49 protein-coding genes and 2 pseudogenes are annotated in these 56,894 nt (G+C 70.1%); 30 read left to right on the top strand and 21 right to left on the bottom strand.

Annotation, left to right across the window (positions count from 1 at the left end; genetic code table 11):
• Positions 1–122 precede the first annotated feature (122 nt).
• Positions 123–281, bottom strand: a pseudogene (locus tag ACIPJI_RS23600) (MOSC domain-containing protein); the annotation flags it as partial.
• Between the two features lie 245 nt (positions 282–526).
• On the opposite strand from ACIPJI_RS23600, the gene ACIPJI_RS23595 reads away from it, so the two are divergent.
• The 4 genes from ACIPJI_RS23595 to ACIPJI_RS23580 all read left to right on the top strand — a co-directional run bounded on the left by ACIPJI_RS23595 (position 527) and on the right by ACIPJI_RS23580 (position 2,088).
• Positions 527–649, top strand: coding sequence for a hypothetical protein (locus ACIPJI_RS23595; RefSeq protein WP_402248568.1), 123 nt, complete (start codon positions 527–529; stop codon positions 647–649).
• 50 nt (positions 650–699) lie between these two features.
• Positions 700–930: a hypothetical protein gene (locus tag ACIPJI_RS23590; RefSeq protein WP_402248567.1), complete on the top strand. Its 231-nt coding sequence runs from the start codon at positions 700–702 to the stop codon at positions 928–930.
• A gap of 84 nt (positions 931–1,014) precedes the next feature.
• Positions 1,015–1,776: a GNAT family N-acetyltransferase gene (locus ACIPJI_RS23585; RefSeq protein ID WP_402248565.1), complete on the top strand. Its 762-nt coding sequence runs from the start codon at positions 1,015–1,017 to the stop codon at positions 1,774–1,776.
• A gap of 84 nt (positions 1,777–1,860) precedes the next feature.
• Positions 1,861–2,088 (top strand): hypothetical protein, encoded by a 228-nt coding sequence (locus ACIPJI_RS23580; protein ID WP_402248563.1) that lies wholly within the window; start codon positions 1,861–1,863, stop codon positions 2,086–2,088.
• Between the two features lie 179 nt (positions 2,089–2,267).
• On the opposite strand, the gene ACIPJI_RS23575 is transcribed toward ACIPJI_RS23580, so the two are convergent.
• Complete coding sequence (locus tag ACIPJI_RS23575) at positions 2,268–5,534, bottom strand: LamG-like jellyroll fold domain-containing protein (protein WP_402248561.1); 3,267 nt, start codon at positions 5,532–5,534, stop codon at positions 2,268–2,270.
• Between the two features lie 556 nt (positions 5,535–6,090).
• On the opposite strand from ACIPJI_RS23575, the gene ACIPJI_RS23570 reads away from it, so the two are divergent.
• The 6 genes and pseudogenes from ACIPJI_RS23570 to ACIPJI_RS23545 all read left to right on the top strand — a co-directional run bounded on the left by ACIPJI_RS23570 (position 6,091) and on the right by ACIPJI_RS23545 (position 13,560).
• On the top strand, positions 6,091–7,176 hold the full coding sequence (locus ACIPJI_RS23570) for an ABC transporter substrate-binding protein (RefSeq protein ID WP_307709963.1): 1,086 nt from the start codon (positions 6,091–6,093) through the stop codon (positions 7,174–7,176).
• Positions 7,177–7,259: 83 nt separating this feature from the next.
• Positions 7,260–8,843 (top strand): annotated as a pseudogene (locus ACIPJI_RS23565) (sugar ABC transporter ATP-binding protein); the annotation flags it as partial.
• A 305-nt stretch (positions 8,844–9,148) separates the two neighbouring features.
• Complete coding sequence (locus tag ACIPJI_RS23560) at positions 9,149–10,120, top strand: ABC transporter permease (protein ID WP_402248559.1); 972 nt, start codon at positions 9,149–9,151, stop codon at positions 10,118–10,120.
• Entirely contained in the window at positions 10,117–11,163 is a 1,047-nt protein-coding gene (locus ACIPJI_RS23555) for an ABC transporter permease (protein WP_402248557.1), read from the top strand. Before ACIPJI_RS23560 ends, ACIPJI_RS23555 begins: the two co-directional genes overlap by 4 nt.
• A gap of 122 nt (positions 11,164–11,285) precedes the next feature.
• Positions 11,286–12,377 carry a LacI family DNA-binding transcriptional regulator gene (locus tag ACIPJI_RS23550; protein WP_356619271.1) on the top strand — a complete coding sequence of 364 codons (1,092 nt, stop codon included), beginning with the start codon at positions 11,286–11,288 and terminating at the stop codon, positions 12,375–12,377.
• Between the two features lie 112 nt (positions 12,378–12,489).
• Entirely contained in the window at positions 12,490–13,560 is a 1,071-nt protein-coding gene (locus ACIPJI_RS23545) for an aldose epimerase family protein (RefSeq protein WP_356619273.1), read from the top strand.
• Between the two features lie 182 nt (positions 13,561–13,742).
• On the opposite strand, the gene ACIPJI_RS23540 is transcribed toward ACIPJI_RS23545, so the two are convergent.
• Positions 13,743–14,513: a UbiA family prenyltransferase gene (locus ACIPJI_RS23540; RefSeq protein ID WP_402248554.1), complete on the bottom strand. Its 771-nt coding sequence runs from the start codon at positions 14,511–14,513 to the stop codon at positions 13,743–13,745.
• 135 nt (positions 14,514–14,648) lie between these two features.
• Between ACIPJI_RS23540 and ACIPJI_RS23535 the strand changes: the two genes are divergently transcribed.
• From ACIPJI_RS23535 to ACIPJI_RS23525, 3 genes are read left to right on the top strand one after another with little or no spacing between them, the layout of a single operon-like run.
• Positions 14,649–15,767 (top strand): 3-oxoacyl-[acyl-carrier-protein] synthase III C-terminal domain-containing protein, encoded by a 1,119-nt coding sequence (locus tag ACIPJI_RS23535; protein ID WP_356619277.1) that lies wholly within the window; start codon positions 14,649–14,651, stop codon positions 15,765–15,767.
• 10 nt (positions 15,768–15,777) lie between these two features.
• On the top strand, positions 15,778–16,293 hold the full coding sequence (locus ACIPJI_RS23530) for an isoprenylcysteine carboxyl methyltransferase family protein (protein ID WP_402248552.1): 516 nt from the start codon (positions 15,778–15,780) through the stop codon (positions 16,291–16,293).
• The gene (locus ACIPJI_RS23525; RefSeq protein ID WP_356619281.1) at positions 16,290–17,321 is read left to right on the top strand and encodes an NAD(P)/FAD-dependent oxidoreductase; all 1,032 of its coding nucleotides are present in this window, start codon (positions 16,290–16,292) and stop codon (positions 17,319–17,321) included. The genes ACIPJI_RS23530 and ACIPJI_RS23525 overlap by 4 nt, the downstream gene beginning before the upstream one ends.
• Here the strand turns inward: ACIPJI_RS23525 and ACIPJI_RS23520 are convergent.
• The 8 genes from ACIPJI_RS23520 to ACIPJI_RS23485 all read right to left on the bottom strand — a co-directional run bounded on the left by ACIPJI_RS23520 (position 17,293) and on the right by ACIPJI_RS23485 (position 30,577).
• Positions 17,293–19,341, bottom strand: a complete 2,049-nt coding sequence (locus ACIPJI_RS23520; RefSeq protein ID WP_402248550.1) for a SpoIIE family protein phosphatase — start codon at positions 19,339–19,341, stop codon at positions 17,293–17,295. The two genes, ACIPJI_RS23525 and ACIPJI_RS23520, sit on opposite strands and share 29 nt — an antisense overlap.
• A 190-nt stretch (positions 19,342–19,531) precedes the next feature.
• Complete coding sequence (gene hpnR, locus ACIPJI_RS23515) at positions 19,532–21,046, bottom strand: hopanoid C-3 methylase HpnR (RefSeq protein ID WP_402248548.1); 1,515 nt, start codon at positions 21,044–21,046, stop codon at positions 19,532–19,534.
• A gap of 491 nt (positions 21,047–21,537) precedes the next feature.
• The gene (locus tag ACIPJI_RS23510) at positions 21,538–22,551 is read right to left on the bottom strand and encodes a hypothetical protein (RefSeq protein ID WP_402248546.1); all 1,014 of its coding nucleotides are present in this window, start codon (positions 22,549–22,551) and stop codon (positions 21,538–21,540) included.
• 63 nt (positions 22,552–22,614) lie between these two features.
• A complete protein-coding gene (locus tag ACIPJI_RS23505) occupies positions 22,615–23,478 on the bottom strand; it encodes a nuclease (protein ID WP_356619289.1) in 864 nt (287 codons plus the stop codon).
• Positions 23,479–24,428: 950 nt separating this feature from the next.
• Positions 24,429–25,763 carry a hypothetical protein gene (locus ACIPJI_RS23500; protein ID WP_402248544.1) on the bottom strand — a complete coding sequence of 445 codons (1,335 nt, stop codon included), beginning with the start codon at positions 25,761–25,763 and terminating at the stop codon, positions 24,429–24,431.
• A gap of 49 nt (positions 25,764–25,812) precedes the next feature.
• The gene (locus ACIPJI_RS23495; RefSeq protein ID WP_402248542.1) at positions 25,813–27,159 is read right to left on the bottom strand and encodes a hypothetical protein; all 1,347 of its coding nucleotides are present in this window, start codon (positions 27,157–27,159) and stop codon (positions 25,813–25,815) included.
• Between the two features lie 1,424 nt (positions 27,160–28,583).
• Complete coding sequence (gene hemC / locus ACIPJI_RS23490) at positions 28,584–29,519, bottom strand: hydroxymethylbilane synthase (RefSeq protein ID WP_402248540.1); 936 nt, start codon at positions 29,517–29,519, stop codon at positions 28,584–28,586.
• Between the two features lie 212 nt (positions 29,520–29,731).
• Positions 29,732–30,577, bottom strand: a complete 846-nt coding sequence (locus tag ACIPJI_RS23485; protein ID WP_402248538.1) for an NAD(P)H-binding protein — start codon at positions 30,575–30,577, stop codon at positions 29,732–29,734.
• Positions 30,578–30,718: 141 nt separating this feature from the next.
• On the opposite strand from ACIPJI_RS23485, the gene ACIPJI_RS23480 reads away from it, so the two are divergent.
• The 4 genes from ACIPJI_RS23480 to ACIPJI_RS23465 all read left to right on the top strand — a co-directional run bounded on the left by ACIPJI_RS23480 (position 30,719) and on the right by ACIPJI_RS23465 (position 34,559).
• A complete protein-coding gene (locus ACIPJI_RS23480) occupies positions 30,719–31,117 on the top strand; it encodes a winged helix-turn-helix transcriptional regulator (RefSeq protein ID WP_402248536.1) in 399 nt (132 codons plus the stop codon).
• A gap of 124 nt (positions 31,118–31,241) precedes the next feature.
• The gene (locus tag ACIPJI_RS23475) at positions 31,242–31,652 is read left to right on the top strand and encodes a VOC family protein (protein WP_402248534.1); all 411 of its coding nucleotides are present in this window, start codon (positions 31,242–31,244) and stop codon (positions 31,650–31,652) included.
• A 185-nt stretch (positions 31,653–31,837) separates the two neighbouring features.
• On the top strand, positions 31,838–32,803 hold the full coding sequence (locus ACIPJI_RS23470) for an ROK family protein (protein WP_356619306.1): 966 nt from the start codon (positions 31,838–31,840) through the stop codon (positions 32,801–32,803).
• A gap of 427 nt (positions 32,804–33,230) precedes the next feature.
• The gene (locus ACIPJI_RS23465) at positions 33,231–34,559 is read left to right on the top strand and encodes a cellulase family glycosylhydrolase (RefSeq protein ID WP_402248532.1); all 1,329 of its coding nucleotides are present in this window, start codon (positions 33,231–33,233) and stop codon (positions 34,557–34,559) included.
• An 82-nt stretch (positions 34,560–34,641) separates the two neighbouring features.
• On the opposite strand, the gene ACIPJI_RS23460 is transcribed toward ACIPJI_RS23465, so the two are convergent.
• Entirely contained in the window at positions 34,642–35,673 is a 1,032-nt protein-coding gene (locus ACIPJI_RS23460; RefSeq protein WP_307709981.1) for a LacI family DNA-binding transcriptional regulator, read from the bottom strand.
• Positions 35,670–38,069, bottom strand: a complete 2,400-nt coding sequence (locus ACIPJI_RS23455) for a glycoside hydrolase family 2 protein (RefSeq protein ID WP_402248530.1) — start codon at positions 38,067–38,069, stop codon at positions 35,670–35,672. The genes ACIPJI_RS23460 and ACIPJI_RS23455 overlap by 4 nt, the downstream gene beginning before the upstream one ends.
• A gap of 266 nt (positions 38,070–38,335) precedes the next feature.
• Between ACIPJI_RS23455 and ACIPJI_RS23450 the strand changes: the two genes are divergently transcribed.
• From ACIPJI_RS23450 to ACIPJI_RS23435, 4 genes are all read left to right on the top strand, one after another.
• Complete coding sequence (locus tag ACIPJI_RS23450; protein ID WP_402248528.1) at positions 38,336–39,655, top strand: ABC transporter substrate-binding protein; 1,320 nt, start codon at positions 38,336–38,338, stop codon at positions 39,653–39,655.
• 86 nt (positions 39,656–39,741) lie between these two features.
• Positions 39,742–40,719 (top strand): carbohydrate ABC transporter permease, encoded by a 978-nt coding sequence (locus ACIPJI_RS23445; protein ID WP_402248526.1) that lies wholly within the window; start codon positions 39,742–39,744, stop codon positions 40,717–40,719.
• Positions 40,716–41,618 (top strand): carbohydrate ABC transporter permease, encoded by a 903-nt coding sequence (locus ACIPJI_RS23440; RefSeq protein ID WP_402248524.1) that lies wholly within the window; start codon positions 40,716–40,718, stop codon positions 41,616–41,618. Before ACIPJI_RS23445 ends, ACIPJI_RS23440 begins: the two co-directional genes overlap by 4 nt.
• Positions 41,619–41,731: 113 nt before the next feature.
• Entirely contained in the window at positions 41,732–43,498 is a 1,767-nt protein-coding gene (locus tag ACIPJI_RS23435; RefSeq protein WP_402248522.1) for an ABC transporter ATP-binding protein, read from the top strand.
• A gap of 92 nt (positions 43,499–43,590) precedes the next feature.
• Here the strand turns inward: ACIPJI_RS23435 and ACIPJI_RS23430 are convergent, their stop codons facing one another.
• Entirely contained in the window at positions 43,591–44,517 is a 927-nt protein-coding gene (locus ACIPJI_RS23430; RefSeq protein ID WP_356619322.1) for an AraC family transcriptional regulator, read from the bottom strand.
• A gap of 67 nt (positions 44,518–44,584) precedes the next feature.
• Positions 44,585–45,508 carry an NADP-dependent oxidoreductase gene (locus ACIPJI_RS23425; RefSeq protein WP_356619324.1) on the bottom strand — a complete coding sequence of 308 codons (924 nt, stop codon included), beginning with the start codon at positions 45,506–45,508 and terminating at the stop codon, positions 44,585–44,587.
• 583 nt (positions 45,509–46,091) lie between these two features.
• On the opposite strand from ACIPJI_RS23425, the gene ACIPJI_RS23420 reads away from it, so the two are divergent.
• A complete protein-coding gene (locus ACIPJI_RS23420) occupies positions 46,092–46,571 on the top strand; it encodes a lamin tail domain-containing protein (protein ID WP_402248520.1) in 480 nt (159 codons plus the stop codon).
• Between the two features lie 167 nt (positions 46,572–46,738).
• On the opposite strand, the gene ACIPJI_RS23415 is transcribed toward ACIPJI_RS23420, so the two are convergent.
• Positions 46,739–46,891 carry a hypothetical protein gene (locus ACIPJI_RS23415; protein ID WP_356619328.1) on the bottom strand — a complete coding sequence of 51 codons (153 nt, stop codon included), beginning with the start codon at positions 46,889–46,891 and terminating at the stop codon, positions 46,739–46,741.
• A 261-nt stretch (positions 46,892–47,152) separates the two neighbouring features.
• On the opposite strand from ACIPJI_RS23415, the gene ACIPJI_RS23410 reads away from it, so the two are divergent.
• From ACIPJI_RS23410 to ACIPJI_RS23385, 6 genes are all read left to right on the top strand, one after another.
• Positions 47,153–47,431, top strand: a complete 279-nt coding sequence (locus ACIPJI_RS23410) for a polyprenyl synthetase (protein WP_356619330.1) — start codon at positions 47,153–47,155, stop codon at positions 47,429–47,431.
• The gene (locus ACIPJI_RS23405) at positions 47,424–48,476 is read left to right on the top strand and encodes a polyprenyl synthetase family protein (protein ID WP_402248518.1); all 1,053 of its coding nucleotides are present in this window, start codon (positions 47,424–47,426) and stop codon (positions 48,474–48,476) included. The genes ACIPJI_RS23410 and ACIPJI_RS23405 overlap by 8 nt, the downstream gene beginning before the upstream one ends.
• Positions 48,477–48,528: 52 nt before the next feature.
• Positions 48,529–49,686, top strand: coding sequence for an oxygenase MpaB family protein (locus ACIPJI_RS23400; RefSeq protein WP_356619334.1), 1,158 nt, complete (start codon positions 48,529–48,531; stop codon positions 49,684–49,686).
• Positions 49,687–49,759: 73 nt separating this feature from the next.
• Positions 49,760–50,347 (top strand): hypothetical protein, encoded by a 588-nt coding sequence (locus ACIPJI_RS23395; protein ID WP_402248516.1) that lies wholly within the window; start codon positions 49,760–49,762, stop codon positions 50,345–50,347.
• 124 nt (positions 50,348–50,471) lie between these two features.
• Positions 50,472–50,885: a hypothetical protein gene (locus ACIPJI_RS23390; protein WP_356619336.1), complete on the top strand. Its 414-nt coding sequence runs from the start codon at positions 50,472–50,474 to the stop codon at positions 50,883–50,885.
• Between the two features lie 88 nt (positions 50,886–50,973).
• On the top strand, positions 50,974–51,699 hold the full coding sequence (locus ACIPJI_RS23385; RefSeq protein WP_356619338.1) for a DUF6766 family protein: 726 nt from the start codon (positions 50,974–50,976) through the stop codon (positions 51,697–51,699).
• Positions 51,700–51,817: 118 nt separating this feature from the next.
• On the opposite strand, the gene ACIPJI_RS23380 is transcribed toward ACIPJI_RS23385, so the two are convergent.
• From ACIPJI_RS23380 to ACIPJI_RS23365, 4 genes are all read right to left on the bottom strand, one after another.
• Positions 51,818–52,687 carry an MBL fold metallo-hydrolase gene (locus ACIPJI_RS23380; RefSeq protein ID WP_356619340.1) on the bottom strand — a complete coding sequence of 290 codons (870 nt, stop codon included), beginning with the start codon at positions 52,685–52,687 and terminating at the stop codon, positions 51,818–51,820.
• A gap of 149 nt (positions 52,688–52,836) precedes the next feature.
• Positions 52,837–53,187: a hypothetical protein gene (locus ACIPJI_RS23375; RefSeq protein ID WP_356619342.1), complete on the bottom strand. Its 351-nt coding sequence runs from the start codon at positions 53,185–53,187 to the stop codon at positions 52,837–52,839.
• An 82-nt stretch (positions 53,188–53,269) separates the two neighbouring features.
• Entirely contained in the window at positions 53,270–53,725 is a 456-nt protein-coding gene (locus ACIPJI_RS23370) for a DUF6098 family protein (protein WP_402248513.1), read from the bottom strand.
• Between the two features lie 242 nt (positions 53,726–53,967).
• Positions 53,968–54,495 carry a hypothetical protein gene (locus ACIPJI_RS23365; protein WP_402248511.1) on the bottom strand — a complete coding sequence of 176 codons (528 nt, stop codon included), beginning with the start codon at positions 54,493–54,495 and terminating at the stop codon, positions 53,968–53,970.
• A gap of 215 nt (positions 54,496–54,710) precedes the next feature.
• Here ACIPJI_RS23365 and ACIPJI_RS23360 point away from each other — a divergent pair, with 215 nt between their 5' ends.
• On the top strand, positions 54,711–55,811 hold the full coding sequence (locus ACIPJI_RS23360; protein ID WP_307709998.1) for a glutamate--cysteine ligase: 1,101 nt from the start codon (positions 54,711–54,713) through the stop codon (positions 55,809–55,811).
• 76 nt (positions 55,812–55,887) lie between these two features.
• A complete protein-coding gene (locus ACIPJI_RS23355) occupies positions 55,888–56,088 on the top strand; it encodes a hypothetical protein (protein ID WP_356619350.1) in 201 nt (66 codons plus the stop codon).
• 121 nt (positions 56,089–56,209) lie between these two features.
• On the opposite strand, the gene ACIPJI_RS23350 is transcribed toward ACIPJI_RS23355, so the two are convergent.
• Positions 56,210–56,695, bottom strand: coding sequence for an AAA family ATPase (locus ACIPJI_RS23350; protein ID WP_402248509.1), 486 nt, complete (start codon positions 56,693–56,695; stop codon positions 56,210–56,212).
• Positions 56,696–56,894: the final 199 nt, after the last annotated feature.

The following is a 56,894-nucleotide window of genomic DNA, read 5'->3' as shown; positions in this document are numbered from 1 at the left end:
GCGGCCTGCCGGCAGGTCATCGGATGCGGGGGCCAGGTGGACGGGGCCCCGGCGACAGAGGGGTACAGTGCGTCGGATCAGGCAGCGGACGGTGATGATGACGCAGGCCGGAGCGATGAAGTTCAGACGCGTTCCAGCGGCCGGTGCGGGCCCGCAGGCAGCTCGACGGCGATCGTGTCGCCGGGGCGGACGGTTCCGCCCTGCCGGACCACGCCCATGATCCCGGACTTGAAGACGAAGTCCCCCGTCGCCGGGTCGAGTTCGAAGACCTCCTTGAGAACGCGTTTCTGAACCCCTGATCGGCCACCGGAACGGTACTCATCGTTTTCGGCCTGGACATGGTTCTGTCCGAACGATCAGGGACCGAGACCCGAGGCGCATCAACCTCAAGGCGGCGATGTCCCATGGTGTGGTTATCCCCACCGCCAGGGGGTGGCTTACCGGGTGGGCAATGACATCGGTGCGCGGTGATCGTGTGTCCCAGAGACGACTTGATGGCCACGCATGACGAAGGGACACCTCATCGATGCGCATCCTCCTGATCGGGCCGCCCGGAGCCGGCAAGGGCACGCAGGCAGTGCGCCTTGCCGCGCATCTGTTCGAGGACGGCAAGCACGAGCCCGCCGCCGCCGACTTCTACTACGGCTAGATGGAGATGCGCCGGCACGCCGACGACATCCCCGAAGCGAGCGGAGCCTCTTGTCCGCATACTGGGCGCTGTCCGGCTACGGCTTGCGTGCCTCGCGCGCCCTGTACTGGCTCGCGGGCACCATGCTCATCACCGTCGTGCTGCTGATGGGTTTCGGGCTTCCGCAGGACACCCCGAAGCAGCGAGCGACCGGCACCGTGCCGTCAGCTGGAGGCAAGGCCACCTTCGAGACGTCGACTTCACCCAGCTCGACGCCGGCGCAGGCCCCAAAGCGGAAATGACGGCCTGAAGGTCCCCGCGAAGCCTTCGCCCCACCGGGGGTAATTCGTAGGCGGCCATGGTCCACGGCTGCCTACGCTCCCCCCATGCCGAACTCAGAACTACAGCGGATCAACTCCTTCCTGTCGGCCTTCGCCCGCCGTCAGGCCGCGCGCATCGTCGACCTCCCAGGCGGGTTCGCCGTATATGACGACGCCTTCGCACATTCCCGCGCGAACAATCAGGTCATCATCGACACGGCCGTTGATTCCGAGGCCCTGCCCGCCATCGCGGAGGAGGCACTGGGGCATCTGCCACACCGACTGATCTCCGTCCTTGACGACGAAGTCGGAATGGCGTGTGCAGAGCTGTTGACCCGGGCGGGATACGCCCACTCCACCTATCTGGTCATGCTGCACGCAGGCCCGGTGCCGGCCGGCGGGCCCGCGGAGGAGATGGACCTCGACGCGATACGCATCCCACTCACCCGGCGATGGCGGGGCCTCCTTCCGGACGTCGACGACGAGGTCATACGCCACCTCGTCGACCGACGCGACGCCCGCCGCCGCGGGGCCGACGTCGTCCACTTCCTCGGTGCCCGCACGGAGGAGGGCGAGGTCGCCTCCTGGGCCGACCTCTATCTGGACCCGGCAACTGGCACCGCCCAGATCGAGGACCTGATCACCTCGGAGGCCCACCTCAGGCGCGGTTACGCAGATGCCGTCCTCACCACCGCCCTGCACCTGGCCGCCGACATGGACTGCGATACCCGGTTCTTGACCGCTGATGCGAGGGACTGGCCACGACACTGGTACGAACGCCGCGGCTTCTCCGTCATCGGCCACTCTCACTGCTTCGAACGGGGCTGATTGTGAGACACCGGGTGCCGGTGACACATCCCCGACCTGCGTGAACTGCGTGCCTCCCGCGTTCCGCGCCAGCTCGAAGGCACTGTGAGCACGGATTGCGCAGCCCCGTCACCTCCACGATCGCCTCTTCCCCGAGGTGCAGAGGGCGACACCGGCGGGGACCTTGCCGTCCTTGCCGAACTGGCCGCTGAGGGGGCCGTCACCGTCGAGATCGGCGGCCAAGGGTCCTGGGACCGCTTCGACGAGGCGGCCGAGGCGCTTCGCGGGCGCCGGATCTCCGGGAAGGCCGTCCTGGAGGTGGTGACCCAGTGAGCAGCACGCTGCGATGTCACCGCGACGGCGTTCCAGCCGGGTCCGTTCACAGCCACCCGGAACCACCATCTCGCCGCGCGAAGTGCGGCGATGCTGTCCGGAGCACTGACATGCCCCGACGGTGGGTACACCCGGCGAGCAGTCGAGACCGCTCGCCGGGGACCGTTCAGCCGTTGGGGCTACGGCTTCTCACCGGCGTGGAGAGCGCTCACCTCCTCGGCCGTCAGTGCCTTGTCGAAGGCGTGGACCTGGTCGATCGCGCCGTTCCAGAAGTCGACGTTCCCGCCGTTCCACCGGGCGCGGCCGACGGACAGAGGGCCGGTGCTGACGTCGGCGGGGCCGGGCTCGGCGGTCGCCACCAGTGTGCCGTCGAGGTACAGCTTGATGTCGTTGCTCGCGGTGTCGCGCACACCGACGAGGTGGTACCAGCGCCCCAGTTCGGGCACCGTCTCCACGCGGGCGCGGTGGCCGCCGGGTGTGCTGAAGGCGAAGGCGCCCTGTCCGTACTGGAGGTAGAACGGGTTCTCCTGACGGCGGCCGTCCTGGCTGACGGCGGTCGCGTAGTTGCCGGGGACCGCGTCGAGCGTGACCCAGGCGGAGACGGAGTAGCTCTTGGTGGTGTCGAGCACCGGGCCCTCGGTCTGGGCGAACTGGCCCTGGCCGTCGAACTTCAGCGCGCTGCCGCTGACGCCCGGGGTCCAGGTGGTGCCTTCGGTGAGCTTCAGGGGCTCGTTGTTGGGACCGTCGTCGCGTGCGGTGGTCCCCTGGCCCTCGTCGAGGGCCCAGTACCCGCCGCCCTTCAACTCGTCACGCTCGCCCGCCGCGGCGCCGGCCGCGATGATCCTGCGGTTGATGTCGCGCACCTTGACCGGGTCGACCTTGATCTCCCGGCGGTCGTAGGTGTACAGCCCGTTGAGCTCGTTCTCCAGGTCGGAGATCTGGGTGTAGACGGAGCCGGACAGCTCGGCGCCGGCCTGCTCGAGGTAGAACTTCTCGGTGTTCTCGACGTACTTGCGGGTGAGCGCGTCCTTGTCGGCCACACCGCTGTAGATCACCGTGGGAGCGCCCGGCCACATGTGGCCCGGGGTGCGCAGCGTGAAGCCTCCGTGCTCGCCGTCCATCGCGGCCCGGTTCGCGTCGGGGAAGGCCGGGTCGGTGTTGTTGTAGTCGTGATGGTCGATGATGTCGCCCTTGCCCGAGTCGCCCTTGGAATTGCAGCAGTTGACGCCGCTGTGGGCATTGACGACACGGGACGGGTCGGCGGCCTTGACCGACTCGGCGATGCGGCCGCTCTCCTCACGGTTCCACTCGCCCCAGCCTTCGTTGAAGACGATCCAGCCGATGACGGAGGGCGAGTTGTGATGCTGGCGCATCATCTCCCGGCCCTGGTCGACGAAGGCCTTCTGACCTGTCTCGTTGGTGATGTTCCCGGAGACGAAGTCCTGCCAGACCAGCAGGCCGAGCCGGTCCGCGTGGTAGAACCAGCGCGGCGACTCCACCTTGATGTGCTTGCGGACGGCGTTGAAGCCGAGCTTCTTGTGGGCCTGGAGGTCGAAGGCCAGGGCCTTGTCGCTGGGCGGGGTGTAGAGGCCGTCGGGCCAGAAGCCCTGGTCGAGCGTGGCGAGGGAGAAGATCGGCTTGCCGTTGAGCACGAGCTTCTGGAAGCCGCCGACCTTCTCGATCCCGATCTCGCGCATACCGAAGTAGCTGTCGATCCTGTCGGTCGACCTGCCGTCGGTCAGCTTGACGTCGAGGTCGTAGAGGTACGGGTCGTCCGGGGTCCACAGGTGCTGCTTCGCCACGGGCAGCCGCAGCTTGCTGTTGGCGGGTCCGCTGACCTTTCCGACGACCTCGCCGTTCGCGTTGCGGGCGACGGCCTCGACGCGGGCGTTCGTGGAGGCGTCGTCGGACTCGACGGTCACCGCCAGGGTGCTGGTGTCGATGTCGGGCGTGGTGACGACGTTGTCGATCGAGGTGTCGGCGACGGGTTCCATCCATACCGTCTGCCAGATGCCCGACGTCTGGGTGTAGAAGATGCCGCTCGGGTCGGTGGACTGCTTGCCCATCGGCTGGTTCGCGCCGCCGGTGTCGGTGACGGCGACGACGATCTCCTGCGGTCCGGTGCCCTTGAGCGCGTCGGTGACGTCGGCGCTGAAGGCGTTGTAGCCGCCGGTGTGTTCGGCGACCTGCTTGCCGTTGACCCAGACACGGGCCCGGTAGTCGACGGCTGTGAAGTTGAGCTTCAGCCGGTTGCCCTTGCCGACCTTCCAGTCCCGGGGCACGTTCACCAGCTTGCGGTAGAACATGTGGTCCTCGTGCCGCTCGAGCCCGGACAGCTGCGACTCGACCGGGAAGGGTACGACGATCTTCTCGTCGAGATCCTTGCCGAAGACCGGCTGCTCACCCGCCTCGGCGCCGCTGAACTGCCAGGGCCCGTTCAGGTTCTTCCACTTGCCGCGCACCTGCTGCGGGCGGGGGTACTCGGGCAGCGGGTTGTTCTCGTCGACCTTGTCGCCCCACGCCGTGGTGAGCCGGTGGGTGGAGGCGTTCTGCGCCGAGCGGATGATCTGCGGCACGGTCCCGGTGCCGGCCTTGAGGCCGCCTTCACCGTCATACGTCACCTTGACCTGCTGGTTCTTCTGGATCGGCGCCGCGAGGGTGACGAGCAGGGAGTTGGGGTCGCCGGAGTCGACGGCGACCGACTTGATCGGCATGGCCGTCGTGTCGGCCTCGATCTTCAGGTGGTCCTTGACCGCCTCGATGTCGCCGACCTTGTTCTCGAACCGCGCCCGCAGCTGCCGGCCGTCCTCGGCGACGGACAGCTCCACCGGGTAGACCTGGAAGCCGGCGGGCGGGGTGAAGGCCGACTCGGGCACGAGCTGCTTGCCCATCGACGGACTCGACCAGCGCAGGAACATGTTCGCCCCGCCGAAGTCCTGGAACATCTCCAGACGGAACTCGAGCTTCTGGCCGGCGGTCAGCCTGACCGGTGCACTGGTCTGCTCCCTGTCCCAGTCCGGCTCCCAGTGGTCGATGACGGGCTTGCCGTCGATGAACAGCCGGAAGCCGTTGTCGCCGATGCCGTAGAACGTGTAGTCCCCGGTCGCGGGCGCCTCGATCATCCCTGTCCAGCGGGCGGTGGTGTGCTCCGCGCGCCCGGTCAGTGACTCGAAAGTGGCCGCGAGGCCGGGGAAGTTGATCTGCGGATCGAGTGATACGCCGCCGAGGTCGGCGAAGTCCCGGGCGCCGGGCGCCGACATGCTGAAGTACTCGCCCTTGAGGCCGTGCACCTCGATGGCGGCGTTCTCGGCGGCGGACGCGGACACGGTGCTGATCGGCTCGGCGGCCGACGCGGTGGGCACCAGGCTGCTGACCGGCAGCGTCAGTACGGCTGCGGTGAGCAGCGCCCACAACCTGGTTCGGGGGCGGGTGAGTTGTCTTGTCATCGAATCTTTCCTCGCACAGAGGGATCGGAGCCGGGCCTGTGAGGAGTGGATGCGCTGATGGGATCCGGTGATGGGGGGTGTCCGCCCTCGAGGAAGGCGGCCTTTAGGTCCGAGCACGCTCGTCGGAGCGGGCCGAGGGCCGTCGGCCGCCCACGTGGGCAGGGCACCGGCGCAGACAGCGGCCGATGTCCCTCGCCGGCCACTGTTCCATCGTTGGAAAACTGTGTGCAGCGGAATGAGAGCACGCCACCCGACGGCTGTCCAGGCCCCGCGCAGGCCGGCTCCGGGGGCCGCTCCTTCCGTCAACGGGCCCTTGTCCCGGCGCATTCGGGAAACGTCGCGCAACACCCTTGCCGCATGCCGACCGACGGTTATATAACGTTGTAAACCCGGGGTCGCCAACGGCCGTTCGGACGCGTTCCAGCTTCTTTTCCCCAGGTCAGAGTTGTTTCTGATCGAGCCTGCCGGACTGGGCGCAGGCTGACTCTCCGTACCCACGCTGCCCGATCGCACGCCACTCGGCGGTGCGCTCACCCCCGCCTAGGAGTGTCCTGAGATGACCATCCCGAAGAAATCTCGCTCGCTCACCGTCGCCTGTCTGCTGGCCGCCACCGCGACGCTGGCCGTGTCCGGCTGCGCCAAGTCGGAGACCACGAGCAACGCCGGCGGTGACAGCAGCCAGGCCGCCCAGGCGGCCGAGACGCCCGCCGGCAGCTCCGGCTCCGGATGCACGCTCGAGACCTACGGTGCCCCGAAGCTCGACCTGAAGGACGCGGTCGTCGGCTTCTCCCAGTCGGAGAAGGAGGCCAACCCTTTCCGTATCGCGGAGACGCAGTCCATCAAGGACGAGGCCGCCAAGGTGGGCGTCAAGAAGCTGCTCACCACCAACGCGCAGTCCCAGCTGTCCAAGCAGATCAGCGACATCCAGGACATGCTCGCCCAGGGTGCCCAGTTCCTCATCGTCGCCCCGCTGAACTCCGACGGCCTGGAGCCCGCCTTCAAGGCCGCCGCGGCCAAGAAGGTCCCCGTCCTGACCATCGACCGCAAGGTCAACGCGGGCGCCTGCAAGGACTATCTGGCCTTCCTGGGCTCGGACTTCGTCGAACAGGGCAAGCGGGCCGCCGACGCGATGATCAAGGCGACCGGCGGCAAGGGCAAGGTCGCCATCCTCCTCGGGGCATCGGGCAACAACGTCACCACCGACCGCACCAAGGGCTTCGTCGACCAGGTCGCCGCCAAGGCGCCCGGTCTGGAGATCGTCGCCCAGCAGACCGGCGAGTTCGCCCGTGACAAGGGCCAGCAGGTCATGGAGCAGCTCATCCAGTCCAAGCCGGACATCACCGCCGTCTACGCGGAGAACGACGAGATGGCACTCGGCGCCGTCACCGCCCTGAAGTCCGCCGGCAAGAAGCCCGGCAAGGACGTCAAGGTGGTCTCCATCGACGGCACGCGCAACGCCGTCCAGGCCCTGGTCAACGGCGAGTTGAACGCGGTCATCGAATCCAACCCGCGCTTCGGTCCGCTCGCGTTCGCCACCGCGCAGAAGTTCTACGCCGGTGAGGAGATCCCGGAGAACGTGATCATCAGCGACCGCTCCTACGACGAGTCCAACGCCAAGGCGTCCATCGGCGGAGCGTACTGACCGAGCTTGCTCCGGGCCGCCGCGGTGCTCCTGGCCGCGGCGGCCCGGAAACCATCCCACACGATCTCCGGAAGGCCGAGTTCATGGCATCCCCCGAAGCGGCAGCGTCCGCGGCGACCGGCGAACCGCCGTCGCTCACGCCGACGGTGCTGGAGGCCCGCGGCGTCAGCAAACGCTTCCCGGGCGTGGTTGCCCTCGATGACGTCTCGTTCACCCTGCGTGCGGGAGAGACCCACGCGCTCGTCGGCGAGAACGGGGCGGGCAAGTCCACGCTGATCAAGGTGCTGACCGGCGTCCACCGCCCCGACGGTGGCGAGTTGCTGCTGTCAGGTCAGCAAGTGCACTTCGCCCGGCCCTTCGAGGCGCAGCAGGCCGGCATCTCCACGATCTACCAGGAGGTGAACCTCGTCCCCCTGATGAGCGTGGCCCGCAACATCTTCCTCGGCCGCGAACCGAGAACCCGACTGGGACTCATCGACTTCGGGCGGATGCACAGCGAGGCCGCCACCCTGCTGGAAGGCTTCCGCGTCACCGTGGACCCCCGCCGGCCCCTGCACACGCTCGGCGTCGGCACCCAGCAGATGGTCGCGCTGGCCCGCGCCGTGTCGGTCCGCGCCCAAGTGGTGATCATGGACGAGCCCACTTCGTCCCTGGAGCCGCGCGAGGTCGAGACCCTGTTCCGGGTCATCGGCGACCTGCGCCGGCAGAACATCGCCGTCCTCTACGTCAGCCACCGCATGGACGAGCTGTACCGCATCTGCGACCGCGTCACCGTGCTCCGCGACGGCCGGCACATCCACACCGGCGACCTGGCGGACCTCGAGCGTGTGCAGCTGGTGTCCATGATGCTCGGCCGGGAGATCACCGAGGTCCGCCGGCACGGTGTGACCAGCTTCGGCGACGAGGGCCACGACATCGCGCGCAAGCCGGTCCTCACCGCCGACGGACTGACCAGCAGGCACCGGCTCGACGACATATCGCTGGAACTGCACCCCGGCGAAGTGCTCGGTCTCGGCGGCCTGTTGGGGTCCGGACGCAGCGAGACGGCCAAGGCGCTCGCCGGCGCGCTGCCCCTGGACAAGGGAACCATCAGCGTGGCGGGCCGGGTGCTCCGCCGGATCTCCTCCGCGAGCGCCGTCCGCGCCGGGATCAGCCTGCTGCCCGAGGACAGGAAGGCCGAGGGCATCGTGCCGGGCCTCTCTGTACGAGAGAACATCGTGCTCGCCGCCCTGCCCCGGCTCTCCCGCGGCGGCATCGTCTCCCGCAAGCGGCAGGACCGCATCGTCGACATCTTCATGAAGCGTCTGCGCATCAAGGCGTCGAGCCCCGAGCAGAAGGTCGGCGAACTGTCAGGCGGCAACCAGCAGAAGGTGCTGCTCGCCCGCTGGTTGTGCCTGGAACCCAAGGTGCTGCTGCTCGACGAGCCCACTCGGGGCATCGATGTCGGCGCCAAGGCCGAGGTGCAGGCGCTCATCGACGAGCTCGCGCAGGAAGGGCTCGCCGTGCTGCTGATCTCCTCCGACATCGAGGAACTCATCGAAGGGTCCGACCGGATCGTGGTCCTGCGGGGCGGGGCGACGGCAGGCGAGCTGACGGGTGACCAGGTCAGTGAGGCCGCGCTGCTCGCGGTGCTCGCCGACCACGCGCCCGCGCCGGTCCCGCCGGAGGCGGAGACCGGCGGAAGCACCGACGCCGACGCTGATGCCGGAGCCGGAGCCGGAGCCGACGTCGAGTCCGACGCCACCGACCCGCTCGCCCCGGCCCCGGCCGGGGGCCCGGTTCCTGAGCAGGCCCCGGCCGCGGGCCGAGCCACGCTCCCGGACCCGTCCCCGGACCCGTCCCCGAACCCGTCCCCGAACCAGGCCCCGGACCCAGCCTCGGACCCGGCCCCGGCCCCTGTTCCTGACCGGGCCGCAGCCGATGCCCCCGCCGATCTCGCGGCCGACGCCCCGGCCGTCAAGGAGGACCTCCGATGACCACCCACGCCCCCGCACCGCCGGGGCGGAGCCTGCCACGGCTGCCCGGACCCGCGTGGTTCCAGGAGTACGGCGTGTACGCGGCGGTGGCAGCGCTCCTCCTCTTCAACGCCTTCTTCACCGAGCACTTCCTCACCGCCGACAACCTCCGCACCCAGCTGATCCAGGTCGCCCCGGTCGTCATCGTGGCCCTGGGCATGGCGCTGGTGATCGGCACCGAGGGTGTCGACCTGTCGGTGGGCTCCGCCATGGCACTGGCGGCAGCCGTACTGCCGCTCTACCTCGGCTACGGCCTCGTTCCCGCCCTGCTGATCGCGCTCCTCGCAGGAGCGGTGGTCGGCGCGGTGAACGGCACCCTCGTATCGGTCGTGGGCCTGCAACCCATCGTCGCGACACTCGCGCTCTTCGTCGGAGGCCGGGGGATCGCCCTGGTCATGGCGGACGGGCAGCTCAAGCAGATCTCCAACCCCGACCTGCTGGCCCTCGGCACCGGAAGCTTCCTCGGCATCCCGCTCGTCGTACTCATCGCCGGAGGGCTGGCGCTCGCCGTCGCCTTCCTCGTCCACCGCACCACCTTCGGACGGCAGGTCGTCGCGATCGGCGGCAACCGGCCCGCGGCGGCCCTGGCGGGCCTGCCCGTCAAGCGCGTCCTCACCGGCGTCTACATCCTGTGCGGCGTGCTCGCGGCGCTCGCCGGCATCCTCGCCACCGCCCGCCTCACCGCCAGCGACCCGTCCTCCCTGGGCAATTTGATGGAGCTGTCCGCGATCACCGCGGTGGTCGTGGGCGGGACTCCGCTCAGCGGTGGCTCCATCCGCGTGCTGGGCACCGTCGCCGGAGCGCTGCTGATGCAGCTGCTGCGCGCCACGCTCGTCAAGCACGACCTGCCCGACTCGACCGCCCAGATCGCCCAGGCGGCCATCATCATCGTCGCCGTCTACGTCGCACGGGAGCGCCGATCCCGATGAAACTCTCCTCAGTCCTCGACCCCGCCGGGACACGAGCACCGTCGCCCGGGCCCGGCGGGCAGGCCGGCCCGGAAGCCGGGAGCGTGTCCGGCGGACAGCGCGTCGCCTCGCTCGTCCAGCGGCAGGGCGTGCTCGCGGTCCTGCTCCTCGTTGTCGTGATCGCGTCCTTCGTCTACCCGACGTTCGCCACGCTCGACAACGCCCGTGGTGTGACGGTGCAGGCGTCCTTCCTCGCCATCGTCGCGCTGGGCATGACCATGGTGATCATCACCGGTGGCATCGACCTGTCCGTCGGCTCGGTCTTCGCCCTCGGCGGCGTACTCGCCGCATGGGCCTCCCAATGGGGCGTACTCCCGGCGCTGTTGGTGCCGCTGGTGGTCTGCGGAGCGATCGGCGCGCTCAACGGAGTGCTCATCGCCCGCGTGGGCATGGCTCCCTTCATCGTCACGCTCGCCTCCCTGCTGGGCGCCCGCGGACTGCTGCTCGCCATCACCGACGAGGGCGCCACCACCTATCTGGTGCCCAAGGACTCGGCGTTCGCCGAGCTCGGCCAGGGCAGCGTCTGGGGGTTCGGCCATCCGATCCTGATCGCCCTGGTGCTCTTCGCCGCCGGCGGCGTGGTCCTCCAGCGCACCTCGTTCGGTCAGACGCTCTTCGCGGTGGGCGGCAGCAGCGACGCCGCCCTGCTCATGGGGCTTCCCGTGGCACGCGTCAAGCTCACCGTCTATCTGCTGAGCGGCCTGCTGGCCGGCCTGGCCGGGGCGATCAACGCGGCACGGCTCTCCTCGGGCGTGACCATCATCGGCGTCGGCATGGAACTCGACGCGATCGCCGCCGTCGTCATCGGCGGGACGCTCCTCGTCGGCGGCGCCGGCTCCCTCAGCGGCACCCTGTGGGGCGTGCTCCTGCTGGCGGTGATCCAGAATCTCATCAACCAGATCGGTTCGCTCAACTCGTCCTACCAGTCCGTGGTCAGTGGCGGATTCCTCATCGTCGTCGTGGTCGCGCAGCGGTACCTGGCGCGAAGCCGAAGAACCGCTTGAACCGGGCGGCGGCCCGCGGACCCCGGGGGACCAGATCCGCGGGCCGCCGCCCGGGCAACCACCCCAGGAGCTGGACAACCCGGCCGCCTTCCGGTCGGCTCAAGTCGAACACAAGGAGTGCCGTGGGCGTCAGCCTCAAGGACGTCGCGCAGCGGGCGGGCGTGTCGATCAAGACCGTGTCGAACGTGGTGAACAACTATCCCCATGTCACACCGCGCATGCGCGCCAAGGTGCAGCAGGCCATCGACGAACTCGGTTACCGTCCCAACCTCACCGCACGCCATCTGCGCAAGGGTCGCACCGGCATCATCGCCTTCGCCGTTCCCGAACTCGGCAACCCCTACTTCGCGGAGCTGGCCGGAGCCGTCATCGACGCCGCCGCCCGCCACGACTACACGGTGCTCGTCGATCACACCGCCGGCCTGCGCGAGCGGGAGCTCCTGGTCAGCCAGGAGTTCCGGTCGCACGTCATCGACGGGCTGATCCTCAGCCCCATCCATCTGGAGACCGAGGACCTGATCGCTCGTCAGGAGACCTCGCCCTTGGTGCTGCTGGGGGAGCGGGAGTACGAGGCCCCGTACGACCAGATCGCCATCGACAACGTGGCCGCCGCCCGCACCGCCGTCCGCCACCTGCTGGGCCTGGGCCGCGAACGCATCGCCTTCCTCGGCTCACGTACCGACCGCGAGCGCCGGCCAGCCCACCTGCGACTGCGCGGCTGGCGCGAGGAACTCGCCGCCGCCGGCCGGGAACCGGACGAGACACTCGTCGTCGCCACCGACGGCTACGGCCGCGCCGACGGCGCCGCCGCCATGGCCGCCCTGCTCGACCGGGGCCGGCGCCCCGACGCCGTGTTCGCCTACAACGACCTGATCGCCATGGGGGCGATGCGCACGCTCACCGAGCGTGGACTCACCGTCCCGGACGACGTCGCCGTGGTGGGCTTCGACGACATCGAGGAGAGCCGCTACGGCAGCGTCACACTCACCACCATCTCTCCCGACAAGCAGGCCATCGCCCGGCTGGCCGTGGACAGCCTTGTCGAACGGCTAGCCGGTCACGTCATGGCCGAGCCACGCAGGGCGAGACCCGGCTACCGGCTCGTGGTCCGTGAATCGACCGGCCCCGCGGAGCGGCGGGAGGCCCGCCGCGACCCGGCTCAGGAGGACGCCCGCGTACCGGCTCAGGAGACCGGCTCCGCACCGGCGACGTAGGGAGACCGGCATCCGCCGGCGACGAACCGGCATCCGCCCGGCGACCACCGGGATCAGACCCCCACCGGCCAACCGTGTTCTTTGGGGACACCACTCGCCACGAGGACTCATCATGCCCCGACCCACCGCGCATCACAGGCCGTTCGGATGTACGCCGAGCGGAGAGGACGTCGGCCTGTGGCGACTGGAATCCGGCACCGGTGCGTACGCCGAGATCCTCACCTACGGCGGCATCCTGCACGCACTCGGCGTACCCGACACCGCGGGCGACACCGCCTCCGTGGTCCTCTCCCTGCCTTCCGCCGACCAGTACGCGGAGAAGAGCCCCTACTTCGGCGCCATCATCGGCCGGTACGCCAACCGCATCGCCCATGGCCGCTTCGCCCTCGACGGGGCGACCCATCACGTCCCCGTCAACGACCGCGGGCACGCGCTGCACGGCGGCCCGGAAGGCTTCGACACGAAGGTCTGGAATGCCGTCCCGCTGGTCGAGGACGACAGGGCCGCGGTGCGGCTCTCGTTGCACAGCCCGGACGGGGAGATGGGCTTTCCCGGCGCGCTCGACGTCGCCGTCACCTACGCGCTCGACTCCTCCGGCACCCTCTCGCTGTCCTTCACAGCGGAGACGGACCGGCCCACGGTGGTCAACCTCTGCAACCACGCCTACTTCAACCTCGCAGGAACCGGCGACATCCTGTCCCACACCCTTCAGGTCGACGCCTCCGCGTACCTGCCGGTCCGTGAGGACGGCATCCCGACAGGCCGGGCACTCGAAGTTCTCGGCACACCTTTCGACCTGACGACGCCCCAGCTGCTCGGGGACCGGCTGTCCGCACCGGACGCCCAGATGGAGCGGGCCGGGGGCTTCGACCACTGCTGGGTCCTGTCGGCCGCCCCCGCCGGCATCCTCCGGCGCGCCGCGCGGCTCACTGCCCCGGCCGCCGAACGGGTCATGGAGGTGTGGACGACGGAACCAGGCCTCCAGGTCTACACCGCCAACCAGCTCAACGGCTCCCTCATGGACGGCCACGGACGCAGCCTCGGCCGCCACAGCGCCGTGTGCCTGGAGACCCAGCATTTCCCTGACGCGCCCAATCGCCCTGATTATCCGAGCACCGTCCTGCGCCCCGGCGCGACGATGACCAGCCGCACCGAGTTCCGCTTCCCGCACCTGCCGACGTGATCCCCCGTCACTGCCGCAGGGCTGCTCGCAGCCACGCCGCCACGGTGATCAGCAGCAGGCCCAGAGTGCCACCGTGACCCACAGGCCCCGGTCCGCGCCGAGCCACATGAACAGCAGCGGGCCTCCGAGGAGCACCACCATGATGGCGGCGCCGCCCGCTACGGCAGCGCACGTGCGTGGTGTCAGGCGATGTCCGTGCCCCGCAGCAGCAGTTGCACCACGGCCAGCGCGGCCACAGCGATCGCGGCCCGGAAAGGCCACTTCCTGTTGCCGTGAAGCATGGCCGTGGCAGCCACCGCCGCACACGCGGCCGTGGCCGCAACCGCCCAGCCGATCACTCCGGCCGTGCCCGGAGGCCCGGCGGTGAGCACGCCGAGAGCCGTCAGCATCACCGCAGGAGCAAGCCACCGGCACGCGGTGGCGCCCAGGCGTTGCGGCAGGCCCCGGACACCGGTCGCCAGATCGTCGTCGATGTCCGGGAGGACGTTCACGAGGTGTGCCCCGACGCCGAGCACGGCGCTCCCGACCGTCGCCCACCAGGCGGGCCACGGCTCGGACGGCAGGCCGAGCGTGACGAACGCGGGCAGTGAGGCGAACCCGAGGGCGTAGGGGAGCGGGGAGAGCACGGTGCCTTTCAGAAGGAGGTTGTAGGCCCAGCCTCCGGCCAGCACTCCGGCCATATGCACCGCCGCCGCCGTCACCCCGCTCAGCAGGGACAGCGGGACGCAGACAACGAGCGCCGCCGCGGCTGCCCTCGTCACCACGGGCCGCGCCAGCGCGCCGGCCGCCACCGGTTTGTCCCGGCGGCCGACGGCGGTGTCCCGTCGCGCGTCGACCGCGTCGTTGCACCACCCCACGGAAAGCTGTCCGGCCAGGACCGCGGCCGCGACGCCCAGCGAACCGGCCGGCCCGCGGCCGGCCGACAGGGCCAGTGCGGTGACGAACACCGTCACGGCGACCGTAGCCTCCGGGTGGCACGCACGCAGCAACACCAGTAGCCGGTGTGTCGCCCGAAGGGAAGTTGCGGAGGGGTATAGAGACACGGGTGCAAGGTAATGACCGGATCGACCGTGAGGAGACATCCCGGTATGCGTGTCCCCGCGCTCGATGAAACGGCCCCCGCCCCCTCCTTCGCGTCGAACCGGACCACCACCGTCGTCGCCGTACGGACCGCTCTGCCGTCGCACCGGTACGCCCAGAGCGACCTGACCGAGCTGATCGGCGATCTGTGCCTGCGGCCGGGCGAGGACCGGAGCCTGCTGCGCCGCCTGCACCGGTCGGCGGGGGTGCGTACCCGCCACCTCGCCCTGCCCATCGAGCGGTACCCGGCGCTGACCGACTTCGGGCAGTCCAACGCCGCCTGGATCGAGGCCGGTCTCGAGCTCGGTGAGGAAGCGCTGGTGGGCGCATTGGAAAGCGCCGGGATCACAGCGGCGGACGTGGACCTCCTCGTCTGCACGTCCATCACAGGAGTCGCCGCTCCCTCGCTCGATGCCCGCCTCGCCGTTCGTGTGGGAATGCGGCCCGACGTGAAGAGGATCCCCGTGTTCGGCCTGGGATGCGTCGCGGGTGCCGCAGGTCTCGGCCGGATCCACGACTACCTGTGCGGCCATCCGGAGGACACCGCTGTACTTCTCAGCGTCGAACTCTGTTCGCTGACACTGCAGCAGCGCGACGGATCGCTCGCCAACCTCGTGGCAGGGGCACTCTTCGGGGACGGTGCGGCAGCCGTCGTCGCACGCGGCGGCCGGGCGGCAGGGCCGGACGCCGGCCGGCCGCGGGTCGTGGCCACACAGGGCAGGCTGTATCCGGACACCGAACACCTGCTGGGCTGGAAGATCGGCGCCAGCGGCTTCCGCGTCGTCGTCGACGCCGGCATCCCTGACATCGTCCGGGCCCGCCTCGGCCCGGACCTACGGGCCTTTCTCGCCGCCCACGGCCTCGGCCCGGACGACGTCGGCACCTGGATCTGCCACCCCGGGGGCCCGAAGGTGCTCTCCGCTGTCGCCGACACGCTCGACCTGCCCGAAGGCGCCCTGGAGTCCGCTTGGCGGTCACTGGCGAGCGTGGGGAACATGTCCTCCGCCTCCGTACTGAGGCTTCTCGAGGACATCGGCAGAAGCGGGCGCCCCGAGCCCGGGAGCTGGGGCGTACTGCTAGCCATGGGCCCGGGGTTCTGCACCGAGTTCGTCCTCCTGCGCTGGTGAGGAAACGCTGATGCTCTGGTACACCCTGCTCGTTCTCGCCGTCGCGGCGGAACGCGTCGTCGAACTCGTCGTGGCCAGGCGAAACGCCGCCTGGACCCTCGCCCGTGCCGGCGTCGAGCACGGCCGCGGACACTACCCCGTCATGGTGGCCCTTCACACGGCGCTGCTCGCGGGCTGCCTGATCGAGGTGGCGATCGGTGACCGGCCGTTCCTCCCCGCCCTCGGCTGGTCCATGCTGGGCATCGTCGTGCTGGCCCAGGCACTGCGCTGGTGGTGCATCAGGACACTCGGCCCCTACTGGAACACCCGCGTCATCGTGGTTCCCGGGGCGCGCCTGGTGCGGGCAGGGCCTTACCGCTTCGCCCGCCACCCCAACTACGTCGCTGTCGTCGCGGAGATCGCCGCACTGCCCCTGGTGCACTCCGCATGGCTGACGGCCATCGTGCTCACCGCGGCCAACGCGGTACTGATGGGCGTCCGCGTCCGCTGCGAGAACACCGCCCTCGCCCAAGCCGTGACGGCATGAGGCCGACCCACGACCTCCTGGTCGTCGGAGGCGGGCCCGCCGGCCTGGCCACCGCGTTGCACGCCGCGCGGGCGGGCTTCGACGTCGTCGTGGCCGAGCCGCGCAGCGCGCCGATCGACAAGGCGTGCGGCGAAGGACTCATGCCCGGCGCGGTACGGGCGCTGCAAGCGCTGGGTCTGAAGGTCCCCGGCCAACCGATCGCCGGCATCCGTTACGTGCAGGGCACGCGAGCGGTCGAGGCCGCGTTCCGGCAGGGACACGGCCTCGGCGTGCGCCGTACCAGCCTCCATCAGGCTCTCCATACGGCGGTCGTCGACGAGGGAGTCACCGTGCTGCCCCTCCGGGTCAAAGGCGTGTACCAGGACGCCACGGGTGTCACCGAGTGCGGCACCGGACTGCGCGCCAGATGGCTGATCGCCGCGGACGGCCTCCACTCGCCGGTGAGGCGGTCGCTCGGCCTGGTGACCACCAGCCGTGGCACCCCTCGGTACGGATTGCGCCGGCACTACGCGGTGCCGTCGCGGTCCCCGTACGTGGAAGTCCACTGGGGCCCGCACGGGGAGGCCTATGTGACACCGCTCGGCCCCCGGCTCGTGGGCGTGGCCCTGCTGACCTCTCAGCGCTCGCCGTTCGGCACACAGCTGGCCGGCTTCCCCGAACTGGCCGCCCGGCTTCACGCCGAGGCGGCCGTGACGGACGTGCGCGGCGCGGGCCCGCTGCGTCAGACGGCCGGCACTCGCGTCCACGGTCGCGTGCTGCTGGTGGGCGACGCCGCCGGATACATCGACGCGATCACCGGAGAAGGCATCTCACTGGCCCTGGCGGGCGCCGAAGTGCTGGTCGACCATCTTCGGCGCGGGACGCCCGCTGCCTACGAGTCCGCCTGGAGGGCCGCGACCCGGCGACACCGGCTGCTGACCGACTGCCTCGTACGGGCCCGGCAGCAGCCCCTGCTGGCCCGGCTGATCGTCCCCACGGCTCGAAGACTCCCACGCCTGTTCACCGCCGCGGTGAACGCCCTCGCCTGACCGGGTGTCCCGCCCCACCGCCGCCCTCCGCGTGTTGTGGCCGCGCCATCAGCACCGCGACGTCGTCCTGCGGGCGTACGGGCAGCAGCTGCCGCAGGACGCTGTCACAGAGCTCCGCCAGCGGCTGCTGATCATGGTCCCGCAGGGCATGGGCGAGCTGGTCGAGGCCCTGATCGAGGTCCCGGCCGCGGGCCTCGATCAGGCCGTCGGTGTACAGGACCAGCAGGCTGCCGGGAGGCAGCCGGACCTGTTCGGCGCGGAAGTCCTGCCCTCCCGTCCCCAGCGGAGTGCCCGGTGGGCCGTCCAGGTAGGTGATCGCTCCGCCGGGCGACGCGACGGCCGGCGGAGGGTGGCCGGCTCTGGCGATCAGGCATCCGCCGGACACGGGATCGTGGACGGCGTAGACACAGGTCGCCATTTCGTCCTGTCCCATGTCCGCCACCACGGCGTCGAGCGAGCGGAGCACCTGCGCGGGTGGGATGTCGCTCCGGGCGAGCGTCCGCACCGCTGTGCGCAGCTGCCCCATGACGGCAGCGGCGTGGATGCCGTGGCCCATGACGTCGCCGATGACCAGTCCGGTTCTGCCCTGGGGCAGCGTGATCACGTCGAACCAGTCGCCGCCGACATCGTGTTCGCTGGCGGGCAGGTAGCGGCCGGTGAGCTCGAGGCCGCTGACCGTGGGGAGTTCGCTGTTCGTCAGGCTGCGCTGCAGAGTGAGGGCCGCCGCGCGCTGGCGGGTGTACATGAGCGCGTTGTCGATGTTCAGTGCCGCTCGCGCGACGAGTTCGTCGATGAGCACGCAGTCCTGCTCGTCGAAGGGCTCGTGACTGCTGAGCCGCGTCACCACGACAGCTCCGAGCACCTTGCCCCGCGCGACCAGGGGGATCAGCCGCGCCGAGCCGAGGGTCTTGAGGTACGCACGCAGGTCGTCGGCCCGGGGATCGGTGATCAACGCCGGCACGTCCGAGCGGTACAGATCGGTCGGACGCCCGTCTGCGATGACCCGCTCATAGAGGGATCCGTGCGGGATCCGGGACGTCATGCCGGGCACGAGCTTCGCCGTAGGGGCGGACGGATCGGGGAAGGCGGCAGCCATCCGGCGGACCACACCGTGCGTGGACGCCGCGGACTCGTCCGGTTCGATGAGCTCTTCGAGAAGCTGAACATCGGCCGAGTCGGCGAGCTGGGGCACCAGCACCTGCACCACCTCCTCGGCGGTCTGCCGCAAGTCCAAGGTGGTGCCGATACGGGTACCGGCCTCCGCGAGCAGGGCGAAGCGGCGCCGGGCGCGCTCCGCCTCGATCTCGGCCTGCTGGCCCACGGTGATGTCGATGAGGGAGGCGATCAGCCCCAGCGTCCGGCCGGAGCCGTCGACCAGCGGAGCGTACGAGCAGGACCAGGTCCGCTCCTGGTCCGGGTCGGCGGCGGTACGGCCCGTGCGGCGGACGTCGACGACCGCGGTGCCCCGGTCCAGAACCTCTCGCATCGTCGATTCGAGCGCCGCGGCGTTGACGCCGGGGACCACTTCCGTCAGCCGTTTGCCCAGATGCTCGGCGGCGGAGACACCGTTCATCCGGGCCAGGGCGTCGTTGACCCGCAGGAAGCGCAGATCGGTGCCGAGGGTGGCCAGGCCGATGGGCGACTGGGTGAAAAGACTTTCCAGAGCCGCCAGTGATTCCCGCATCCGCAGCACTTGAGAGGTCTCCACGGCGATCAGGAGGGCCCCCGCCCGCCCCTGCGCGTCGGCGGCCGGGACGATCCACATCTCCATGGTCACCCGGTGGCCGTCACGGTGGCGCACGGAAAGGGTCCCGACCACGGTCTCCCCGGCGCGGACGCGCCGCGTCAGCTGATCGGCCAGAGGTCCGTTGCCCTCCGGGACCAGCAAGGCGGAGGCGGGCCGGTCGAGAATGTCCTCGGGCCGGTGCCCGAGCAGGTCCTGGGCGGCCAGGGACCACTCCACGACGCGTCCGTCCGCGTCCTCTCTCCACAGCGCGATCGGAAGCAGCTCGCGGAGCACACCCGCGTATCCGACAGCGCCTACGGGCGGCGCCTGGCCCGCCGGCCGGTGAGCGTCCAATATGAGACCTCACTACAAATGGATCATTTAATACCAAATCACCCTATCCGAGACTCCGTGGTCAGGCCCGGCCCGGCCCCGGCCCAGCCACGATCAGTTCCCGGCCACGGCGCGCGCCGCGCCCGCACCCCTACTCCGGCACGGCGTCGGGGTTCTGCGCGGCGTCCTTTCGGCCCTGCGGTGTCGGCTTCGCGTGGATGTACAGCTGCCGGCGGTCCTCCACCTCCACGTGCCGGGGCAGCGGCAGCTCGAAGCGCACCGGGCGGCCGTGGTCCGCCACCTGCCTCGCGGGGTTGTAGACCCGGTTGAAGCGCCACAGCATCCGGGCGAAGTTCGTCTGGCCGCGGGCCAGGTTGGCCGCCAGGATGCGCGCGGCGCCGAACGCGGTCCGCAGCCCGAGGTGCTTGCGGTTGATCACCGACTGCGTGCGCACCAGCTCACGGTAGAACTCGTCCAGGGGCAGCGTCGTCGGCACGACGGCGTGCTGGATGTCGAAGAGCCGGTAGTCGCGGGTCGTCAGCTTCCGTGCCTCGGTGTGCCAGATCTCCGTCCCCGGATACGGAGTCATCACGGTGAGGTGGACGATCTCCGGTACCGAAAGAGCGAATTCCCTGACGATCCGGAACCTCTCCCGGTCCCAGGCCGGATCGACGATCAGATTGATGGCGACGGTGATACCGAGCTTCCGCGCCGTCTCGAGGGCGTGGAAGTTCTCATCAGGGCTGATGCGCTTCCGGTAGAGGTCGAGCCCTTCGGCGTCGATCGCCTCCATACCGAGGAACATGTATTTCAGGCCGAGCCGTGACCAGCGTTCGAAGATCTCCCTGTTGCGCAGCAGGACATCGGCACGCGTCTCGAGGTAATAGCTTTTCCGGATACGGCGGCGTTCCAGCTCCGCGGCGATCCCGTCACCGTGTTCGGGACGGATGAAAGCGACGTCGTCGACGATGAAGACGTTCCGCTCCCGGATGCTCGCCATTTCCTCCGCCGCGACCTGCGGGGAAGCCTTTCGGTAACTGCGGCCGTAGAAGGTCCAGGCGGAGCAGAACGAGCAGTCCCAGGGGCAGCCGCGGGTGAATTCGATGGAGGCGCAGGGGTCGAGCTCGCCGATGAAGTAGCTGCGGCGGTGCCGCAGGAGATCGCGGGCGGGGCGAGGGGAATCGATGCTGTGCAGCATCGTGGGCGCCGGACCCCGGCCCTCCAGGGTGACCGCCCCGGGCACGGAGGACAGGCCGCCGTCGCGGGCGGCGTCCAGGAGCGGCCCGATCGCCGTCTCCCCCTCGCCGCGGGCCACCGCGTCCACGGCGCCGTCGGCCTGTTCCAGGACGTCGTCGGCGACGAAGGACACGCTGTGCCCGCCGAAGAAGACGAAGACGCCGGGCAGCCTGCGCTTGGCGTCCTGGGCGATCTCGATCGCCTCGGGAATGTTCGCCAGATAATTGAGCGAAACGCCGATGGCCTCCGGCCGGAAGGATTCCAGAAGCCGCGTCAGCGCCGTATGCGACTCGGTCTGCAGGTCGATGACCCGCACCTCATGACCCGCTTCCCGTGCGGCACCCGCAACACGCTCGAGACCCAGCGGCTCCAGACGCAGGAAGATTTCCGAGTACATCAGAGCGCTCGGATGAATCAACAGCAACCGCATGCCGGCCTCCAACTCGTAGAAGAGGAAAACCCACACCCTTGTGCGAGCACTCCGGGCCGCCCGGTCACCCTCGTGGCCGCGCCGCGGTGTGCGAGACGGTGGCATGAGATGTCGGCAAGCAAACACCTCGTCACATGCGAGTCGCGGGACCTGACGAAGGAGAGCGCCGTTCGTGTCTCGTTTCCGACTCGCATGGCGGCACATCGGGGAGCAGCACGGGCGGGACGCGACCGCGTCACGGGTGTTCGCGTGTGCGGCCCGGCGGCCGACAGGTCCTGCCCGTCCGCGTCGAACCGGTCATCCGGACCGTGCGGGCCGGGCGAGTCGGCCCTGACGGCAGCCCCCCGGCAACGGCGAGCCGGGACGGCAGACTGCGGCTGTGGGACGTGCGGCACCGCCGCCTCACGGCAACGGTCGCGGGTCACACCGGATCTGCCCCTGAGCTGTGGCCGAAGTCCTGGACAGCCAACTGCCCAGGACCCCGGGACGGCTTACAGAGATGCCCTGAGCGGGACGCGGACAAGGACTTCCTTGACGCCGGCGCCGACGCCGGAGAAGAGCCCGCTGCCCACCCAGGCGGCCGTGGGGGCCAGGAAGACGGCCCCGATCGCCAGGACGGCCACGGCTGTCGCCACGCTCGCCTCGTACTCCTCCGCCTGAGTCGTGATCCTCAGCTGCACCTGGAGATCACCGGACATCTGGGCCTCACCCTGGGTGACGGGGTGCGTCTTGAAGACGCGCACGCTGCCGGTGTAGATCACCGTGCGTTCCACCGGTTCGAACTCGACGCGCAGAAAGGCCGTCTCGTCGCCGATGGTGCCTCCGATCCGGGGTGTGCCGTCGAGGCCGGTGCTGATGCTGACGGCGGCGAACAGTGAGCCGATGGCTTCCCTGGACTCCGAGCGCAGCCGGGAGCAGAGCTGGTCCAGGGCGACGCCCCCGATGGCACGGGCGCTGCCGGAGGCGACGGCCGTGTCCAGGGCCTTGAAGTCGGGGGACACTTCGCAGCCCAGGTTGTACGCCTCCTGACTCCAGGCCACCTTCAACGGGCCGTTCACCCAGAGCTCCATGTGGATGCCGGGGCCGTCCCATTCCGCGACCTTCCCCCGGAGGGTGTAGCTCAGGGAAGGCCAGGGGGCGGCGTTCTCCGGCAGCTCGAAGACCTCGTAGTCGGAGACGGCGAGGAGCAGCGGGGTGCCCGCTTCGGCGGGGGCGCTGCCCGGATCGACCAGTTCCATCAGGCGGGTCCAGGTGCCCCCGCCCACATCCACCCGCGCGTCGGCGACGAGGCCGTCCTGGACCGTCTGAAAGGTCCGGACGGCCTCGCAGAACTCGTACGAGGCGTGGCCGTCACCGATCGGCGGGAGTGTGTCCAGTGAGGTCCCGCCGGCCGGCAGTCCGACCGCGTCGAGGAGTTCGGCGACCTGCTGCTGATCGGAGGCGCGGTTGGGGCACTGGGTGCCCTCGTTCGTCAGGCCCACCGCTTCGCGTAGTCCCCAGGGCATGTGGCCGTTCCTTCCCGGTTTCTCGTCGCCTCGTACGGCCGGCTCCGCCGAGGACGAACGGTGTCAGGCATCCTCGAAGAGCAGGTCCTCCGGGGCATGCGTCATCCTCACGGTCTGGCCGTTGGTGGCCTCCACGACACGGTGCAGGCCCCTGCACCGCTCGCCCGTGGACAGGACGGAGAAGCGGTCCCCGACGCCGGCCAGAAATGCCGGGAAGCACGCCAACGGCATGGTCCCGAGCTGGAGGTAGTCCACCAGCCTGCGGAAAAGCTTGGGGAGAAGCACGACGTCGTCCGTCAGCGAGGGCAGGCCGGTGATCTTCGCCCCGGTCGTGGTGACATCGCTCGGCCACAGGCCCCGTCCCGCGTCCCGGGCGTCCCTGACCGCGTCGGCCATCTCCGCCCGCAGGCTGGTGAACAGGCTGCGGTAGAACGTCGGGTACACCAAACCCGTTGTGAGCAGATGGTGGTTGACCGTCGTCCTCAGCACGGTGACGTCGACGTCAATCTCCCGGCCACTTGACCCGGGAGGTGTGCCGCGCCCCGCCAGGGCGATGCAGCGGCCGTGGACATCGGCACCGCGGGTGAGCACGAACCCGGGGACCGTGTCCGGGGTGGTGGCGGTCACGCTCTCGTCAGGGCGGCGCTGGACATCGGTGAAGCCCAGCCAGCCCAACAGTTCGTCGCGTGCGGCGTGGGCGAACTGCAGCGGCTGGTGGACACGGTTCGCGCCGTAGTGCGTCTCGAGCGCATCCACCGCGTCGAGCCGCAGTTTCGCGCGTCCCACCACGCTGTGCTCGACGGCGCGGCCCAGCCCACCGCCGACCAGGCTCCACTCCGCGGGGTCATCGGCCGTGAAATGGACCGTGTCCCCGTCCGGTTGCGAGCCCTTGACGTCGTAGAAGCCCTTGATGAGCAACATGGGCATGGTGACCTCCGCGGATTCAATGGTGCGTGGCTGCGTGGCCTTCGAATCGACGCCGGCCCTGTGCCCTGCTGCCCACCGGACACGGAAGGCCGGCCGACGCAGCCGCTCCCTCATTTGCAGGCTACGGACCTGCTGTCAGCGCAGCGTCACCCTGCCGTCATCGGCCCGGGAAACCACGACTCACAGCGGTCGCGGAACAGTCCGGGACACTCGTCCTCGCAGGTCCGAGGGGGGCACGAATTCGTGCTCGGCGATCAGATCGCCCGATGCAGCCGACGACATCGCCGGAGAGTGGTTCACAGCCGACGGGGCCGTACCGGGCGGGTGTGCCTGTGAGGGCCACGGTGCCGCCGTCGGGCCGCATCGGCTCGGCGGTCTGCCAATGGGCGAGGCTGCGGACGTTGTCCGAGGCGGTCGGCGCCGCTTTCGGCGCTGCAGAGACGGGGACATCAGGCAGGACTCAGCGGTGGGCCGCAACACGCCTGAGTGGGCTGGACGAGGTGATGGTTACCACTTCGCGGCTTCAGGCGGGAGGTAGGCCAGGGTCCCTTGTAGGAGGGAGGACTGGCGGGACCTGGCAGATCCATCCCAGCGCCTGAGCAGCCGCCGTTCAAGAACGGCAAGGACTCCACCCACTCAATGCGAATGGTCGGTGCGCGTCTACTGCTGCGATGGCTCCAGCCTGTGGAGAACCTCGTCGCGGGATGATCGGGTGATGGCCCAGTCGGTTCCTGCGGGTGGTGGCGAGGCGATAGGAGTCGGTGCTGGATCCCCTGACGGCCAAGGTACGGCTGCGCGACTACCGTTCACCAGGTCCAGCCTCTCCTGGCCGAGCACGGCTGTACCATTCCATCATTCAACATCAACGGCTGGGCAGCCGACGCCGCTTCGCCCGATTCGACTACCCGGTCGGTTGACCTCCCAGAGCCCGTCGGGGCGCAAGGGGCCCGTCATGCGGCGGGACACGGCGGGACGGGGCCCAGATTCTTGATGTAGCGCGCGGTGGCCCAGCCCTGTGGGTCCTGCCCCAGCCGGTACCAGACGGTGTTGCCATTGACGGGCTCGCCCTGAGCCTTGCATGCCAGGGCTACCGTCTGGCCCGGGTTGAGACTGCCGACGGTGGCGGCCTTGCTGGTGTGGTCGCTGCGGACGGTTAGTGGCCCGCGCGAGACCACCCTGCCCAGGCCTGCGGGCGTGGTTGCGTCTTTCACCTCGCCCGGCGGCGGGCAGGCGGGCAGCACGGCCGCGAGCCAGGCCACCACCTGCGGTGCCGGGCGCCTCAGCTCAGAGCCGTCGCCGTCGGCCGCGCCGGTGAGGGTGAAAGGGCCGAGCGCAAGGGTCTCGGCGCTCGCGGCGCGGGCGCGGTCGGCGTCGCTCCAGTGCGCCTTCGCCACCAGGTTGCGCACGACCAACATGCGCGTGGTAAGCACCGGCAGAATCCCCGGATTGCCCTCCGGCATGCCGTTGGACAGCCCGCCGGCCGGCAGACCGGGGATCGCCCAGCTTCCGAGCTCGCACAGGTGCGCGCGCAGCCACGGGCGCTGCAGCCCGATGACGCGGTACTGGAACGACAGCTCGACGCCTGACGGTGTGTCGGTCGCCGCCGGGGCCACTTTCGCCGTGACGTCCACGATACGGTCCGGGTTGTCGAACGCCTCCGTCTGGATCCGGTCGGCCGCCGCGAGCTCCGGCTCCTGCCAGAGCGGCTGCGGCTGGACGTCCTTACGGGCGGCTATCAGCCGCCACTCTAGAGCCGGGAGCACATGAGGGACCTGGACGCCCGGGGCCGGGGCTGGCGCCGGGTCGGGGTCCTCGCCGCCGACCCGGAACGACGCGCTGGTCCAGCCTTCCTCGCTGAGCCAGTCGGCGGGTTCGGCGAGCACCGGGTGGTAGAGATCGCCGGCGGAGCCAAGCCGGGCGCGGGCCATCAGCTCGAAGTCTGCCCGGTTGTCGTTGACCAGGTTTGCCAGCGTGACCCGCGCCGGATCGCCGCCCGGGCCGGTCGGCCTAGCGCTGCGCAGCACGAAGTCCCACAGGTCGTCGTATGTGCCGCCGGTGTCGAAGAAGGTCGCGGCGGCCGCGGGAACGGTGTTGGCGAGGTCCGCCAGCGCTTCGGCGGCGGCCGGGGTTCCCGCGCCGCCAGCTGCCGCGGACGCCACGTCCTTGCCCGACGGTTCGAGGATCACCAGCGCCGAGGCATCGCCGGCGCCTTGCGGCGCGAGCAGACCCGCCAGCTGTGCGAAGAGCTGATCACCGGCCGCCGGCCGTGCTGTCGTCCCTGTCACCACTGTCACCCCTTACCGCTCTGCCACCGTCCCGATCCGGGCGGCGCCGTCACATCGGCGGGCACGCCGGGACGCGCAGGCACACAAATCCCAGCACTTGGATGTCGGGCACTTTGAATCCCTTGTCCGACGCCTTCGCCGAGAACCTGTCGCTTGACGAGCTGTGGCTGTAGTTGCCCGACACCGCGAACGGACCCCAGCCGACGCTGGCCGAGCCGCTGGTTGCCTCGGTGATCTTCTCGGAGTCCTGGTGGCTCCAGTCGGCGGTGATCTCCACGTCACGGACGATCACCAGCGCGATGGGGATCAGCGGCATCAGCGGGTTCGGTCCGCCGGAGATGACGCCGGGTCCGCCGAGCGAGCCCAGGCCCCACTTGGGTAGCCGGAAGAGAGAGGCGTCCATCCACTTGCGGTAGACCGGACAGACCCGCCACTTAAAGCTGACGCCGATGTCCGTGGTGTCCTGCGACATCGCCTGGCGGCTGTCGGAGTGCTCCACACCGCCGCCGAAGCTCCACAGACCCACCTGCACATTGGCCCCGCCGCCCCATGCGGTCGCCTCCGTGGTGAACTCGCTGGCGAACGTCGACTCGTTGAAGTGGTAGCTGGGCCAGCTCGACGCGTCGGCGCTGGCCCAGTCCGAGGGCGTGATGTTCGTCCGCAGGAATGTCTCCGTGAGGTCGTTGACGACTTCGAAGGCCTTCAGTCGGAAATGCGCGTCGTCGAAGGCGCGGGCCACTTGGCCCTCGTTGAGGGTCGCCAGCTGGGCCTTGGTGGACTCGACTTGGTCCCGGCCTGCGGCGCCCCAGTCGGCGAATGCCCGCTTCGGCTTCTGCAGTGCCTGTGCGCCCACGATCGGCCACATCGGCTTGAGCGTCGGGTCCTTCTGCGCCGCAGCCCATGCGCCCACGTAGGCGGTGTAGGTGTCCTGGTAGTTGTTGAACGCCTTTTCCTCTGCGTCGGCCAGCGCCGTGGGCTTTTGGATCGGACGGCCCTCGTCGTCCTTGCCCTCCTCCAGGAGCACCTTTTTCAGCTCGTCGCGTTTGGCCTCCAGTTCGGGGGAGGGGGGCGGCTCGTGATTCTGCACGCCCTTGATGATCTTGCGGTAGACGTCTGAGACCGTGCCGCCGATGGGCGCGTAGACCGGCCCGAGGCCCGGTATTTGGTCCACCAGCGACGCGGTTGTGGCGGCTGCGAGCACGCTGCCCTCGGTGTTGCCTGGGCTCCAGGGGTTGCGGTAGTCAGCGCCGTTGAGCACCATGCCCCGCTGTGCCATCACGAAGGTGGTGGTGGCGCTGTCGAAGGCCGACGGAAGTCCCGAATCCGGGTCCGAGCCGCCGATCACCTGGAAGATGCTGTCGTAGAGGGTCAGTGCAATGCGTTCGTCCAGAGCCATGGCGGATCCTCCGTCTGCTATTCGACCTGTGCGTTGGCTGGCCCCCTGAAGCGTCACCTTCCAGTCGTCGAAGCGCTCCCTCGCCAGCGCGACGGCTCCCTGACCGAGGGGAACGCCGAGCGACAGCAAGGTGGCCTGTGCTGCTTCGACTTCCGCAGCGCCCTGGGTCAGGAACTGTTCACGAGCCTGTTCGACCTTGATGCGGTGGGGCTCCAGCAGGGTAGGCGCCTGATCGGCGAAATCAGGATCCTTCAGGAGGCGTATCTGTTCCTTGGTGAATTCTCCTCTCGCAGAATCGGTTGCGGGTGCACCGAAATGTTGAGTAGTCTCAGGCCCAGTATCAGGGTGAGGGCTACGCGGAGATTAGCGGAGCAACCCTGGTTCCGTGCCGTGAATCAGCGGCGGGGACTGCACGGTCGCGTTGGACTCAGCGAGTTGATCGATATTGCGGCCGGAATGTTGCTCTCCCTGCTCGGATCGAGAGAAGGGTGAGGAAGGGACCGCCAACATCGGGCGGCGCCGGACCTAGCCAACAAGCCTCTCTTTTCAGAGTGTCGCAGCAAGTTGAGTACTGCAACCCTGGCGGCGGTTCGTGAGATGCGATGTCGCGTCGAATGGCCTGACCAACACCCAACGCACTCAAGCGATCGCGGTGAACCGTTCGAACCGGACCGCATCACCCCACGCCGGGTCAGTCCTCCACCTCGGGGATTGAGGCCGTGTGCGATGAGCGCTTGCTCTCTCGTCATGCCCACTCGACTCCGAGTTCGGCGAGTGCGGCCCGCTGGTCGTCGTTCAGCTTGTCGCGTCTCGACTTGGTGTTCGAGATCCATGCGCCGAGTTTGACCTGGTGTTCCTGGCCGTCGAGGACGATGGTTGCCGTCCTCGGGTGAGCGCCACAGAACCGCCGAATTCCAGCGGTTCACGGCTGCCCACTGAGTGGTCAGCCGCATGGTGCACCACGGATGCCCAGACCGTGCCGGAGGGTCAGGAATGCGCCGGGCTCGCGCCGGTGGGCGAGCCGGAGCGACGTGGTGCGAGTGACGAGCTATAGCCGGCCTGCGGTGGTGTAGCGGCCAAGGAGAAGGCTGTTGCGGAGGGAGAGCAGGCCGGTGACCGCGGCGATGATCCTCTGCCGCCGTATCCGGGGGCGGATCTTCCGCCAGCCGCGACGACCAGGCTGCTACGGCTGATCCGCCTCCTTGGTCACCACGCCCTCCACACCACGGCTGCCCCACTGCCCTCCCGGCTGCCTGCTGGAGGTGTAGGCGGTCGGCCCCGCCGTCCGGGTGAAACGGCCACGCCGGGTCTCGCCGTAGGCGAACACGAGGCGGCGAGCGTGGCATTGCGGGCCCGTGCACCAACAGTGGGGGACGGTTCTTACGCATCTGCCGGATCTCGGCTGCGCGCAGAGGCACAGGAGATCAGTGGGGGATGCCGTCGATCAGTTCCCGTGCGCCCTGGCGCAGCAGTGCGACCGCGACCGAGGTGCCCAGCGTGGCCGGGTCGAGGCGCCCGGCCCACTCGTGGGCGTTGAGGATCACCTTGCCGTCGGGGGAGAAGACCTTCGCCCGCAGAGACAGTTCACCGTTGCGCTCGCACCGGGCGTAACCCGCGATGGGGCTGTTGCAGTGCCCTTGCAGCACATGGAGGAACATGCGCTCGGCCGTGACCTCCCGATGCGTCCCGGGGTGGCCCAGGTCGCTCACCGTGTCGATCAGCGCGGAGTCGCCCTCCCGGCACTGCAGGGCCAGGACCCCCGCGCCGATCGGCGGGCACATCACCTCGGTCGAGAGCGTCTGCGTGATCACGTCCGCGCGCCCGATGCGCTCCAGGCCCGACACGGCCAGGAGGAGCGCGTCCGCGTCGCCGGCGGCCAGCTTCTCCAGGCGCCGGTTGGCGTTGCCCCTCATCGGGACGCACTCCAGGTGCGGGTGGGAGACGGCCAGTTGGGCGGTACGACGCACGGAGGAGGTGCCGATGCGGGTGCCTTCGGGCAGCTCGTCGAGCGTCAGACCGCCCGGGTGGATCAGTGCGTCGCGTACGTCGTCGCGCTCGAGGAACGCCGCGAACACCGTCCCTGCCGGCAAGGGCCGGTCCGCGGGGACGTCCTTGACGCAGTGCACCGCGAGATCGGCCTCGCCCGCGAGCAGAGCGGCGTCGACCTCCTTGGTGAACGCCCCCTTTCCCTCGACGAGGGACAGGTCGCCCATCCACTTGTCGCCGGTGGTCTTGACCGGGACGACCACGGTCCTGATGCCGGGGTGGAGCGCGGCCAGCTCGGCGCGGACGCGCTCCACCTGGGCGAGCGCCATGGGGGAGTCGCGGGAGACGATGCGGATCTGGTCAAGGGTGGACATGGCGTCCACGATAGACCGCCGGACACGGGCGACGCGGTCCGCGACACCGACGCGCCGCCCGTGCCGGTGGAGCGAGTTGCGTCCGGCCGGCTGGCATGCGGGCCGTCGTCGCCGCTGCCGGTTCGCCCGCCCCGGCGCCCCCACGTCGCCCGCCGGTTCGCCCGCCCGCGGAAGGGCAGGGCGCCGGCAGCAACGGCTCTGCCCCGGCAGCCCTATCGGAAGGCGGCGACGTACCGCCGTGACCATTCGGCGAAGGTACGCGGCGCACGGCCGAGAACACGCTCGACATCAGGGCTGACGCGCTGTTCCGCGACGGTCGGTTCGCCGAGGATGGCCAGGGTCGTCTCCACCACCGGTTCGGGCATGAACCGCAGCATCTCCTCGCGGGCCTCCTCGCGGGTCTGCTCGATGAACCGGACCGGTTCGCCGAGTGCGTCGCCGATCACCGCGGCCCGCTGCCGGGGCGTACTCGGTGCGGGCCCGGTCAACTCGTAGACACGTCCGTCGTGTCCGTCCTCGCGCAGCGCCACGGCGGCGACCTCGGCGATGTCGTCCGGGTCGACGGTGGGCAGGCCGACGTCGCCGAACGGTGCGGCGACGCTCCGGTGCGCGCGGACCGCCTCGGCCCAGGCGTAGGCGTTGGAGTTGAAGCCGCCGGGCCTCAGGATCGTCCACCTCATGCCGGACCCGCGCACGGCGTCCTCGATCGTGCGCGCCGTGTCCCCGTGCGAGGCCGACTGCGGCCTGGTCGCGACTCCTTGGGAGGACAGCAGGACGACCCGGCCGACTCCACCGGCCTTGGCGACGTCCAGGATCTCGTACGGGTTCAGCAGGTGCGCGCTCGCACCGCCGTTCTGAAGGAAGAGCGCGTCGGCGCCGTCGACCAAGGAGCGCAGGCTCTCGGCGTCGGTCAGGTCCGCCGCGCGGTGCGGGACGCCCTTCGGAACGTCGGCGCCCGTGATGGTCCGGGATGTCGCGGTCACCCGCTCACCGCCGGCCACGAGGACCTTTACCAGCGAGCGGCCGACATTACCGGTCGCCCCCGTCACTACGATCATGACAACTCCCCTGTATTTCCCGTGTGGTTACTGGTTCCCGAACAACGATTCGGGTGCCGCGGACCTGTTGTCCGGGCGATGCCGGGACGCTAACACCGCCGGTATAGTAGGTACCTACGGGAAAGTGGCTATCCGAGAGGGATGTGCATGGCACGCGAAGCGACCTGGAGGCCGCCCTCCGAGACCGAACCCGCACTGGCCTGTCCGATCGCGCCGGTCGTCGACATCGTGTTCAGCCGGTGGACCACACCGATCCTGTGGAGCCTGCACACCTACGGGCGGCAGCGATTCGTCGAACTGGAACGACGGATCGCCAGGATCACTCCGAAGGTGCTGACCCAGCGGCTGAGGCAGCTGGAACGCGACGGCCTCGTCGTACGCACCTACCATCCCGAGGTCCCCCCTCGCGTGGAGTACGAGATCAGCGAGCTCGGCCGCAGCCTCGCCCCGCTCTTCGCGCACCTGGCCGAATGGGCCGCCGACAACCTGGACAAGGTCGAGCAGGCCCGGCACGACTACGACGCGGATCCGATCCGCTGATTCGCCGGGTGGGCCGTCTCGCCGCCGGGTCACCCGGATGCCCGGCGGTGTGCGCCCCTGCCCGTTGCCCACCGCCCTGACGACCCGTTACCAGGGTGTGTCCGGACCGATGGATGGAGGCGACATGGGGATCCTCGACAGTGCGCGCGTGGCCGTTCGGCTGCCCGCGCAGGACCTGGAGCGAGCGAGGCGCTTCTACTCCGAGAAGCTCGGGCTCGAACCCGTCGACGAGCGCCCGGGTGGGCTCCTTTACCGTTGCGGTGGTGCGGACTTCGCCCTGTTCCGGTCCGCGGGAGCTTCGCCCGGGACCTTCACCCAGATGGCGTTGGAGGTCGACGACCTCCGGGCCGTCATGGGCGAACTCAAGCGGCGCGGCGTGGTGTTCGAAGAGGTCGATCTGCCCGGCCTGAAGACCGTGGACGGCATCGCCGAGGTCCAGGGGAACTATCCGAGCAAGGGCGCGACGGGCGAGCTCGGCGCCTGGTTCCGTGACAGCGAAGGCAACATGCTGGGGGTCGGCCAGCCGGTCCGCTGACGGACCCGGAACCGACAGTGCGGCCGCTCCGTGGCCGAGCAGGCCGGGCCGGGGATCGAAAATCAACTTCCGTCCTTGACTGAACAATTGCTCTGCTAAACCGTTTACTGGACAACGTTGTCAATCCCGTGCACAGTAACGCCCCGGAGTGATGAATCCGCTCCCTCCATGAAAGGGCGAACGTGATGGTGTACGGAGCACTGGACATCGGGGGCACGAAGATCGCCGGCGCGCTCGTGGACGAGGAGGGCCGGCTGCTGGTGCGGGCCGAGCGGCCGACCCCGGCCCGGCGCCCGGCCGAAGAGCTGATGAGCGCCGTGACGGCCGTGCTCGATGAGCTGGCGTCGCATCTCGCATGGGGCGCGCTGTCCTGTCTCGGGATCGCGAGTGCCGGTCCGGTCGACACGGCAGCAGGCACGGTGAGCCCGGTCAACATCCCGGCGTGGCGCCGGTTTCCGCTGGTCGAGCGGGTGCGTGCGCATCCCCGGACGCCGCTCGGTCTCCGTCCCGTACTGGTCGGCGACGCCGTCGCGATGACGGCGGCCGAACACTGGCTCGGCGCGGCCCGCGGGGTGGACAACGCCCTGTGCATGGTGGTGTCGACCGGCGTGGGCGGCGGACTCGTGCTGGACGGCCGCCTGCATCCCGGGCGTTCGGGGAACGCCGGCCACATAGGCCACATCACGGTGGACCTGGACGGTCCCCTCTGCGCCTGTGGCGCCCCGGGCTGTGTCGAGCAACTGGCCAGCGGCACAGCGATCGCGGCCCGTGCCCGGGCCGCCGGCTGGACCGCCCCGCCCGGTGTGAGGCCGGACGCTGCGGCGGTCGCCGCGGCGGCCAGGGCCGGGGACGTCCGCGCGCAAGCCGCGTACGAGCGCGCCGCGCAGGCGCTGGCGGCGGCGATCGCGGCGACGACCGCCCTCGTCGAACTGGACCTCGTGGTGATCGGAGGCGGGGTGGCCCAGGCCGGTGACACCCTCTTCACGCCCCTGCGCCGCCGCATGGCGCACTATGCCGTGCTCGACTTCACCCGTGATGTGCCGATCGTGCCGGCCCGGCTCGCCCTCGACGCCGGGCTCATCGGGGCCGCGGCCGCCGCGTCGGCCGGTATCGGCCACCCGGCCCCGCGGGTGGCGGCGCCCCGCCCGTAATGGGCCTCGGACAATGGCGTGAACGGCGTCCGCGACATCGGGGAGAGATGAACAACTACTAAACTTAACCGGTTTGGCTTCAAGTGTTGTGTCCATGTCTTCCGAGGCCTAGCCTCTCTTCCAGTCGCCCGCACGAAAGGCGAACTGCCGCCGCTCGACATTGCTGTGACCGGCAACAGGCGGCAGTTCGTCAAGGTGACCTCTTCCCGCCGACCGGTGGGAGCCGCAGTCGATACCCGGTCGGCGGGGACCCGTTCCGCCCTGCGACGTATTCATCGCCATGCCTGTGGAATTCCGGACGGACAGCTCCGAATCCGGAATCCGGTGGATTGCGGCAGGGGGACAAGAGCGTCCGAAGGACATGACAGTGCCGCGCACCCGGGCCGCCGTGCCCGTGTCGTGCGTGCAACCACGTTGGGAGCAGACAATGAGAAGGAAACTGGCCACCGTGGCGGGAGCGCTGCTGGCCATGGCCGCCACGCTGTTCGCCGCCCCCGCCCCGGCCCATTCGGCGGACACTGCGTCCGGGTTCCACATCAGCGAAGGCCGGCTGCTGGACGCGGGCGGCAACGACTTCGTCCTGCGGGGCGTCAACCACGCCCACACCTGGTACCCGAGCCGTACGTCGCAAGCACTCAAGGACATCAAGGCGCTGGGCGCCAACTCCGTGCGGGTCGTGCTGAGTACGGGCGACCAGTGGACCAGGAACGACGCGGCCGACGTCGCGAACGTCGTCGCGCAGTGCAAGGCGAACCGGCTCGTCTGCGTCCTCGAGGCGCACGACACGACCGGGTACGGCGAGGCCGGTGCGGCGGTTCCGCTCTCCCGCGCGGTCGACTACTGGATCGACGTCCAGGCGGCGGTCAAGGGCCAGGAGAAGTACGTCATCCTGAACATCGGCAACGAGCCCTACGGCAACTCCGGATACAGCGCCTGGACGTCCGGCACGACCGACGCGATCAAGCGCCTGCGCGCCGCCGGCTTCGACCACACCCTCATGGTGGACGCGCCGAACTGGGGCCAGGACTGGTCGTTCACCATGCGCGACAACGCCGCCGGCGTCTTCGCCGCCGACCCGGACCGGAACACCATGTTCTCGATCCACATGTACGGCGTCTTCGACACCGCGACCGAGGTCAGGGACTACCTCAGCCGGTTCGTGTCCAACAGACTCCCCATCCTCGTGGGCGAATTCGGCGACGCCCACTCGGACGGCAACCCCGACGAGGACGCCATCATGGCGACGGCCGAGCAGCTCGACGTCGGCTACATGGGCTGGTCCTGGAGCGGCAACGGCGGCGGCGTCGAGTACCTCGACATGGCAGAAGGCTTCGACGCCTCCCAGCTCAGTCCCTGGGGGCAGCGCATCTTCAACGGCGCCGACGGGATCAAGCAGACCGCACGCGAGGCCGGCGTCTTCACCGGCGGCCCGGCAGCCGGCGGCTGCCAGGTCACGTACCGGCTGAGCGACTGGGGCAGCTCCTTCAACGCCGATGTCACGATCCGCAACACCGGCGCCACCGCCGTCAAGGGCTGGCAGCTCGACTTCGCCTTCCCCGGTGACCAGAGGGTCAACTCGGCCTGGAACGCCAAGGTCGTCCAGCAGGGGACACAGGTCCGCGCCACCCATGAGTCCTGGACCGGGACCGTCCCCGCCGGCGGAAGCGTGAGCTTCGGCCTCAACGGCTCCTCCGGCGGCGCCAACGGGATCCCCGCCGCCTTCACCCTCAACGGCGCCTCCTGCACGAAGGGCTGACGGGCACACAGGTCCTGCCGGGCACCGGAACGCTCCAGGGCCCCGACCGGGAAGGTCGGGGCCCTGGAGCATGTCCGCCGAGTCAGGTGCGCTGCGGTGCGGGCGCCGTCGAGCCGCGAGGGGTGAGCGAAGGAGTGGGCACCTGAAGCGCCCCGCTGTGCGTCCCGTCGAGCACCGCGAACAGCGTGCGAGCGACCTCCGCACCGAAGTGGTGCACATCGTGGCTCATGGCCGACAGCGTCGGATGGGTTATCCGGCACAGCTGGGAGTCGTCCCACGCCAGCAGCGACACGTCGTCCGGGATGACGAACCCCATCTCGGCCGCCACGCCCGCGCCGGCGACGGCCATGATGTCGTTGTCGTACACGATGGCGGTGGGCCGGTCCGCGGACAGCAGCAGGGACCGCGTGGCGCGGGCCCCCTCCTTGCCGTCGAACCCCGTGGAGATCTGCCGGCCCTGCTCCAGTCCGAGCTGGCGCATCGTGGCTTCGAAGGCGGCCGCCCGGATGGAGCTGTGCCCCAGCCCGGCCGGGCCGCCGACGCGTGCGATGCGGCGGTGGCCCAGCGCGGCCAGATAGCGGACCGCCTCGGCGGCTGCGGTCGCGTCGTCCGTCCAGACGGCCGGGAAGGACCCGGTCAGGGACGGATGTCCGACGGCGACCGCCGGCAGGCCGACGGCCTCAAGTGCCGGCACCCTCGGGTCGTCGTCGTGGAAGTCGACCAGGATCGCTCCGGCGATCGTCCGGCTGCGCCACCACGTCTTGTGGAGGTCGATCTCCTCGTCGAGGTCCCGTACCAGGCGCAGCAGCAGCGAACAGGAGCGGTCTGCCAGGACGCTCTCGATGCCCGAGATGAATTCCATGTAGAAGGGTTCGAGGCCGAGCAGCCGGGCGGGCCGGCACAGGGCCAGCCCCACGATGTCGACCCGCTGGCTGGAGAGGCTGCGTGCGGTCAGGTTCGGCGCCCAGCCCAGTTCGCGTGCGGCGGCGAAGATCCGCTCGCGGGTGGCCTGCGAGACGCCCGGCTTGTGGTTGAAGGCGAGCGAGACCGCCCCCTTGGAGACACCGGCACGGGCGGCGACGTCCTTGATCGTGACGCGAGTCGTTCCTGTCACATCACGTCCACGCTGAACAGGGCGGCCCGCACGTCCTCGACGTCCACGGAACCGCAGCCGCTGACCTTGATACGGGTCCGCTCGCCGGGCAGGAGCGTCGTGAGGCCCTGGTCGGCGGTGGCTCGGGGGCCGAGCCGGTCGGCCTGGAGGAGGAGGTCTCTGACCAGAGTGTGTGCGCTCACCACGACGTCGACTCTATCGCTCTCGCCGGGAACCGGTTCCACAGCGATGTCGTACCGGGGCCGCGGGTAGGCGAAATCTTTGTCGGGGGCGGGGAAGTGCAGGGCGCGCAGGCCGTCGGCGTCGGCGACGAGGAACTCCTTCGCGGACCGTTCCGCGGGTGCGAGCACCGGCGGGACGGGCAGCCGCACGACCGAGCGTGGTTCCGCGGTGACATCGACGACGCCCTTGTGCACCGTGGTGCCGTCCGCCTCCAGGCGGCGCAGGGTCACCGACGTCCGCCACACGGTGGGGGACTGGTTGACGACGGCGAGTGTCAGGCCTCCGTCACCGGCCTGGACGGTGAGCAGCCGGTCCGCGTACACGCGGCGCAGCTCGTGGTGGAGGGGCTTGAGCCTGCCGTCGCCGTCGACCGCCGACCACGAGCTGACCGGCCAGCAGTCGTTGAGCTGCCAGACCACCGTGCCCGCGCAGACGGGCCAGTGGGAGCGCCAGTGCTCGATACCCGCGGCGACGGCACGGGCCTGGACGACCTGGGTGAGGTAGTGCCAGCGGTCGAAGTCGTCGTCGGGGAGCGGGAAGTGGCGAGCGACACCGCGGTTCAGTTTGCCGTTGCCGTCCTCGGCCTTCTGATGGTGCAGCATGCCGGGGGAGTCGGGCGCCGGCCGCTCACCGGGGAGCGCGCGCCGCAGGGTCGCGATCGCGGGCGGGGCCTGCCAGCCGAACTCGGCGACGAAACGCGGGACGCTCGTGCGGTACTCGGCGTAGTCCTGGCGGTTCCACACCTCCCACGAGTGGAAGGTGCCGTGGGCCGGGTCGTTGGGGTGGTGGTCCCAGGAGCCGGACCAAGGGCTTCCCGCTGTGTAGGGGCGGGTGGGGTCGAGCTCGGCGACCAGACGGGGCAGCAGGCCGAGGTAGTAGCCCTCGCCCCAGGAGTCGCCCGCGAGCTCGCGCTCCCAGCCCCAGTCCCTGAAGCCCCACAGATTCTCGTTGTTGCCGTTCCACAGCACCAGGCTGGGGTGCGGCATGAGTCGGACAACGTTGTCGCGGGCTTCGGCCTCCACCTCCCCGCGCAGCGGCTGCTCTTCCGGGTACGCGGAGCAGGCGAAGAGGAAGTCCTGCCAGACCATCAGGCCCAGCTCGTCGCAGACGTCGTAGAAGGCGTCGTCCTCGTAGATGCCGCCGCCCCAGATCCGCACGAGGTCGACGTTGGCGTCGGCGGCCTGCTCGAGCCGGGCGCGGTAGCGCTCGGGGGTGATCCGGGAGGGGAAGACGTCGTCGGGGATCCAGTTGACCCCGCGCGCGAAGATCCGCTCGCCGTTGACGACGAGGGTGAAGCCGGTGCCGTACTCGTCGGCCGAGCGGTCGAGTTCGATCCGGCGGAAGCCGACGCGGCGCTGCCAGCCGTCCAGCGGTCCGCTCTCGTCGGACAGGGTGACCTCGAGGTCGTACAGCGGCTGCCGGCCGTAGCCGCGCGGCCACCACAGCCGCGGGTCCGCCACCTCCAGCTCCAGCACCGCCGCTTCGCCCTCGAAGGTCACCTCGGCCTGCACTCCGGCGACCGTCGCTCGGGCCGTGAGCTGCCGTCCTTCGCCCCGGCGGGTGCGCTCCACCTCCAGCCGTACCTCCACCCGGCCGGTGCCGTCGGCGACGGTCACCAGCGGGCGGACCCGCGCGATGCGCGCGGTCGACCAGTGCTCCAGGCGGACCGGCCGCCAGATCCCGGCGGTCACCAGCGTGGGGCCCCAGTCCCAGCCGAAGCTGCACGCCATCTTGCGGATGTACTGCGAGGGTTCCGGATAGACGTTCGGCCGGGACCCGGTCAGGGAACGGACCGCCTCCGCCTCTTCGTAGGCGGAGGCGAAGTACACCTCCAGGGGCCCGGTGCGGCCGGTGACGTCGAAGCGGTAGGAGCGGTGCATGTTGCGGGTACGGCCCAGTTCCTGGCCGGCGAGGGTGATCAGCGCGGCGGTGTCGAGGCCGTCGAAGACCAGGTCGGTCCGCTCGTGGGCACTGTCGTGTGCCAGGTCGGTGAGGTAGGTCCACCCGCGCCGGCCGACCCAGGCGACCTCGGTCTCGTTGAGTCCGATGAAGGGGTCGGGGATGACGTCGGCGGCCAGCAGATCGGTGTGGACGCAGCCGGGGACCCGAGCCGGCAGCAGCGCCTCTTCATGGCGCACGCTCCACCCCTCGGTGAGCTGGGTGACGTCCTTCATGGTGCGGCTCCAATCGCCTGACTCAGGCCGTGGATGTACGACGTCGCACAACCTAACCCGGTGATCAGATCCTGTCCATAAACCGGTCAAGTTCCTGTTCCTTCGATCAGTCGACCGTTCCGGACCCTGTTGGGCGACTTCAAGAGCGTTCGCTGGTAACGATTAGGCATCGTGGTGGAAATCAGAGCTTTACCGGTTCACTTCGCGCCTGCCATAGTGCCGACATCCCACCCGGACTGAGCCGCAATCCTGAAGGAGTTGGGCACATGGGAAAGAAGAAGACGCTCGCGGGCGTGCTTCTCGCCGTCGCGACCTTGACCGTCGCGGGGTGCAGTGGCGGAGGAACACCCTCCGCCGAGACAGCGACGGTTCCCGCCGACCCGGACGAGGTGTCCGGCACGATCACCGTCCTCACGCACCGCACCGATCTCGTCCAGAACGGCGCGATGGACGCGTACGCGGCGGAGTTCAAGAAGACCTACCCCAAGGTCAAGGTGAAGTTCGAGGGCCTCACCGACTACGAGGGCGAGGTCAAGATCCGGATGAACACCGATGACTACGGTGACGTCCTCATGATCCCGGCCGCCGTGTCCAAGAACGACTACCCGAAGTTCTTCGCACCCCTCGGTCCCGCCAAGGAACTGACGGCCGAGTACCGCTTCAGCGACAAGACGGACGTCGGCGGCAAGGTCTACGGCATCGCCCAGTTCGGCACGGCCAACGGATTCGTCTACAACAAGTCGGTCTGGAAGAAGGCCGGCGTCACCAAGTGGCCCACCACTCCTGAGGAGTTCCTCGCCGGACTCCGGGCGATCAAGTCCAGGACCGGCGCGGTGCCGTACTACACCAACTTCAAGGACGGCTGGCCCCTGGTCCAGTGGGGCGGCAACCTCGGCTCCGTCACCTGCGACGGCGGCGCCGGTAACAAGCTGGCCGGCCCTGTCTCCCCCTGGAAGCAGGGCGGCGAACTCAATGTGAGCGACACGCTCCTGCATGACATCGTCAAGGGCGCCCTGTCCGAGAAGGACCCCAACACCACCAACTGGGAAGCCTCCAAGGGCATGGTGGCCAAGGGGGAGATCGGCACGATGATGCTGGGATCCTGGTCGATCACGCAGATGAGGGATGCCGCCGAGAAGGCGGGCGCGAAGCCGGACGACATCGGTTTCATGCCGTTCCCCGTACAGAAGGACGGCAAGTTCTGCGCCACGGTCGTGTCCGACTACCAGCAGGCCGTCAACGTCCACTCGGAGCACAAGGGAGCGGCCCGGGCATGGATCGACTGGTTCACGGAGAAGTCCGGCTACTCCGCGAAGGAAGGTGCTGTCCCCACCGTGAAGTCGGCCCCGATGCCCGACACGCTCAAAGACTATGTTGACAACGATGTCACCTTCGTGGAGCGCTCCGAGACCAGGACCGGGCAGGTCAACGCCATAGACAACGCGGCCGAGATCGGTCTCAACACACCCGACTACCGGCAGAAGCTGGTCGACATCGCCCGCGGCGCCCAGAGCGGCAGCCTCCAGGACTTCTTCGCCGACCTCGACAAGAGGTGGGACGAGGCAGCGAAGACCGCCGGCTCCTGACAGACGGCGGAGGCGGGGCCCCGGCCGCACCACACCGGCCGGGGCCCATCGCCTGCCGCGCATCAGCGGACGACGAAAGGCCCGACATGACCGAGACGACAAAGACGGCGGCCGCGCGACCGCCGCGCGCCGCCACCTCCTCGCGCAGGAACAGGACGGCGAGCTCCCCTCACGGCACGCCGAACCGGCGGGGGCGGGGACGGACGCTGCGCCGGATCACCCCATGGATGTTCCTGGCCGTGCCTCTGGTTCTGCTGATCACGTTCACCTACGTCCCCGTGGGGAACATGATCTATTACAGCTTCACCGACTGGGACGGCATCAGCCCCGACCGCAACTTCACCGGGGTCGACAACTACTCCCAGATCTTCACCCGACCTGAGCTGTTCCGGGTGTTCTTCGTCAGCTTCTACTACCTCGCCGCGTCCGTCGTGCAGATCGTCATCGCGCTGTACTTCGCGACGGTGCTCAGCTTCGACCTCCGCTTCCGCAACCTGTTCAAGGGGATTCTCTTCTTCCCCTACCTGATCAACGGCGTGGCCATCGGCTTCGTCTTCCTGTACTTCTTCCAGGCCGGCGGCACCCTGGACTCGGTCCTCTCCTGGTTCGGCGCCGACACCGACCATGCCTGGCTCGGTGACCCCACCTCCGCCAACACCTCACTGGCCGGCGTGTCCGTCTGGCGCTTCACCGGCCTGAACTTCGTCCTGTTCCTCGGGGCGATCCAGTCCGTCCCCGGCGAGCTCTACGAGGCCGCCCAACTGGACGGCGCGAGCAGGTGGCAGCAGTTCCGGCACATCATCGCCCCGAGCATCAAGCCCGTGCTGAGCCTGAGCATCATCCTGGCCGTCTCCGGGTCCCTCTCGGTCTTCGAGATCCCCTACATCATGACCGGCGGCGCGACCGGCACCTCGACCTTCGTCATCCAGACGGTCAAGCTCGCCTTCCAGTTCAACAAGACGGGGCTGGCCTCCGCCGCCGCCGTCGTACTGCTCCTGATCATCCTGCTGATCACCTGGATACAGCGCCGTCTCGTACCCGACGACAAGGTGGACCTCGTATGACCACGGCCCCGCAGACGAACCTGCCACCGCTCGGGCCCCTTCCCCGGCGGACGGACACGGCCCGGCGGACCCCGCGAGCGGGCCGGATCGGTCCCGCGCTGGTGTATCTGTCGCTGGTCGCCGCCTCGCTGGTGGTCCTGCTGCCCCTCGTCGTCGTCCTCATGACCTCGCTCAAGACCTCCGGCGAGGTGGCCGACGGCGGTGCGCTCTCCCTGCCGGGGGACTGGCTCAACTTCGGCAACTACGCGACGGCGTTCTCCGACGGGAAGATGCTGACCGCGTTCGGCAACACCGCGTTCATCCTGCTCTTCTCCATCACCGGCACGGTGATCATCGGCTCCATGACCGCGTACGCGATCGACCGCTTCCACTTCCGTGCGAAGAAGCTCGTCATGGCGCTGTTCCTGATCGCCACGTTGGTCCCGGGCGTCACCACGCAGGTCGCCACCTTCCAAGTGGTCAACAGCTTCGGCCTGTTCGACAGCCGGTGGGCCCCGATCCTGCTCTACATGGGCACGGACATCGTCTCGATCTACATCTTCCTGCAGTTCGTCCGGGGCATCCCCGTCTCCCTCGACGAAGCCGCCCGGCTGGACGGCGCGAACTCCTTCACCGTCTACCGCAAAATCATCCTGCCGCTGCTCAAGCCGGCGATCGCGACAGTCGTGATCATCAAGGGGATCACCGTCTACAACGACTTCTACATCCCCTTCCTCTACATGCCGTCCCAGGAACTGGGCACGATCTCCACCGCCCTGTTCCGCTTCAAAGGGCCCTTCGGGGCCCACTGGGAGAACATCTCGGCCGGCGCGATCCTGGTGATCCTGCCGACGTTGGCCATCTTCCTGTTCCTCCAGCGGTACATCTACAACGGTTTCGCCCAGGGCGCGACCAAGTAGCAGCACCACCGTTCGCGCAGAGCCGCGGCGCACCCGCGCCGCGGCACGCCCGGATACACGGTGACGAGTTCGGCCATGAAAGACGTGTGCCGCCAGGAAAGGGGAGACCGCCGATGGCCACGCCGGAGAGTCCGCTCGACCACCGGTACCGCGGTGAGCATCCCGTCCGCACACTGCGCTATCTGTTCCGCCCCGAACGCACCCGTATGGCGGGCGCGGTTGTCGTGTTCTTCGGCAAGCACGCCCCCGTGTGGCTGCTGCCGCCGGTGACGGCGAACATCATCGACGTCGTCGTGGAACAGCGCCCCATATCCGAGCTGTGGTGGAACTGCGCCGTCATGCTCGTCGTCCTCGCACTCAACCTGCCGCTGCATCTGCTCTACGTGCACTGGATGCACGGCTCCGTCCGCCGCGTCGGCCGCGATCTGCGCTCGGCACTCGTGCAGCGCATGCAGCAACTGTCCATCGGCTTCCACACCCGCACGAGCTCCTCCGTCCTGCACGCCAAGGTGATCCGTGACGTGGAGACCTTGGAGACCGGCGTGCAGCAGACGGCGGACAACGGCCTGACCGCCGCGGCCACCCTCACCGGCGGGCTGGCCGTCATCGCCGTCGTCACCCCCGCCTTCCTGCCCGTGTTCGTCGTCCTCGTTCCGGCCTCCGCCCTCATCGTGGTGACCCTGCGGTCCCGTCTGCGGGACCGCAACGCCTCCTTCCGCCGCTCCGTGGAGCGGCTGTCGTCCAGCGTCAGCGAGATGACGACACTCATTCCCATCACCCGCGCCCACGGTCTGGAGCGCACAGCCCTGCGCCGGGTCGACCATGACCTCGACACGGTGCTGCGCGAAGGATCACGCCTGGATCTGCTCAACGGGCGGTTCGGTTCGCTGTCCTGGATGGTCCTCAACACCCTCGGCATGGGCTGCCTGGCCGGTGCCGCACTCGTCGCCTACCACGGCTGGCTCGACATCACACCGGGCGACGTGGTCATGCTCAGCGCCTACTTCTCCAGCCTCACCGGCTCCGTCACCACCCTGCTGACCCTGGCGCCCGTGATCGGCAAGGCGCTCGAGTCCGTACGGTCCGTCGGCGAGGTCCTCCAGGCCCCCGACCTGGAGGAGAACGACGGCAAGGAGCATGTGGCGGCCGTGGCGGGGGAGTTCCGCTTCGAGAGCGTGAGCCTCACCTACGACGCAGGGGACCGCCCGGCTCTCGACCGCCTCGACCTCACCGTTCCCGCCGGACAGACCGTCGCCCTCGTCGGAGGCTCCGGCGCCGGCAAGTCCACCGTGCTGAATCTTGTGCTCGGGTTCCACCGCGCGACCCGTGGACGGATCCTGCTCGACGGCCGGGACCTCGCGGAACTGGATCTGCGCAGCTACCGGCGGTTCCTCTCCGTCGTCCCGCAGGAGTCCATCCTCTTCGAGGGCAGCATCCGCGACAACGTCGCCTACGGGCTGCCCGACGTGGACGAGCCGGCCATCCGCCGGGCACTGACCGACGCCAACGCGGCGGAGTTCGTCGACCGGCTTCCTCACGGCCTCGACACCGTGGTCGGTGAGCGCGGGGCCCGCCTGTCCGGAGGTCAGCGTCAGCGGCTGGCCATCGCCCGGGCACTGATCCGCGACCCTCGCGTGCTGGTCCTGGACGAGGCGACCTCGGCTCTCGACGCCCGCTCGGAGGCGCTGATCCAGCAGGCCCTGGCCCGGCTGGTCGCGGGCCGGACGGTGTTCATCGTCGCCCACCGGCTGTCGACCATCAAGAACGCCGACCGGATCGTGGTCCTGGAGCACGGCCGCGTCCAGGAGGCGGGCACCCACGGCGAACTCCTGGCACGCGGCGGAGCCTACGCGCGGCTGCAGAGCGCCCAGATCTCCTGACGCCCCGGTATCTCTCCGCCGACTGCTCCCGAAGCGGGCATCGCCCGCGCCCCCGGAACCCCCGCCCGGCCGCCCGCGGCGAGCGGCAGGCGTCACGCGGCGCGGGCCTGGCGCCGGTACCCGCCGGGCGCGAGCCCGAACTCCCGCTTGAAGGCCTTGGCGAAGGCGAACTCCGACCCGTAGCCGGTCCGTGCCGCAACCGCCGTCAGCGGGACGTCGGACTCACGCAGCAACCGCGCGGCGGTCGTCATGCGCCAGCGGGTCAGGTAGGCCATCGGCGGCTCGCCGACCAGCACGTTGAAGCGGCGGGCGAAGGCCGCCCGGGACAGACCCGACCGGGCGGCCAGGGACTCGACCGTCCACTGCGTCTCGGGCGCCTGGTGGATCGCGGTCAGCGCGGGGGCGACCGCGGTGTCCCGCAGCGCCGCGGCCCAGCCCTGAGCGGCGTCCGCCGGCTGGTCGTCCAGCCAGGCGCGCAGGATGTACAGGAGCAGCGAGTCGATCAGCGAGGGCACGATGCCGTCGGAGCCGATGCGCGGATTGTCCAGCTCGGCCCCCAGCAGCTGGACGGCGGCGCTGAGCTCCGGATGGCGGCCGTGCCGGGTGGGCAGGTGGAAGATCGCCGGCAGTCGGCTGACGAGCGGATGCGGACGCCCTTGGTCCAAGTGGTAGTTGCCGCACAGCAGGCTGGCGCGCGGGCCGTCGCCGCCCAGGGAGACGGAACCGATGGGCGACCCGTCGCTGTACTGCTCGGGCAGCGCCTCCTCGGCCGGCGTCGAGGGATGGTCGGCGAGGACGTGGCCGCGGCCGTCACGTACGAAGATCACGTCACCGGGACCGAGCGGGACCGGCGGTGTGTCGTCCAGCGGGACGAGCCAGCAGCTGCCGTGCAGCACCACGTGGAATCCCGCGCCCGCGACCGGCGGCAGCCGCAGCCCCCAGGGCGCGCGTCCGTCCGTACGGACGGACGCGGGACTGCCGGTGCGCATGGAGGCCAGCGCCTCGGTGAGGATGTCCATCGCCGCTCCCTTCTCCGCCGGGAACGATACGGGCCGCCCCCGAGGACGAGGGCGGCCGGTATCCGTGTCAGACGGTCAGCACGACCTTGCCCTGCACCCGCCCCGACTCGATCAGCTCGTGCGCCTTGCCGGCCTCGGCCAAGGGGAAGGTCTCCTCGACGTGCGGACGGAGCCGGCCCTCGTCCACCAGCGCGGCGATCGCCTCCAACGCCGTGCGGTCCGGTTCCACCATCACCCCGGCGAAGCGCCGGCCGACCGCCTCGACCGCGGCGGCGAGTTCGGCGTCACCGTGCTCGAGGATGCTCACGAGCATGCCCCCGGGACGCAGCGCCCGGAGCGAACGCGCGCCCTGGGCGGTGGAGTCGAAGACGACGTCCGCGTCCCGCACCGCCTCGGTGAAGTCGGTCGTCCGGTAGTCGATCACCTCGTCGGCGCCCAGGCCGCGGACGAATTCGTGCCTCGCCGCGCTCGCGAGCGCGGTCACGTGCGCGCCCCGCGCCTTGGCGATCTGCACGGCGAGATGTCCGACGCCGCCGGCCGCGCGGTGAATCAGGACCCGGTCACCGGCCTTCACGGCCGCCGCGTCCACCAGCCCCTGCCAGGCGGTGAGTGCGGCGAGGGGCAGGGCCGCGGCCTCCACATGGCTCAGCGACGCGGGCTTGAGGGCGACCTGACGCGAGGGGGCGGCGACGTATTCGGCGTACGCGTTCGCCGCGCGAGGGAAGAACGGCATCCCGTACACCTCGTCGCCCACCGCGAACCGGGCCCCCGGGCCCGCCTCTTCGACGACACCGGACACATCCCAACCGACACCGAACGGCGGCTCGCCGAGCAGCGGGTACGCGCCCGACCTGACCGCGGCGTCGACCGGGTTGACCGCGGCGGCACGCACCCGGACGAGCACCTCCCCGGACAGTGGGCGGGGACGAACGGTCTCGACGACCTCGAGTACCTCGGGGCCGCCGAAGGACTTCTGCATGACAGCGCGCATCAGGATCTCCCTGTGGATTCGGTGTGTGACTTCACCGTAGGGAGATCGAAAGAGCCGCTGAATGGCCGACCGTCTTGCCCACATGTCCGATCGTCTTGCGTCGCGAGCGCCTCGGTAGCACCTGTGCCGGTCGTGTACGGGTCCGTGGCGGTCACGGCCGCCCGAACCCGTGCGGCCGTCCCTGTGCTCGTGCCGGTGTGTGCGGCTGGGGCGGGCGTGCGATGACGGGCCGGATGTGCGAAGAAACGTGCAGAACTGCTGTTACCGGCGCGGGAGTCGATGTCCTGGGTGGTGCGCGGGGTGGCGCGCCCTGTGGTGCGCGGCGGTGGGCATGGACTTCCCGCTGCTCATGAGCGGTCGATGTACCGGTCAGTGAATGTCAGGGTCACGGCGGCCTCGTGAGTGCGATCCGCGCGTCGACAGTTACGGAAATGTCCGCAAATGGTAACTCGGCGGGGTCGCCGTGCCGTTGTCCCCGCCGCGGCCGCAGAGTCGGGTCCGCCGGCTCGTCACGGGCCGGTGACCCGTACCGCCACCACCGCTCTCACAGCGGGTGGCGCACAGTTTCGAGGAGACATCACCTATGTCTGCTGCTTCAACCTCCCGTCGTATCGCGGCGACCGTTCTCGCCGCCGGTGCCGTCGTCTCGGCCGTCGCGCTGCCGGCCTCGGCCCACGACGAGGACCGCCGGCACCGCCAGGACGCGCGGGTCGAGATCAGCGCCGTGCAGACCGGCGACCGCGACCGCGATCGCGACCACCGCTCCAACCGGGCACTGAACGCCGAATGGGTCGAGATCACCAACAACAGCCGCCGTACGGTCGACCTCGACGGCTGGACCCTGCGCGACCGCGACGGCAACCGGTACCGCTTCGACGACTACCGTCTCGCCGGCCGCTCGACCGTCCGTGTCCACACCGGCTTCGGACGCGACACCCGAACCGACCTGTACCAGGACCGCCACCACTCGGTGTGGGACGAGCGCTCCGACAAGGCGACGCTGCGCGACCACCGCGGCCACACCGTCGACACCGAGTCCTGGGGCCGTGACCACCGCCGCTGACGCGCGGCCCGACCGGGCGGGCCGAGGGGTCCCACCTCGCCCGTCCGGCAGGCCGGGCGACTGACCGCCCGGCCCACCACCGCAGACCCGGCCGGTGCCTCGTGAGTCCCGCGAGGCGCCGGCCGACTGCTGCGTCGGGGTGGAGGTGTCCTGAGAGCGGAGCGGCGTCACGGCAAGTGGAACCGCGGCTCGGTCAACCACTCGGCCCGGTTCTGCACCTGGAAGGAACGCCAGGAGTACAGCGCCGACGACCAGAAGGCCGCGCTCGAGATGTACGACCACGAGCAGCAGTTGGGCACGTCGAACCAGCCCACCTCCACCGACGGCCGCGTGACGGCGGGCGAGCGCTCTCCCGTGAGGGCCGCGGCTCATTCCTGACCCTGCCGGAGCACATGGCGCCGGCAGGGACCTCGGGTGAACGGCAGTTCGGTACGTCATTCCTTCGGTGATCTCCGTCGCGGCGCTCCACGCGTCTCGACACCCTTCCGATGAGGACAGCGGGCGGACCACCTCCGCCCGGGCAGACACGGCCACCGCGCCGCCCGGACGGCGGGCGCGGGCCGAGGGGGAGGGGTGGCCCGATGCAGGGGACCGGACACGGGCGCGGTCAGGCCGCGAACGATGTGGTGCTGCTGGCCGCAGGCGTCGCCGACCTGGCGGTCAGCACGGTGAGCGGCGCGCTGCACGGGTTACGGGGGCTGCTCCGCCGCGCCGACGTGGCCGAACTGGCCGACGAGGGGCGGCAGGACATCAAGGCCCGCGGCCGCCTCGCCCTGGACCGCTACGCCCCGACCTCACCGCCGCACATGGAGCTGCTGGCCCGGCACGTGACCGCCGTGCGTGGTCGCGGCGATGTCTGACAACGGTGAGCGAGCCGCGTTCAAGGCCCGGGTGGACGAGGTCCTCCTCCATTTCGTGGAGGAGGAGATCGACCACCTCCTGGCCGTCGACGCCGACCTCGCCGCGGTCGCCGACCAGCTGCGGATCGCCACGAGCCGGGGCAAGCGGCTCCGGGCGTCCTTCTGTTACTGGGGCTGGCGTGCCGCCGGCCAGCCCGACAGTGACGCCCTCGTGCGCGCCGCCGCGGCCCTGGAACTGCTGCACGCCGCGGCCGTGGTCCACGACGACCTGATCGACGACAGCCCCCTGCGGCACGGGCTGCCCACCGCGCACGTCGCCCTGCGCACCGCGGTGGCCGCGAGCCCCCGCCCCAGCGCCGCGGCCAGGTCGCTGGCGATGCTGGTCGGTGATCTGCTGATGTCGCTGGCCGGGCAGCTGTTCACCGTCTGCGGTCTGCCCGCGGCCTATCTGTCCCGGGCGCGGCCGCTGTGGGCGGTCCTGGCCCGCGAACTCGTCGCGGGGGAGTGCCTGGAGATCCTGCGTACCGGTACCCGCCCCGACACCGCCGCCTCGCTGAAGGTGATCCGCTACAAGACCGCCAAGTACACCGTCGAGCATCCTCTCCGCATCGGCGGCGCCCTGGGCGGGGCCTCCCACGACCTTCGGGAAGCGCTCTCCGACTACGGGGTGCCGCTGGGGGAGGCGTTCCAGCTCCGCGACGATCTCCTCGGACTGTTCGGCGACCCGTGCCGTACGGGGAAGGCGAACGCCGACGACATCGCGGCGCACCGGCCCACCGCGCTGCTGGCGCAGACGTGGCAGGAAGCCACCGCGACAGAACGCGCGGAGCTCGGACGGCTGTTGGGGAACGGCACCCCGGACGAGGAGTCACTCGCGCGGGTGCGGGAGATCATGCACCGCACCCAGGCGCCCGCCCGTGTCGAAGACATGATCAGCGGCCGGGTCCGTGCCGCACTCGACGCCCTCGAGCAGACCCGCCTGCCGGCCGATGCCGCCCGCGCGCTGAGCGACCTCGCCCGGGCGGCCACCGTACGCCTGCACTGACGATCCACCACCCCGGCCCACATCGCCGCGTCTGGCCCACGAAGGAGCCGTGATGACCTACACCGAGCAGTCCCTCGACGCCCTGCGGACGGCAGGAGACGAACTGGCCGACGCGACCGTCGCCGCCCTCTTCGAACGGGGCGAGGTCGGCACGTTCAACACCCTGATGCGCTACGTCTCCACGGCCGGCGCACCGCTGCCGGACGGGCTGCCCGACGTGGCGCGTGAGTACCTCCACCAGACCGGTGCCCCGCCGTCCTGGGTCGACTGGGAGGAGATGGAGAGAGCGAGGATGTTCTTCATCGACAACAACGTCCACATCTCCACGGCCCTGTCGTTCGCGGCGATGCCCGCCTGCTACGTCCTGCCCCATGTCGCCAGGCTGCTGACGGCGACGCACTCGCTGAAGTACCCCTCCAAGCGCATGGCGGAGACAGGCCAGTTCACCGTCTACCTCATGCAGCCGGGTGCCTTCGAAGCCGGCAGCCGCTTCATCCCCGCCGCGCAGAAGGTGCGGCTGCTGCACGCCTCCGTCCGCCACCACCTGCGTCGCGAGGGCCGCTGGGACATCGAGCGCCTCGGCACGCCGATCTGCCAGGAGGACATGATCGGCGGCCAGATGATGTTCTCCATCCAGGTGCTCGACGCCCTGCACCGGCTGGGCATCCACATGAGCACGGAGGGGGCGGAGTCGTACTACTACGCCTGGCGCGTCGTCGGCGCCATGCTCGGTGTCGACCAGGACCACGCCCCGGCGGATCTCCACCAGGCCCGCCACTTCTCCGACCTGTACATGACCCGGTACATGGGCCCGAGCGACGAAGGGGCCCATCTGACCCGCCAGCTCATCGACCTCTACGAGGAGGTCGTCCCCGGCACCCTCTTCGATCCCGTCGTAGGGGCCCTGATCCGCTACCTCATCGGCGACACCTGCGCCGACTGGCTCCAGGTGCCCCGCACTGCCTGGGACACGGCGGTCAAGGCGGCCCCCGCCCTGCTGGGCATCCTCGAATCGATCGAGGACCGCTCGCCGCTCGGGGCCTGGGCCTTGGACCGCCTGGGTCACTTCACCACGCTCTTGGAGCTCAGCTCCCTCACGCGCGGCCGCATCATGCACTACGCCATCCCTGAGGAGCTCAAGAAGGACTACGGCCTCACCGCCGCGCGCACTGCTCGCTGGACCCCTCCCGCCCCCACGGTCACGACCTGAGGTCCTTGGCCGGCCGGGAGCCGCCTGGCAGCACATCGCCTGCTGGGCGCCCCTGCCCCGCATCACACCTCTGGTGGAGCCGGCCGGCCAGGATCCCGCGTGTCTCGTGGCGTACATCGACAGGACCGGCACCGACTGCGAGCTCCGCGGGGCGGGCCGCCCGCAGGACGCCGGTCAGGTCCAGGGCCAGGACCGTCCGGTGCACCGCACCGGGTCCGCCGACTGGTCCGAGCGGCACTTCCAGCTCAAGGTGGAGAACACCTGGGACCAGAACGCGGCAGAGACGACGCCGGCCCCGCCGGCGGGCTCGGAGCGCTGCTCCGCTGGACGTACGAGCCGGCCCTCGCCCGACGCCCGAGACACCTCCCGCCGAGAAGACACAGGCAGGTCCCGCGGCCGGACTCATCCCGGCGACCGTGCGGCAGGTCGCACGGTCAGCTCCTCGGGCCCCGCCGCGGCGGCGCCTCCCGTCAGGTCCACACGGCGGGCCGCCGACTCCAGAGCGGCCGGCAACGGCCTTCGCGCCCACAGCGCCATGGGCAGCCTGCGCAGAATTTGGCGCAGCGCCTCCCCGACGTGCGGGTTGCAGGTGCCCGCGGACGACGCGGGCGCCGCGCCGAACCGGCCGACGAACCGTCGGATCGAATCCGTGTCCGGATGAGTGCCTCTCCCTGGACGGCTCTGGATTGCGGGGACAGGGGACCGGGCGTCTCATGGGCGGGAAGCCGCTGTCCACGTCTTCGACCCGGTGGGCGCGGCCTGCCTTGAGTCGGCCGGGAGGCAGTGTGTCAGAACGGTGGTGGTGCGGCCGGGCGGTCGCCGTGGCAGCGCTCGTCTTCGCGACCAGCGCCTGCGGCTCGCTCGACGAGCGGCGCGACGACGTCACCGCGGAGGTGACCGGCTTCGAACAGGCGCTGGGCGCCGATCAGTTCGCGCGCACGTGCGCCGCCCTCGCGCCGGAGACCCTGGAAGAGCTGGAGCAGTCGGCCAAGAGCCGCTGCGAGCAAGCGATCGGCGAAGCGGACCTGACAGAGGCCGGCGCGGTGCGGCGCGTCGACGTGTACGGCGATCAGGCCCGTGTCGTACTCGAGAAGGACACGGTGTTCCTCTCCCACTTCCCGACCGGCTGGAAAGTGACAGCGGCCGGATGCACACCCCGTGAGGGCCGGCCGTACCGGTGCGAACTCAAGGGCGGGTGAATGAGGCCATGAGAACGATGTTCATCGGAACCCTGGTGCTGATCGCCGGCGGTCTCGCGTACTTCATGGCGCTGGGGCTGATGCACCGATGAGCTCCGTGTCCACGGACGGCGAGGGCTCCGCATCGCCCCGGCACCCCGTATGGCGGTTCCTGCACCACAACAGCCTCGGCCTGGTCTTCCTGGCGGCGTTCCTGCTCGCCCTGGCAGGGCAGGCGGTGGCGGGACACGCGGAGTTCGACAACCAGCTGATCGCCGACGGTCTCGCGCCCGTCAGCTTCGGCGCTTACCTGGCTTCCTCCGACTTCGCTGTCGATGTCACCGAGAACTGGCAGTCCGAGTACCTTCAGTTCTTCCTCTACATCTTCGCCACCGTCTGGCTGCTGCAACGCGGTTCACCCGAATCCAAGGAACTGCACAAGGCGGGCATCGAGTCGGACAAGGACCAGATGGTCGGAGAGCACGCCAGAGAAGACTCGCCCCGCTGGGCAGCGGTCAGGGGCTGGCGGGGAACGTTCTACTCGCGCTCCCTCGGGATCGTCATGGGTACCATCTTCCTGCTGTCGTGGCTGGCCCAGTCCGTCGCCGGCGTCGCCTCCTACAACGAGCAGCAGCTGCGCGGGCTCCAGGCCCCGACCAGCTGGCCCGACTATCTCTCCTCCGCGGACTTCTGGAGCCGGACACTCCAGAACTGGCAGTCCGAACTCCTCGCCATCGGCTCCATGGCCGTCCTGGCCATCTTCCTGCGGCAACGCGGATCGCCGGAGTCCAAGCCCGTGGGCGCGGCGCACACCGCGACCGGCGTCGAAGGCTGAACGGCCTGCTCCGCGGAGCGCGTCCGGTCCTTCGTCAGCCGACGTACCGGCGGGCGGTGGAACGCCGCTGCGACTCCTTCGTACTGACAGACGCGTTTCGAATCTCTGACCGGTGCGGTCATGGCCGTGCGCCCGCGCCGGGTGCGGGCGGGCGGACGACGGGCCGCTCGCCCGGTACGACGACGGCGCGCCCGCCGCGTCGGCAGTGGACGACCCGTTCACCGAGGCCCCGCTCCTCGGCCGCGTGGAGGAAGTCGGCCAGCGGTGATGTCATCACGGTGTACTCCTCGTAGTGGACGGGCAGCAGCCAGCGCGGACGCAGCCGTTCGGCGAGCTCCGCGCCCTGTGCGCCGTCCATGGTGACGAGGAAGCCGCCCGGCAGACGGGTGCCGCCGAGGTGGAGCACCGCCAGGTCCATGTCCGGATACCGGCGGCAGATGGCGTCGATTCCGTCGAACAGCAGAGTGTCGCCCGAGATGTAGAGCCGCAGGTGTGCCGGACCTCGCGGCGGGCCGAACTCCAGCAGACTGCCCATCACCGGCGGCAGCAGGGCCCGCAGGGCTCCGGCGGCGTGCCGGCCGGGCAGGGCCGTCACGGTCGCTTTGCCCTCCTCGCCGATCAGTGTGTGGCTCTGCCACGTCCGGAGCCCGTCGGCCCGGCGGAAGCCGTGCACTCGGCGGAGGCGGCGGGAGGCGTGCGGCGTCGTGATGACGGGCAGCGAACGGTCGAGGTGGTTGCGGGCCACACGGTCCCAGTGATCACCGTGCAGATGCGAGAGCACGATCGCGGTCAGGTCCTGGGGCAGCTCCCCGACTCCGATCGAGGGTTCGGTGAGACGGCGGCTGACGAGGCCGTACCCGAGATACGCGTGCTGCCCGCGGTGCAGGAAGTTCGGATCCGTCAGCAGCGTCAGGTCGCCGTAGCGGATCAAGGTCGTGGCGTTGCCGATGAAGTCGATGCTGACCGGCAGGCCCGGGGCGGCGGACATACGGTCTCCTTCGGCCCGGTCGCCCCCGCGGCTCCGGGCGTTTGATGCGTCCGTGCCGCCCGGGTGCCCCCGCCGTACGAGGTGAACCCCGGACCCCGGGAGGAGCCGGTCCGGTCCGCCGGAAGGTTCCGCCCCCGCGGGCGTCGCTGTCAGGCCGCCGCCGACAAGGCCGAGAGGATCGCCGTGTCGGTGCGGGCGTGGACGACGAGCCGGGTGCCACTGGTGTCGGCGTTCGCCTCGAGAAGGCGGCGCGTCGGCGCGCTGTGCGTGGCGACGGACATCAGCACACCGAGGTGGTTGCACATGCGATGGGCCTTCAGTACGGCGCTGACGGTGACGCCGCCGGTGGCCGGCTCCTCGAGCACGATGACGACCGGACTCGGCCGATAGGCGTGCACCAGGTCGCTGATCTCCTGCGACAACGCCGATCTTCGGCCGATGTCGGTGGCGCTGTGCAGGGTGACGACCAGAACGCCGTCCTCGAAAGCGTGGGACAACATCACTGCCTCCGATGCCGTTCGCCGCATGGCGATCTCCAGTCTGAGCCTGCCCGGTCCGCGTGCCGTGATGCGCCCCGGCCTCTCAGGGCGTCTGCGCGTCGCGGTCCAGCGGGCCCCAGCGCCCCGGCTGCCGCTCGATCACGGCCGTCGCCTCGTTGATGACGTCGTCGGCGATCCAGCCGAGCGGTTCCACATCGCGGACAAGCGGTTCGTTGTCCGGACCGCGGCCCGCTTCCCGGCCGTGCAGGACCCACGGCCGGGCCCGTTCGTCCTTGACCCGGGGCAGATGGGAGTAGTCGTACAGCCGGCGGGCGACCCAGGTGCGTACGGGCCGGTCACCCCACCAGGACTCCACGTCCAGCGGACTGGCGGACAAGCCTGGCATGGGAGCGCCCGTCAGGTCGTCGGTGCTGGACACCGACCCCAGGTCCGGCTCAGGTCCGCGTGACCACCGCACGTACAGCCCCTGCCGGGCCATGACCAGTTCCGTCAGCGCCTCGATGCTCTCGAAGGTGGGCATTGCGTTGTTCTGGCTCATGTCCCCTCGATTCTTGCCCGGCTCGGCCCACCGGATGTGTGCGACAGGCCGCGAGCAGGTCACCCGAGGGACGGCGGCGCCCTGTCGTGACCGTGCGGCGGCCCACCCTCACCGTGCCGGATCATGACGACGAACGCCATCGAGCTGCGATGTCCGGCGCGTGGACGCCGGGCACCGCGGGCCTGGGAGGAGGCCGGGGGAGTGGGGGCCGGTCCGCGTGTCCTCGCAGGTGAGGGGCAGGCTCAGGCGGTCATCGCCGGCCCCGCGCACAGGCGGGACAGGAGGGCGGACCGGTGGAGGTCCGCAACGGGTTCGAGCAGGTCAGGGTGGCGCAGCAGGGCACCGGCGCGCCGGTCGTGCTCATCCGGTTCCACCAGGCGGCGGAACCCGGACGGCGTTCCGTCGCCGTCCCCGCCGTCGCCGAGCGCGGCCACCGCCGTCGACGCCAGCTCCGGGTCGGCGAGCAGACAGGCCGCCCAGCTGGCGACGACCTCGTCCACCCAGGTGCGCCAGGCGTACTCCTCGTCGTCGTCGAGCCCCGCCCCGTCGGAGCCGGTGATCCAGTCCAGCCGGGCGGACCCTCCCGCCCCCGTGACCGCGACCAGAGCCGCGTCGACGGGCGTGGGATAGCGCAGCGAAGCGGCCAGGGTCACCGCCTGATGCGCCTGCGCGTGGGAGAGGGCGGAATCCATCACGCCACCTCCCGACGGGAAGGCGCGCGACATCCACTGGGCTGTCGCCGCTATCAGCGAGGTCAGGTCTGCGTGCACTGTGGCGTCCGATGTGTGACTGGGGAGCGATGTGCGCGGCCACGCTATGCCCGGCGGTCACCTGGGGAAATGGTGTGGGTCACGGGCCGGCAGTGGCTTCTGCCACATCCGGGGCCGGGCCGCTTCGGCCCTCGGACGCGCTTCGGGCGCCTGCTTTCGGGCAAATCACTGTGTCGTCCGCTGATCACGGCGTCCGTCCCGCGACACTGACCCCCATGGAGCCGGTGACCTTGGGCGTGGAAGAGGAGTACCTGCTGCTCGACGCGGAGACGGGGGTGCCGGTACCGATGGCCGAGCAGGTGCGTGCGGCCGCGGGCCTCGAACCGCTCGTCGACGAGAAGGAGCTGCAGTCCGAGCTGCTGCAGGTGCAGATCGAGGTCGCCACCTCCGTCTGCACCCAGCTGGAGGAGGCCGGCGGGCACCTGCTGCGCCTGCGGCACGCGGTCGGCGCCGCCGCGGAGGCCCACGGGTGCCGACTCGCGGCGTGCGGGACACCGCCGAGGAGAGGGCCGGTCACCGCGCCGGTGACCGAGCAGGCACGCTACCGCGCGATGCGGGTGCAGGCCCCGCAACTGGTCGCGGAACAGCTGGTCAGCGGCATGCACATCCATGCGGGGGTCCCCAGTCCGGAAGTCGGCGTAGCCGTGTTGAACCGGCTGCGGGGGTGGGTGCCTGTCCTTGTCGCCATGTCCGCGAACTCGCCGCTGTGGGACGGGCAGGACACCGGCTTCGCCAGCTGGCGCACCTTGATCTTCGGCCGCTGGCCCGTGAGCGGCCCCCCGCCCGCCTTCCGGGACCTCACCGACCACAGGGAGCGCATCGACGCACTGCTCGGCAGCGGGATCATCTCCGACAAGGGACAGCTGTACTGGCAGGTCCGGCTGTCCGACCGCTTCCCCACCGTGGAGGTGCGGTGCCCCGATGTGCAGTTGCGGGCCGACGAAGCGGTCATGTTCGCCGGGATCGTGCGCGCACTGGTCGTCACCGCCATCCACGAAACGGCGGCGGGCATTCCGGCGCCCGCCATCGCTCCGGAGATGATGCAGGCGGCGAACTGGCAGGCCGCCCGCTACGGCCTCAGCGGTCACCTGATCACGGCGACGGGCGAGCGCCGCAGTGCCGGTGACGTCGTCGCGCAACTGATCGAGCACATCACGCCCGCGCTGGACGCCGCCGGTGACACCCGCGAGGTGATCTCGCTCGTGCATCGGCTTCTCCAGCAGGGCACCCCCGCCGACCGCCAGCGGCGGGCGCTCGCGGAGGGCGGCCTCAGGGCGGTGATCGACATGATCACCTCCGAGACCACGGCACCATGAGGGGCTCGTGTTCGACGTGCGGTTTCCGGGTACCCGGTGCGGCGTGACGCGATGATCGAACGGGAGGAGCGCCACGATGACCGTGCCCGAGGAGAACCGGCCCAAGACGCGAACGACCGACGAGGTCGTCACGGAGAAATCGGCGGCGGCCGAGGAGCCGGCGACAGAGGCCCAGCAGGGCCGGAACGCGGCACAGGAGGAACGCCGGCCGTCCGGGAGCACCATGCGTGAGGCACTGGACGACGCCGGGGTCAAGCCGGAGGACTACGAGGGCTAGTCGCGCTGGAGCGAGGCGGGCCGCCCAGGAGGAGCCGGCCCGCCGAGCGGGGACCGCGGACCTCCCGGGCCGCGGTGACACTGGACGGCCGACGCCGACCGGCCGGCGGGTCTGCCGCTGGTCAGTCCGGCGTCCCGAGGGGCCTCGTCACGAAGCCGCCCTTCCCGTCGAACCGGACTTCGACCACGGCGTCGAAGCCGTCCGTGGTCGTCGGCTCGCGCAGACGGCCGCGCGTGGCGTGGATCCCGACGTCGGGCACCCGTGCCCGCCCTTCACGCGCCGCGTTGCGCCGCAGGGAACCGGTGACGTCAGGGGGGAACCAGTACGCCGTCACCCGGACACCGTGAGTACGGGCGAGGCGGATGAGCGGGGTCCACTCGTCGGGCGAGGGGTTGGTGTTGTCGACGGCCACCCATGTCCCGGACGCGAGCAGCTCCTCGATGAGCCGCATCTGCCGAAGCTGCTTGCGCCGGGCCGAGCGCGGAAAGAGGTCCTTGCTCACCAGCGCGTGGCGTCCGGAGAGGTGCTTCCTGTAGAAGGTCGACTTCCCCGACGCCTGCAGTCCGACGAGGACCGCCATTTCCGGTCGTGCACGGGTCGTGTCCATTTCGTCGAGCCTCTCACCGACGCTGTCGGACGCCCCGGCGTCCCGGCGGCCGATCCTCACGGCGAGGCCGCCCGTACACACCGTTGCGGCCGCGGGGCCCCCCGGGGGGGGGGGGGGGGGGCGCGGGGGGGGGGGGGGCCGCGGGGGGCGGGGGGGCGGCGGAGGCGGGCGGGCGCGCGGCGGGCCGCGGCCGGGGCGG

The organism is Streptomyces sp. NPDC086835 (assembly GCF_044745705.1).
Lineage (GTDB): Bacteria > Actinomycetota > Actinomycetes > Streptomycetales > Streptomycetaceae > Streptomyces.
The sequence above is the reverse complement of the archived record's forward strand: the minus strand, read 5'-3'. Positions and strand labels throughout refer to the sequence as shown.

Coding starts and splice junctions, on each gene's coding strand:
- ACIPJI_RS23445 (WP_402248526.1), top strand. CDS start 39,742: ATGACCGAGACGACAAAGACGGCGGCCGCGCGACCGCCGCGCGCCGCC.
- ACIPJI_RS23570 (WP_307709963.1), top strand. CDS start 6,091: ATGACCATCCCGAAGAAATCTCGCTCGCTCACCGTCGCCTGTCTGCTG.
- ACIPJI_RS23530 (WP_402248552.1), top strand. CDS start 15,778: ATGCTCTGGTACACCCTGCTCGTTCTCGCCGTCGCGGCGGAACGCGTC.
- ACIPJI_RS23560 (WP_402248559.1), top strand. CDS start 9,149: ATGACCACCCACGCCCCCGCACCGCCGGGGCGGAGCCTGCCACGGCTG.
- ACIPJI_RS23465 (WP_402248532.1), top strand. CDS start 33,231: ATGAGAAGGAAACTGGCCACCGTGGCGGGAGCGCTGCTGGCCATGGCC.
- ACIPJI_RS23440 (WP_402248524.1), top strand. CDS start 40,716: ATGACCACGGCCCCGCAGACGAACCTGCCACCGCTCGGGCCCCTTCCC.
- ACIPJI_RS23450 (WP_402248528.1), top strand. CDS start 38,336: ATGGGAAAGAAGAAGACGCTCGCGGGCGTGCTTCTCGCCGTCGCGACC.
- ACIPJI_RS23375 (WP_356619342.1), bottom strand. CDS start 53,187: ATGTTGTCCCACGCTTTCGAGGACGGCGTTCTGGTCGTCACCCTGCAC.
- ACIPJI_RS23495 (WP_402248542.1), bottom strand. CDS start 27,159: ATGGCTCTGGACGAACGCATTGCACTGACCCTCTACGACAGCATCTTC.
- ACIPJI_RS23360 (WP_307709998.1), top strand. CDS start 54,711: ATGGAGCCGGTGACCTTGGGCGTGGAAGAGGAGTACCTGCTGCTCGAC.
- ACIPJI_RS23595 (WP_402248568.1), top strand. CDS start 527: ATGCGCATCCTCCTGATCGGGCCGCCCGGAGCCGGCAAGGGCACGCAG.
- hemC (WP_402248540.1), bottom strand. CDS start 29,519: ATGTCCACCCTTGACCAGATCCGCATCGTCTCCCGCGACTCCCCCATG.
- ACIPJI_RS23555 (WP_402248557.1), top strand. CDS start 10,117: ATGAAACTCTCCTCAGTCCTCGACCCCGCCGGGACACGAGCACCGTCG.
- ACIPJI_RS23350 (WP_402248509.1), bottom strand. CDS start 56,695: ATGGACACGACCCGTGCACGACCGGAAATGGCGGTCCTCGTCGGACTG.
- ACIPJI_RS23430 (WP_356619322.1), bottom strand. CDS start 44,517: ATGGACATCCTCACCGAGGCGCTGGCCTCCATGCGCACCGGCAGTCCC.
- ACIPJI_RS23370 (WP_402248513.1), bottom strand. CDS start 53,725: ATGAGCCAGAACAACGCAATGCCCACCTTCGAGAGCATCGAGGCGCTG.
- ACIPJI_RS23545 (WP_356619273.1), top strand. CDS start 12,490: ATGCCCCGACCCACCGCGCATCACAGGCCGTTCGGATGTACGCCGAGC.
- ACIPJI_RS23355 (WP_356619350.1), top strand. CDS start 55,888: ATGACCGTGCCCGAGGAGAACCGGCCCAAGACGCGAACGACCGACGAG.
- ACIPJI_RS23535 (WP_356619277.1), top strand. CDS start 14,649: ATGCGTGTCCCCGCGCTCGATGAAACGGCCCCCGCCCCCTCCTTCGCG.
- ACIPJI_RS23400 (WP_356619334.1), top strand. CDS start 48,529: ATGACCTACACCGAGCAGTCCCTCGACGCCCTGCGGACGGCAGGAGAC.
- ACIPJI_RS23420 (WP_402248520.1), top strand. CDS start 46,092: ATGTCTGCTGCTTCAACCTCCCGTCGTATCGCGGCGACCGTTCTCGCC.
- ACIPJI_RS23575 (WP_402248561.1), bottom strand. CDS start 5,534: ATGACAAGACAACTCACCCGCCCCCGAACCAGGTTGTGGGCGCTGCTC.
- ACIPJI_RS23525 (WP_356619281.1), top strand. CDS start 16,290: ATGAGGCCGACCCACGACCTCCTGGTCGTCGGAGGCGGGCCCGCCGGC.
- ACIPJI_RS23485 (WP_402248538.1), bottom strand. CDS start 30,577: ATGATCGTAGTGACGGGGGCGACCGGTAATGTCGGCCGCTCGCTGGTA.
- ACIPJI_RS23505 (WP_356619289.1), bottom strand. CDS start 23,478: ATGCCCATGTTGCTCATCAAGGGCTTCTACGACGTCAAGGGCTCGCAA.
- ACIPJI_RS23410 (WP_356619330.1), top strand. CDS start 47,153: ATGCAGGGGACCGGACACGGGCGCGGTCAGGCCGCGAACGATGTGGTG.
- ACIPJI_RS23405 (WP_402248518.1), top strand. CDS start 47,424: ATGTCTGACAACGGTGAGCGAGCCGCGTTCAAGGCCCGGGTGGACGAG.
- ACIPJI_RS23470 (WP_356619306.1), top strand. CDS start 31,838: ATGGTGTACGGAGCACTGGACATCGGGGGCACGAAGATCGCCGGCGCG.
- ACIPJI_RS23585 (WP_402248565.1), top strand. CDS start 1,015: ATGCCGAACTCAGAACTACAGCGGATCAACTCCTTCCTGTCGGCCTTC.
- ACIPJI_RS23480 (WP_402248536.1), top strand. CDS start 30,719: ATGTGCATGGCACGCGAAGCGACCTGGAGGCCGCCCTCCGAGACCGAA.
- hpnR (WP_402248548.1), bottom strand. CDS start 21,046: ATGCGGTTGCTGTTGATTCATCCGAGCGCTCTGATGTACTCGGAAATC.
- ACIPJI_RS23475 (WP_402248534.1), top strand. CDS start 31,242: ATGGGGATCCTCGACAGTGCGCGCGTGGCCGTTCGGCTGCCCGCGCAG.
- ACIPJI_RS23385 (WP_356619338.1), top strand. CDS start 50,974: ATGAGCTCCGTGTCCACGGACGGCGAGGGCTCCGCATCGCCCCGGCAC.
- ACIPJI_RS23510 (WP_402248546.1), bottom strand. CDS start 22,551: ATGCCCTGGGGACTACGCGAAGCGGTGGGCCTGACGAACGAGGGCACC.
- ACIPJI_RS23455 (WP_402248530.1), bottom strand. CDS start 38,069: ATGAAGGACGTCACCCAGCTCACCGAGGGGTGGAGCGTGCGCCATGAA.
- ACIPJI_RS23425 (WP_356619324.1), bottom strand. CDS start 45,508: ATGCGCGCTGTCATGCAGAAGTCCTTCGGCGGCCCCGAGGTACTCGAG.
- ACIPJI_RS23380 (WP_356619340.1), bottom strand. CDS start 52,687: ATGTCCGCCGCCCCGGGCCTGCCGGTCAGCATCGACTTCATCGGCAAC.
- ACIPJI_RS23435 (WP_402248522.1), top strand. CDS start 41,732: ATGGCCACGCCGGAGAGTCCGCTCGACCACCGGTACCGCGGTGAGCAT.